The sequence below is a fragment of the Yoonia sp. F2084L genome (genome assembly GCF_023015625.1).
GTDB lineage: Bacteria > Pseudomonadota > Alphaproteobacteria > Rhodobacterales > Rhodobacteraceae > Yoonia.
On sequence record NZ_JALKAH010000004.1, the window covers coordinates 1 to 57,671 of the forward strand.

Genomic DNA, 57,671 nt, shown 5'->3' on the forward strand with positions numbered 1-57,671 from the left:
GCCATCCAATACCATCCGTACAGCGCGTTCGCGGACTTCTGGTGAATACTTGTTCGTTGTCTTTGTCATGATGCTCCATCCTACTCATGAGTTGGAGCCTCCGGCAAACCCGGCGCGGTTCAATACGTCAGTGGACGTACACAGCCAGGATAGCCGTGATGAAATCGGTGAGATGGCCCGTGCAGTATCTGTCTTCAAAGAAGGGCTGTTACAAAAAGCCAAAATGGAACAAGAAAATAGCGTGCGCGATAAAAAGCAAACCGAGGTGGTTCAATCTCTCAGATCAGGCCTTTCCAGTCTAGCAAAAGGCGACCTTTCCTCTAAAATCACGACGAGTTTTCCGCAAGAGTATGAGCAACTCCGCCAAGACTTCAATGAGACTGTCGAAACGTTAAGATCAACCATCGAGAAATTGATCTCGGCGGCGCAAAGTGTAAACGGTGGCTCCAGTGAGATCAGTTCTGCATCTACCGAACTTGCGCAGCGTACCGAACATGCCGCGGCGACGCTGCAAGAGTCATCCGCCGCCATTCAGCAACTCAACGGCTCGGTGAAAGAAGTTGCAGAAAATGCGCAAACTGCAAAGAAGCTGGTATCTTCAACCCAAGATGAAGCTGAAGCAAGTAAAGGCGTTGTTGATAGCGCCGTTGCTGCAATGGCCCAGATCAAGGGATCATCCGACAAGATCAGCAGCATCGTCAGTGTTATCGAAGACATTTCGTTTCAGACGAATTTGCTTGCATTGAATGCAGGTGTCGAAGCCGCTAGAGCAGGCGAAGTAGGCAGAGGTTTCGCTGTTGTTGCTTCAGAAGTGCGAGCTTTGGCGCAACGGTGCACCGAAGCAGCTGCCGAAATCAGCGCGCTTGTCGTCGAGAGCCGTGAAAGCGTTGATCAAGGCGTTGAACTTGTTGGCAACACAGGCGATGCGTTGGGCAGTATCCTGGGGCACGTTGTTCAGGTATCGGACCTCATCGGTGTGATTGCATCAGGCGCACATGAGCAAGCCACGGGATTAGACGAAATCAGTCTGGGGGTGGGACAACTTGATACCGTCGCACAGCAAAACGCAGCAATGGTTGAAGAGGTGACAGCAGCGGCTCATATCTTAGCACAAGATGCAACGTCGGTGGATGAAATCGTCAGGCACTTCTCTTTGGAAGAGGCACCAGAGTTTTTTCGCAAGGCAAGCTGACTGTTTACGACGCTAACTGCACGCGATATGGCAAATGTATCTCGTAAATGCGGCATCAGGAGCGCCTCATCGTGTCACAGTATTTGCAATACGACGGATGACCTACGAAATCATCATCGCCCTGATTGGCTTTGCCGTCGCCAGCTCTATCACCCCCGGACCCAATAACCTGATGCTGATGGCCTCGGGCGCGAACTATGGTCTGAGGCGGACCGTGCCCCATATGCTGGGTATATCGCTGGGCCACGCATTTATGGTCACGATGGTGGGTGTGGTTTTGTTGCGTGTGTTTGAGACCTATCCAGTTCTAAACATCGTGCTCAAGGTGCTGAGTACGACCTATATGCTCTGGCTGGCATGGAAGATTGCAAACGCAGTCCCACCGGAGGCCAGCGAAGTTACAGGCAAACCTTTCACCTTCCTGCAGGCCGCCGCCTTTCAATGGGTGAACCCAAAGGCTTGGTTTATGTCGATCACGGCGATCAGCGCTTATGCACCGCAAGATCAAGGGATATTGATCGGGTCACTGATGGTGGCCGGGGTCTTTGCGATCACGAACCTGCCGTCGATCACGCTTTGGGCATGGATGGGCGTGCAGGTTCGCCGCTGGCTGGGCACCGCCAAACGCCTGCGGATCTTCAACGTATCGATGGCCGTGTTGCTGGTCGTGTCGCTTTATCCGATGTTAATGCACGCGTAGCGATCAATTTTCATCCGAAAATTGATCTGACGTCACCAGATTTTTCGTCGAAAAATCTTGCTCTTAAAACGGCACATCATCCGCTTTGTCAGCGCTCACAATAAACCGTGCTACAACATGCTTTGACCCGGCCTTGTCAAATTCAATCACCAGCTTATCGCCTTCGATCCCCATCACCTCGCCATAACCGAATTTCTGGTGAAACACCCGCTCGCCTTCAGTGAAGCCGCTGACTGCGTCCATATCAATCGTCATATTACGCGCCTCGGACGGCATCGACATGCCCCGCTGCTGGCTGCGCGATTGCAGGCGCTTCCAACCGGGCGAGTTATAGACGTCCGCCTTATGCGCCTTTTCATGCAGGTCTGAGCCGACCATACCCGCCATCGCAGGTGACGCGCTGGCCGACATGCCCGCGGCCCCATAGCCGCCACCATAAAGCCCGGGGGGTGTCAGTACCTCCACATGATCTTGCGGCAACTCGTCAATGAACCGCGACGGCATTGCCGATTGCCACTGCCCATAAACCCGACGGTTGGCGGCAAAGGACACCGTACAAATCTCTTCGGCCCGGGTAATGCCGACATAAGCCAAGCGCCGCTCTTCTTCGAGGCCATTCATCCCGCTTTCGTCCATTGAACGCTGCGAAGGAAACAATCCATCCTCCCACCCCGGCAAGAACACCGCAGGGAACTCCAGCCCTTTGGCGGCATGCAGGGTCATGATGCTGACCTTCTCGCCCTGCTCTTCAGTTTCATTGTCCATGATCAGACTGACGTGTTCGAGGAACCCTTGCAGGTTCTCGAAATTCTCAAGCGCCTTGACCAATTCCTTGAGGTTCTCCAACCGTCCCGGCGCTTCGGGTGTCTTATCGTTCTGCCAGAACCCGGTATAGCCGCTCTCGTCCAAAATCATCTCGGCCAGTTCGACATGGGTATCGGCCTCGGCGCGGACCTGCCCGTGCCAGCGATCCAAACCAGCGACCAAAATCGTCAGTTCTTTCAACCCCTTGCCGCCCAGCAGTTTGCCCTGACAAACCAACCGCGCGCCCTCAACCAAAGACACGCCATTGCTGCGGGCCGTCCGTTGGATCGTTTGCACCGCCTTATCCCCCAATCCCCGCTTGGGCGTATTCACGATCCGCTCAAACGCCAGATCATCCTCTGGGCTGACGGCGAGGCGGAAGTAAGCCATCGCATCGCGAATTTCCATCCGCTCATAAAACCGGGGGCCGCCGATGACGCGGTAGGGTAAGCCGATGGTCAGAAAACGATCTTCGAAGGCGCGCATCTGGTGGGAGGCCCGGACGAGGATCGCCAGGTCATCCAAGCCCATTGGCGCCATGCCCCGCGTCCCGCGCTGCATCGCCTCGACCTCTTCACCAATCCAGCGCGCCTCTTCTTCGCCGTCCCAATGGCCTATCAGGCGGACCTTTTCGCCGTCCTCCCCGTTGGTAAACAGCGTCTTGCCCAAGCGCCCCTTGTTGGCCGAAATCACGCCAGAGGCGGCGGCCAGAATATGCCCGGTTGAGCGGTAATTCTCTTCCAGCCGCACCACATGCGCGCCCGGAAAATCCTTTTCAAACCGCAGGATATTTCCCACCTCGGCCCCGCGCCAGCCATAGATCGACTGGTCGTCGTCGCCGACACAACAGATATTCTTGTGCGAAGCCGCCAGCAGACGCAGCCACATATATTGGGCGACGTTGGTATCTTGGTACTCGTCTACGAGGATGTAACGGAACCAGCGTTGGTATTGCTGAAGCACATCTTCATGCTTTTGAAAAATCGTTACCATATGCAAAAGGATATCGCCAAAATCGACAGCGTTCAGATCAAGCAAACGGCGTTGGTAGGCGGCGTAAAGCTCCACGCCTTTGTGATCAAAGGCTCCACTCTCAGCGACCGGTATCTTATCGGGGGTCAGTGCCTTGTTCTTCCATCCATCAATGATGCCCGAAAGCATCCGCGCGGGCCAACGCTTATGATCAATGCCAGCCGCCTCAATCAGCTGCTTCATCAGCCTGATCTGATCGTCGGTATCCAGAATAGTGAAATTCGACTTCAGCCCCACCAACTCTGCATGGCGACGCAACTGCTTGGCACAGACCGAATGAAAGGTCCCCAACCAAGGCATCCCCTCAACGGCTTCGCCCATCAATCCGCCAATGCGGTTCTTCATCTCGCGGGCAGCCTTGTTGGTAAAGGTTACCGCCAAAATCTCGTGTGGGCGCGCCGTGCCCGTGGCAAGCAAATGCGTAATCCGGGTCGTCAGCGCTTTGGTCTTTCCAGTCCCGGCGCCTGCCAACATCAACACAGGACCGTTCAACGTCTCAACAGCCTCGCGCTGCGCGGGGTTCAGCCCATCAAGATAGGCCGCACCGGGCCGCACCATCGCCCTCTGGCTCAGTGGCACAGCGGCTGCCTCAAAGGCATCATCTTCGGTAAATCCACTCATCACCTACACATAGCGCCAACCGCCGCGCGTGAAAAGCCTTGTTCTACTTCCGTTCTATTCTTCTCATGTTCCCAAATACCTCCGCCGGAGGCTCCAAAGGATTGCCAAAGGCGCGACAGTCGCAATAGCGTGCACAGCATGACACTGCACAGCCGCTATCCCGCCATCGCTGATCTGAAAGCCCGCGCACGCCGCCGTATTCCGCATTTCGTGTGGGAATACCTCGACAGCGCCACCGGGGTAGAGGCCACGCAAAAGCGCAATCGCGATCAGTTGGACAGGGTGCTGCTGAACCCCTCGATCCTGCACGGTGAATTCGACCCTGACCTCTCAACAAACCTGCTTGGCCAAACACACCCGCTGCCTATCGGCATCGCGCCAGTTGGTATGTCAGGGCTGATCTGGCCGGGTGCGGAACAGATGCTCGCGCGCACTGCCGCGCGCGAGGACATCCCCTTCACCCTCTCAACGGTCGCCAGCCAACTGCCCGAAGATGTCGGCACTCACGCGGGCCAGCACGCGTGGTTCCAACTCTACCCACCTCGTGATCCCGGTATCCGAGACGATATTCTCAAACGTGCCAAGGATGCTGGGTTTCACACTATCGTCCTGACCGTCGACGTCCCTGTAGCGTCGCGCCGCGAACGCCAAACGCGCGGCGGGCTGACCCAACCGCCCAGGCTAACACCGCGCTTGGCAATGCAAGCGGCCCAATGTCCCGCCTGGTTGAACGGTATTCGCAAAACAGGCATGCCCCGCCTGCGCCTGATGGAAAGCTATTCCGACGTTAAAGGCACCCTGCCCTCGAACGAACATATCGGATACCTGCTGCGCACCTCACCTGATTGGGACTATTTCAAATCGCTTCGCGATGTCTGGGACGGGCCGCTGATCGTCAAAGGTGTCAGCAACCCCGATGACGCCGCCCGCCTGACCGATGAGGGCGCCGACGCGATCTGGGTCAGCAACCACGCCGGTCGCCAGTTCGACGGCGGTCCTGCAACAATCGAAACGCTACCCATGGTGCGCGCAGCCACCCACCTACCTGTCATCTTTGACAGCGGTATCGAAGGCGGCCTCGACGTGCTGCGCGCCCTCGCATTGGGCGCTGATTTCGTCATGCTGGGCCGCGCGTTCCACTATGGGCTGGCCGCTCTGGGTGAACCGGGGGCGGCCCATGTGCTGGATATTCTGCGGCAGGATATGATCAGCAATATGGGCCAATTGGGCACCAGAACGCTGGAAGATATACCGAATCGCCTGCGATCTACCCAGTAATCGTTATAGACGATCCCGGATTTGCCCCTTACCAATGCTGCAACTGCAAAGGGGCCTACTATGACCGACTTCAAAAAAATCCTCATCGCCAACCGAGGCGAGATCGCCATCCGTATTATGCGCGCCGCCAATGAGATGGGGAAAAAGACGGTCGCGGTCTTTGCTGAAGAAGACAAATTGGGCCTGCACCGCTTCAAAGCGGATGAGGCATATCGCATTGGCGAAGACCTGGGCCCGGTTGCCGCCTATCTTTCGATTGATGAAATCATCCGCGTTGCGAAAATGTCCGGTGCGGATGCGATCCACCCTGGCTATGGCTTGCTGTCCGAGAACCCCGATTTTGTCGATGCCTGCACAGCCAACGGCATCACCTTCATTGGCCCCAAGGCCGAAACCATGCGCCAACTGGGCGACAAGGCCAGCGCCCGCCGTGTGGCGATTGAAGCGGGCGTACCTGTCATCCCCGCGACCGAGGTTCTTGGCGATGATATGAAAGCCATCAAGAAAGAGGCCGCCGAGGTCGGCTATCCCCTGATGCTCAAAGCGTCCTGGGGTGGCGGCGGTCGTGGCATGCGCCCGATCATGTCCGAGGATGAACTGGAAGAGAAAGTCCTTGAAGGCCGCCGCGAGGCTGAGGCCGCTTTCGGTAACGGCGAAGGCTATCTGGAAAAGATGATCATGCGTGCCCGCCACGTCGAGGTGCAAATCCTCGGCGATAGCCACGGCCAGATTTACCATCTGTGGGAACGCGATTGTTCCGTTCAGCGCCGCAACCAGAAGGTCGTGGAACGCGCCCCTGCCCCGTATCTGAGCGGCACCCAGCGCGAGCAGTTGTGCAATTTGGGCAAGAAAATCTGCCAGCACGTAAACTACGAGTGTGCCGGCACTGTCGAATTCCTGATGGATATGGACAGCGGCGAATTCTACTTCATCGAAGTGAACCCGCGCGTCCAGGTCGAACACACCGTCACCGAAGAGGTCACCGGGATCGACATCGTGCGCGCGCAAATCCTGATCGCCGAAGGCAAATCACTGGTCGAGGCGACAGGCTGCGCCAGCCAGTATGATGTGAAACTGGATGGCCACGCCCTGCAGTGCCGTGTGACGACGGAAGACCCGCAGAACAACTTTATCCCCGACTATGGCCGCATCCAGATGTACCGCTCGGCCACCGGTCCGGGCATACGGCTTGATGGCGGCACCGCCTATTCCGGCGCGGTCATCACCCGCTATTACGACAGCCTGCTGACCAAAGTGACCGCCCGTGCACCCACGCCCGAAATGGCGATTGCCCGCATGGACCGTGCCTTGCGTGAATTCCGTATTCGCGGCGTTTCAACCAACATCGCCTTTGTAGAGAACCTGCTGAAACACCCGACGTTTCTGAACAATGAATACCACACCAAGTTCATTGACGAGACACCGGATCTCTTCAATTTCACCAAACGCCGCGACCGGGCGACGAAGATCCTGACCTACATCGCGGATATCACCGTGAACGGGCACCCCGAAACAGCCGGCCGTCCACGCCCGGCTGCTGACGTCAAACCACCGCGCCCGCCGGTCAAACCAACGACCGATGTGACCCCCGGCACCCGCAACATCCTTGACCAATTCGGGCCAGAGGCCGTGGCCGACTGGATGCGCGAACAAAAGCAACTGCTGATCACCGACACGACGATGCGCGACGGGCACCAATCGCTATTGGCTACGCGCATGCGATCAATCGACATGATCAACGCAGCCCCCGCCTATGCCGCCAAGATGCATCAGCTGTTCAGTGTTGAATGCTGGGGTGGTGCGACATTTGATGTGGCCTACCGTTTCTTGCAGGAATGCCCATGGCAGCGCCTGCGCGATATCCGCGCTGTGATGCCGAATATCATGACCCAGATGTTGCTGCGCGCATCGAATGGGGTGGGATACACCAACTACCCCGACAATGTGGTGCAAAGCTTTGTGGCACAGGCCGCCAGTTCTGGTGTTGATGTGTTCCGCGTGTTCGACAGCCTGAACTGGGTCGAAAACATGCGCGTCGCGATGGATGCGGTGATCAAGGCCGAAAAGGTTTGCGAAGGCACGATCTGCTACACCGGCGACCTGATGAACCCGGATCGGGCTAAATATGATCTAAAATACTACGTCGGGATGGCCAAAGAACTGGAAGCCGCCGGCGCGCATGTGCTGGGGCTAAAGGATATGGCTGGGCTGATGAAACCTGCTGCGGCAACAGCGCTGGTGAAAGCCTTGAAAGAAGAGACCAATCTGCCAATCCATTTCCACACGCACGACACATCTGGGGCCGCGATTGCGACGGTCCTTGCAGCAACTGCCGCTGGGGTCGATTGCGTGGATGGCGCGATGGATGCGCTATCCGGCAACACGTCGCAGCCCACATTGGGGTCCATCGTCGAAGCCCTGCGCGGCAACGAGCGTGACACCGGACTTGATATCAAGGCGATCCGTGAAATCAGCAATTACTTTGAACAGGTCCGCGCCCATTACGCGGCCTTCGAATCCGGGCTTCAGGCACCAGCATCCGAAGTCTACCTGCATGAAATGCCGGGTGGGCAGTTTACAAACCTCAAGGCGCAGGCCCGCTCCTTGGGGCTGGAAGAACGCTGGCATGAGGTCGCACAAACCTATGCTGACGTGAACGCAATGTTCGGTGATATCGTGAAGGTCACGCCATCGTCCAAGGTTGTGGGTGACATGGCCTTGATGATGGTCAGCCAAAACCTGACCCGCGCGCAGGTCGAGGACCCAAAGGTCGACGTGGTCTTCCCCGATAGTGTCATCGACATGATGCGCGGCGATCTGGGGCAACCACCCGGCGGCTGGCCAAAGGCGATCCAGAAGAAAATCCTCAAAGGCGACAAGCCAATCACCGACCGCCCCGGCAAGCACCTGCCTGCTGTCGATCTGGAAGCGACGCGCGCCGACCTTTCGAGCCAGCTTGAAGGCAAGACCGTCGATGATGAAGACCTCAACGGCTATCTGATGTATCCGAAAGTCTTCCTTGATTACATGGGCCGCCATCGGACTTATGGTCCTGTGCGCACGCTGCCCACCAAGACGTTCTTTTACGGCATGGAGCCGGGCGAAGAAATCACAGCCGAGATCGACCCCGGCAAGACGCTCGAAATTCGCATGCAGGCTGTCGCTGATGTGAACGAAGACGGCGAGGTCAAAGTTTTCTTTGAACTTAATGGACAACCGCGCACAATTCGCGTCCTGAACAGGCTGGCTGCCGCTGACAAAATATCGCGGCCCAAGGCCGAGCTTGGCAACGACAACCACATCGGCGCACCGATGCCGGGCGTTGTGGCAACCGTTGCGGCAGTCGCAGGCAACAAGGTGAAAGCAGGCGACCTGCTGCTGACCATTGAGGCGATGAAAATGGAAACGGGCATTCATGCCGAACGCGACGCGGTGGTGAAAGCCGTGCATGTGCAGGCGGGCGGGCAAATTGACGCCAAGGACCTGCTGGTCGAATTCGAATGACCCTTGCCGTCACGCCCGTCTATGCGATTTTGCTGACGCTGCTGTTTTTGCTATTGGCGGCGCGCGTGATCGCAGAGCGGCGCGGCAACAAGTTTGCCTATGGCAACAACGACAGCCACCAAATTGAAGCCAAGATCAGAGCGCATGCGAATTGGGCTGAATACGTACCCATTGCGCTTTTGCTGATGTTGATGGCCGAAATTCAAGGCACGGCTTCGGTCTGGCTGCATTTGACGGGGATTATCCTGCTGGTCGGTCGCATGCTGCATGGGTTTGGCATGTCGTTCAAACCACGCGATTTTCGGTTTCGGCTATACGGGATGCTGTTGACAATCACAGCCATTCCGCTGGCGTTGATCCTCAATGTGATTGCTCTGCTATGACCCAAAGGCTGGCCCTGCTGTCGATCCTTGTGCCGGACTACGACGCAGGGATCGCCTTCTTTGTGGGTCAAATGGGATTTGTGCTGTTCGAAGATACCCCGCTTGGCGGTGGGAAACGATGGGTGCGGGTCGGACCGGAAGGCGCTGACACCATTTTCCTGCTGGCCAAAGCCGTCGGGGACGAACAGGTCGCAGCGATCGGTAATCAAGGCGGCGGGCGCGTTTGGCTGTTTTTGCAAACTGATGACTTCGCGCGGGATTACGTGGCGATGCAGGCAAAGGATGTCGCCTTTGAGGAAACACCGCGTGATGAACCCTATGGCCAGGTCGCCGTGTTTCGTGATCCCTTCGGGAACAGATGGGATCTGATTCAGTTCAAAGGCTGGCTATGATGCAGAAAATACTGTTCATCAGCGATCCGCACATCTGCGCGCCGGGCCAAAAGATCATCGGATTGAATCCGTCAGAGCGGCTGCAAGAGGTTCTGACCACTGCGACCGCCGCCCACCCGGATGCCGCAGCGCTGGTTTTGTTGGGTGATCTGACACACCACGGGCATCCCGATGAGTATCAAGAACTGCAGCGCATTCTGGCTGATGTGCAGGTCCCGATCATCCCAATGATCGGTAACCATGACCGACGTGACGTGTTTCTGGCGCAGTTCCCGGATGCACCACGGACCACCACCGGGCATATCCAGCACTGGCGCGATATCGGCCACCATCGGCTGATCACCATGGATTCGCTGGATGGACCACCCTACCCTAAGGGGCATCATGCAGGGCTGCTCTGCTTGGATCGGCTGGCATTTCTAGAGGATGCCTTGACGACCCGCAAAGGCCGCCACGCTATCGTCTGCATCCATCATCCGCCGTTTGAGACGGGTGTGATCGGGATGGACCGCATCATGGTGGCGAACGGGGCGGCAGTTCTTGATCTGCTGGCACATCACGGCAACCTGCACCTTGTCTGTGGGCATCTGCATCAGACGATTTCCGGCAATACGCGCGGCGTGCCATGGACCGTGTTGAAAAGCCCCTGTCATCAGGGGGTGGTTGAACTGGTCAAACCAACGTCCAACCTATCAACGGATGAGCCGGGCGCCTATGGTCTGGCCTTGCTTGCGCGTGACGGTGTCATTGTCCACAGCGTCGATGTGGACACAGGCGCGCACGTGTTTGATGGCTACAGCGCACGGGGTTGATGACGGATCACCAAGGGTGAGAAAATCCCGAAATCTTGTGATTTAAGTCTTGCAGAACGCCGCAAGTCTTTATAGATCAGCCGAACGAAAAGGTTGCGGGCGTAGCTCAGGGGTAGAGCATAACCTTGCCAAGGTTAGGGTCGTGAGTTCGAATCTCATCGCCCGCTCCATTTCGAAACACCAAAGGGCCGCAGCATATGCTGCGGCCCTTTGGTGTTTCGTGGCCTGTTGTCGCGCCAAAGGCGTTATCCGGCCTTTGCCGCGACAACACGATCGGGCTGCAGGAAGCTTGGCAAAGGATGCTTGCGAAAAAGGGCCGCAACTTCTGCGCCAACGGCATCATGATACTCTTCCGGAACAGTTTCGCGTTCAATTTCGGCCAGTTCGGGGGATGCAATTGCGACATCTGCATAGCTTGGCCCGCTTTCTTCGATCTCATCAACTTCCAGCGCAATGTCAGTGCGGGACAGGATCAGTGGTGCCACATCGGGCCCTGCGGCGACCTCCGCTGCATCAACAGCCGCGTTGCGCGCGACGCGTGCTGCGACCTCTTCCACATTACTGACAGCCGATAAGGCAAGTTGGCCCAACAAGGCTGGCGCAGTTGCTTCACCCATCAATGCATACAGTGTCGGGATCAGGGCGTAGAGATCATCAGTCTCTTCCCTTGACCGGTCCGTCAACAAAATGGCGCTAAGGTAGGGGTTACGCCGCTCACCCGACAGGGCGATCGCATGGGTCAGCTGTCCTTCAACCCGTTCATCCATCACAAGCAGGTCGATGGTATCAACCCGGATCAGCGCATGCGCGACGGCCAGCGTATCAACCGACAGGATCTGAAACCCCTTGTCGATCAATGCCCGCGCGGTGGCAACAGACGCTTTTGCGTCATTTCGTAGAATAAGAGCTTTCATCGGATTCTCCTGATCATTGGCAGCTTTGGACAATCATAGGAATCGAACCATTAAATTTTGCTGAAAAGTCACAGCAGTTTTTCCCCGGGGCTTGGCCCCTGCCCCGGTTCCCCCTATAGAACGTGGGCACCACCAAAGGACTGACGCGATGCGGACAGCAACGATCACACGGGCCACAGCCGAGACGGATATCACCGTCACCATCAACCTTGATGGCACCGGTACATACGACAATCAAACCGGCGTTGGGTTCTTCGACCACATGCTGGATCAGTTGTCGCGTCACGCGTTGATTGACATGACTATCCGCGCGAAAGGTGACCTGCACATCGACGATCACCACACGGTCGAAGATGTGGGCATCGCCTTGGGACAGGCGCTAAAACAGGCGCTGGGTGACAAGCGCGGTATCCGGCGTTATGGCAGTTGCCACCTTGCGATGGATGATGCGCAGGTGCGTTGCGCGCTTGATCTGTCGGCGCGCCCCTATCTGATCTGCAATCTTGATCTGCCATTCGGCAAGATCGGTACGTTTGACACCGAATTGGTGCGCGAGTTCTTTCAGGCGCTTAGCACCCATGGCGGTATCACCTTGCACATCGACAAACTGCACGGGTTCAACGCACACCACATCACAGAGGCTGCGTTCAAAGCGGTCGCGCGTGCATTGCGCGAGGCCGTTGAAACCGATCCGCGCAAGGCCGATGCCATTCCATCGACAAAAGGCAGCTTATGACCACCGTCCTTGTCGACTACGACAGCGGCAACCTGCATTCAGCGCAAAAGGCGTTTGAGCGGATGGCAGCCGAGGTTGGATCAGGGTCGATCATCGTGACCTCTGACCCCGATGCCGTGATCAAGGCCGACCGGATCGTGCTGCCCGGCGACGGGGCGTTCCCGCATTGCCGGGCGGAACTTTTCGCGCGCACCGGCTTGGCCGAAGCCATTGTCGAGGCCGTAACCGGCCGGGCGCGCCCCTTCTTTGGCATTTGCGTGGGTATGCAGATGATGGCGACCACAGGCCATGAATACGAAGAAACACCCGGCTTCGGCTGGGTCGCGGGCGATATCCGCAAAATCACCCCATCGGACCCCGCGCTGAAAGTGCCGCATATGGGCTGGAACGATCTGGTGATCGACAACCCGCACCCAGTGCTGGATGGGATCGCGACAGGCGATCACGCCTATTTTGTGCACTCCTATGCGATGGACGTGACGGACCCGGCGCAACGGCTGTCGCATGTCGACTACGGTGGCGATGTGACCGCGATTATCGGACGCGACACGATGATCGGCACACAGTTCCACCCTGAAAAAAGCCAAGACGCTGGATTGCGCATGATCGGCAACTTCTTGCGTTGGGCGCCCTGATCAAAACTGGTGCTATTGTATAGCAAAGTCCGCCAGCCGAAGGTTGACCTATCTTAAGACCAACTGCGCCAAGCAAGAGCGCCCAAACGAGAGCAGAGCATATTATGATCAACCGCCGTCATTTTTTCATGATCAGCGCAGGGGCACTGGCCGCTTGTGGCCGCAGTCGTGATACGCCCAGTGTCAGCCGTGCCGCAGACATTCCGCTTTACCCCAATGAAACGCCGGAGCTGCGCAGGCTGATCAACAAATACGCTGATGTCCACGGGATACCCGTCACGCTGCTGCACCGCGTGATCATCCGCGAAAGCACGCACAACCCGGCCGCACGCAACGGACCCTACTACGGGTTGATGCAAATCCTGCCAGAGACGGCGCGAACGATGGGTTATCGGGGATCACCCGAAGGGCTGTTGGATGCGGAAACGAACCTGATGTACGCCGGACGGTATCTACGGGGCGCATGGTTGCTATCTGACGGGGATGAGCAGACAGCAGTGAACTGGTACGCACGCGGGTATTATTACGAGGCGAAACGGCGGGGGATGCTGGTGGAGACCGGGCTACGAAGCGGGTGAAGTTTAAGGACAGATGTGCGGGATGAAGCCGACCTTTGGCTACGTAAGGTCAATGGCCGCTTTGGAACGGCTCTGCATACGCAGGGAAAGGCATCAGCGGCGGGCAAGACTGTTGCCACGGATGGGCGTTGCAAGTAACTCGTCGTCAAAGTGGACATTGATACTGCCGCATGGCGCAGGTGTTTTCAACGCTGGCGAACGCGGGACTCGCAACAAGGGGTGCCTGTCGTGCAATGCTGGCCCAGGCTCCACTCAGACCACCGACCAGACTTAAATGAACTTCCGGAAGAGCTTGGTTTGATCAAACATGTCTTCCAGACTCTCGATCCGCGCCTTTGTCTGTTTCCAATTCAGCGACTGTATCGAAGACACCATGGTTTCAAGCAAAAGCATTGTCGTTGTCGCACTATCCCAAGCGGACGGCACGACGATGTGATTGTTGAGGCAAACTGTCGCCAGATGATGCACAGGCGACCGCCACTGATCAGTTATCAGTATGATTTCGGCGCCCTGCTCATGGGCGAGTTCAGCAAGTTTCAGCGTATTATTCTCGTACCGCCGCACGTCAAAAATGACGAAGACATCCCCTTCCTTGGCGTTCAAAAGGTAGTGCGGCCATGTGTTTGACGTCGACTGAACATTGGTCAGGTTTGGCCGTATGACTTGCATGTGAAGGAACAGATATTCCGCAAGCGTATGGGTGATCCGACCGCCAACGATATATAGGTGTCGGTCTTGGTCGGCCATCAAATCGCACGCGTGATCAAAGGCTTGCGGATCAATACTGCTTAGCGTCAGCCGAATATTGTCAATCACGGCTTCGGTGAAACGGTTTAGAATATGCTCTGACGGGGCGGCCTCGGCCCAGGTTTCATGTTTCGCGATTGGCGTCTTGAATTTGGCTTTCAGTTCTTCGCGAAGCCCCGCCTGAAAGTCGGGATACCCTTTGTACCCGAGTTTGTGCACCATCCGTGCCACTGTCGGCACGGACACATCTGCGTCCTTGGCCAATGCGGCCAACGGGCCAAACCCTGAGGCAGGGTAATTCTCCAACACAGACAATGCCAATTGCCGCTCGGCACGGGTCAGGTCATCCAGCATTTCGTGAATACGGTCCGCTATGGTTTGTGCAGCTTCTGCCATCATCGCTCTCGTTTTGTGCAGTAAATTATCAGCTTGAATGGATGTGTGATTGATTTTTCACAATTCTGTTGACAACGAAGTGCGTTGGCAAGCAATTTATCACGAGGGGTGGCTATGGTTTTTCATCACGATGATTCAAGCGCAGGTCTGGTCTCACGCGCCGAGGCGAGATCGCCTGTCGTTCTGATCTGTGAACATGCTAGCCACCATATTCCGTCAGACCTGAATAATTTGGGCCTGAGCAACGCTGCACGTCACAGCCATGTTGCATGGGACCCCGGCGCATTGGCGGTCGCCGAGGCGATGTCGCAAAGGTTTGACGCCGTATTGATAGCGGCAACAGTTTCGCGTCTTGTCTACGACTGCAACCGCCCGCCTGACGCGCCCGATGCGATGCCTGCAAAAAGCGAGGCATATGATATTCCCGGTAATGTGGGACTGACTGAGCCGCAAATGAGAGAGCGTGTTGCCTGGTATTACGCGCCGTTTCGCGACGCGATTGCTGCCGCGATTTCACGTTTGAAAAAACCGGTCATTGTCACGATCCACAGCTTTACGCCGGTTTATCATGGGCAAAAAAGAGATGTGGAAATCGGCATCTTGCACGATGAAGACAGCCGTTTGGCTGATGCGCTGCTTGTCATTGATCAGCCGTTCAAGGTTCGCCGCAATGCCCCTTATGGCCCACAGGATGGTGTGACCCATACGCTGAAAGAACATGCAATTACGCCGGGCCATCTGAACGTCATGATTGAGGTTCGTAGCGACCTGATTGCGGACGGCCCGTCGCAAGTCGCGATGGCAAAGGTGCTGGTGGATTGGCTGTCTCAGGCGCTCCACAACATGGGGGTTACTGCATGCAAGGGGTGATGCGCGGATACATTCGCGCAGTTGATGCGGTCAACTACCGGCTGGGCCGTGTCATGATGTACGGCATCTTTGCCCTCATGGGGGTTCTGTTGTGGTCGTCGATCAGCAAAACCTTCTTTTTGCCGTCTCTCTGGACGCTGGAAATGGCGCAGTTTGTGATGGTGGGCTACTACATCCTTGGCGGTCCATATTCGCTACAGCTTGGCTCGAACGTGCGGATGGACCTGCTTTATGGCGACTGGACCGTGCGGCGCAAAGCATGGTTCGACGCGATCACTGTGTTTTTTCTGATCTTCTATCTTTGCGTTTTGCTCTATGGTGCCATTGGTTCGACCGCTTATTCGCTTGGCTATTGGAAAACCGAGCCTTTGTCCTTTTTTGCAGGCCTGATCACAGGGGCCGAGCAGATCGGGCGGCTTGAGCAATCCCCGACGGCGTGGCGACCGTATATGTGGCCCGTCAAAACGGTGATGATTGTCGGGTTTTTCCTGATGATCCTGCAATGCATTTCCGAACTTTTCAAAGATATCCTGCGTCTCAAGGGGGCTGACATCTGATGCCCTATGAGATGATCGCGACACTGATGTTCTCGACCATGATGCTGATGCTGTTGACCGGACAGCGGGTGTTTGGCGCGATTGGGTTTGTTGCGGTTGTCGCCGCATTGCTGCTTTGGGGCGACAAGGGCGGTTACGACATCGGCTTTTCCGCCGCGATGAAGTTGATGAAGTGGTATCCGCTTCTGACCCTGCCGATGTTTATTTTCATGGGCTATGTGCTGAGCGAGTCCAAAATCGCAGACGACCTTTACCGGATGTTCCACGTCTGGATGGGAGGTCTGCGGGGCGGGTTGGCGATTGGCACGATTGGCCTGATGGTCCTGATATCGGCCATGAACGGGTTAAGCGTTGCGGGCATGGCGATTGGTGCAACAATTGCGCTGCCGGAACTGCTGAAACGGGGCTATGACAAACGTATGGTGACCGGGGTCATTCAGGCAGGGTCATCGTTGGGCATCTTGGTGCCGCCTTCGGTTGTTTTAGTCCTATACGCGATGATTGCACGCCAACCGGTGGGGCAATTGTGGCTGGCCGGGATTATTCCGGGCCTGATGATGGCTGCGATGTTTATCGCCTACATCGCCATTCGTTGTCGATTGAACCCGTCCCTTGGTCCCGCCTTAAGTGACGAAGACCGGGATATGCCCCGTGCCGAGAAAATGCGCCTTTTGCGAGCGGGCCTGCTGCCCTTGGTGATCTTTGCGGTGATGATGGTGCCCTTTGTAAATGGCTGGACATCGCTGGTGGAAAGCTCTGCCATTGGGGCGTTGGCTGCATTTGTGGCGGCGATCCTGAAGGGACGAATGACACGCGAGGTCTTTGAAAACTCGGTGCGGAATACGCTGGGGATCACCTGCATGTTCATGTGGATCATTCTGGCCGCACTGGCGTTTGGGGCGGTGTTTGACGGGTTGGGCGCCGTGAAAGCGATTGAGAGCCTGTTCACTGAGCGGCTTGATCTTAGCCCTTGGATGATCCTGATCCTGATGCAGCTTAGTTTCATTCTGATGGGCACTTTTCTGGATGACACTGCGATGCTGGTCATCGTCGCGCCACTTTATGTGCCGCTGGTGGGTGCGCTTGGGTTTGACCTGATCTGGTACGGCATACTTTATACAATCACGACGCAGATTGCGTATATGACGCCGCCCTTTGGGTATAATCTGTTCCTGATGAGGGCGATGGCGCCACCGGAAATTTCGCTGCGCGACATTTACGCGTCCATCACGCCATTTGTGTTGGTGATGGTACTTGCCCTGACGCTGGTGATGGCCTTTCCCGGCCTCGCGACATGGCTGCCCAACCTCGTTTACGGACAATGAATTTATAAGCCGGGCCAACCGGCATTTTGCAACAAGGAGAAAGATAATGACGACAAGACGTAAGTTTATCAAAGGTGCCGCAATGACCGCACCCGCCGCTCTCGCGGCACCAGCATTGGCGCAAAGTACAATCACATGGCGGATGCAGACCTATGCCGGTGCGGCACTGGCCGCAGAGGTGGTTGATCCCGCAATCAAGATGTTCAACGACATCGCAGGTGACCGGATGCAGATTGAGCTGTTCTACGCAGATCAGATTGTCCCCACCGGAGAGCTGTTTCAGGCCATGCAGCGAGGCACGATTGATGCGGTGCAGTCTGACGACGACTCCATGGCATCACCGACGGAAGTCACCGTTTTTGGCGGCTATTTTCCCTTCGGATCGCGTTATTCTCTCGATGTGCCTGTCCTGTTCAACCGCTACGGTCTGAACGAGATTTGGGATGAAGAATATGCAGCCGTTGGCGTCAAGCATGTCAGCGCAGGCGCGTGGGATCCCTGCCACTTTGCGACAAAGGATCCGATCAATAGTCTTGCCGATCTGCAAGGCAAACGTGTCTTTACCTTCCCAACCGCAGGCCGCTTCCTGTCACAGTTTGGCGTGGTTCCGGTCAACCTGCCGTGGGAAGACATCGAAGTCGCCGTCCAAACCGGAGAATTGGACGGCATCGCGTGGTCCGGCATCACTGAGGACTACACCGTTGGTTGGGCTGATGTGACCAACTACTTTCTGACCAACAATATCTCGGGCGCATGGATCGGTCATTTCTTTGCCAATATGGATCGCTGGAATGAACTGCCCGACGATCTGCAAAAGCTGTTTCAGGTATGCTGCGAGCAATCGCACTACTATCGTCAGCACTGGTATTGGGGTGGTGAGGCTGATCTGCGTGTGAATGGCACGAAGATGGAACTCACCACCATCCCCGACGAGGAATGGGCAACGGTCGAGGCCGCCGCACTGGAATTCTGGGAAGAGATAGCCGCGGAATCCGACACCAAGCGACGCGTCGTTGACATCTTCAAGAAGTACAACGCTGATATGGTGAAAGCTGGCCGGCCTTACCGTTACGGCTAAGACAATATGGGGGGACGGTTTCGTGCCGTCCCCGACATTCAGAAAAGAGAATAGACATGTCCGGAAATCTGAGTTTCGACGACCTGAAAGCCCACGTCAGCGATGGGTCTATCGACACCGTGCTGACCTGTTTCCCGGACATGCAGGGCCGGTTGATGGGCAAACGCTTTCATGCGGTCAATTTCGTGGAAACGTCTTTTAAAGAAACGCACTGCTGTAACTATCTGCTGGCCACGGATCTGGAGATGGCGACGCCTGATGGCTACGCCGCGAGCAGTTGGGAAAAGGGGTATGGCGATTACATTATGGCACCCGACCTGACGACCATTCGCATTTTGCCTTGGCTCGAAGGAACCGCGATGGTGCTGTGCGATATCCTTGATCACCACACGCATGACCCCGTGCCTCATGCCCCTCGGCAGGTGTTGAAAAAGCAGATCGCACGGCTAAGCGCATTGGGCTTCGACGCCATGATGGCCACCGAGCTTGAGTTCTTTTTGTTTGAGAGATCCTTTGACGACATCCGCAAGACTGGCTTTCGCGACCTGACCCCGATCAGCGGATATAACGAAGACTATCACATCCTTCAGACCACCAAGGAAGAAGGCGTGATGCGTCCGATCCGCAATCATTTGTTTGGTGCTGGTCTGCCGATTGAGAATTCCAAGGGTGAAGCCGAGGCCGGGCAGGAGGAACTGAACATCCGTTATGCTGCCGCCCTTGATTGCGCCGATCACCACACGATCGCGAAGAACGGGATCAAAGAAATCGCTTGGCAACAAGGCCACGCCGCGACCTTCCTGCCAAAGTGGGACCATAACCGGGTGGGTAGTTCCTCCCATGTGCATCAGTCATTATGGAAAGACGGCGCGCCCGCATTTCACGACACTGATGCTGACCTTGGCATGTCCAAGCTGATGCAGCACTATATGGCCGGGTTGATCAACTATGCCCCCGATTACACGTTTTTTCTGGCACCCTACATCAACAGCTACAAACGTTTTGCGAAGGGCACGTTTGCCCCCACAAAAACCGTTTGGTCCATCGACAACCGCACGGCAGGGTTTCGCCTGTGCGGCGAAGGTACCAAAGGTATCCGGGTGGAGTGCCGCATCGGCGGGTCTGACCTGAACCCCTATCTCGCGCAGGCTGCGATGCTGGCCGCCGGTATCAAAGGGATCGAGGATAAGATGACGCTTGCCCCGCCCACCAAAGGCGACGTCTACGAAGACGCTAAGGCGCAAGACATTCCGCAAACGTTGCGCGCTGCGACCGAGACGTTGCGCAAGTCGTCGTTTCTGCGTGACGCTATGGGGGATGATGTGATCAACCACTACACCCGCTGCGCAGAATGGGAACAAGAAGAATTCGACCGCGTTGTGACCGATTGGGAAATCGCGCGCGGTTTTGAAAGGGCCTGATCATGATCCGTTGTATTTCGCCGATTGACGGGTCCGTTTATGCAGAACGTTCTGTGCTTTCCGCTGACGATGCAAAGGCCGCCGTTGCCCGGTCGCAAGCCGCCCGATCAGGCTGGGCCGCTCGGCCTTTGGATGAGCGGATTGCGCTGGTACAAGCGGGTGTTGCAAAAGTGGGCGAGATGAACGACGAGATCGTTCCAGAACTGGCCCACCAGATGGGGCGCCCGATCCGTTATGGCGGTGAGTTTGGCGGTTTCAACGAACGTGCCAGCTACATGGCAAAGATCGCACAGGACGCCCTGGCCGATATTGTCATTGAAGATAGCGGTAGTTTCCGGCGGGTCATCAAACGCGTGCCGCATGGTGTCGTGCTGGTCGTGGCCCCTTGGAACTATCCCTATATGACCGCGATCAATACCGTGGCCCCTGCGCTGATTGCAGGCAACACGGTCATGCTAAAGCACGCAAGTCAGACACCGCTGGTGGGCGAGAGGATGGCGCGGGCGTTTCATGCCGCTGGCGTGCCCGATGATGTGTTTCAAAACGTCTTTCTTGACCATCAAACAACATCGGATTTGATAGCGGCTAAATCGTTTGGTTTTGTAAACTTCACTGGCTCCGTCGGGGGCGGTCAGGCGATTGAGCGCGCGGCGGCCGGGACATTTACAGGGGTCGGGCTGGAGCTTGGCGGCAAGGACCCCGGATATGTGTGTGATGATGCTGATCTGGATGCAGCTGCGGATACTTTGATCGACGGCGCGATGTTCAACGCGGGCCAATGCTGTTGTGGGATAGAAAGGATCTATGTGGCTGAGCAGCACTTCGAGGTCTTTGTTGCAAAGGCGGTGGCAATTGTTGAGGGCTACAAACTGGGCAATCCGCTAGAGCCTGAGACAACCCTTGGGCCGATGGCGCATAAACGCTTTGCTGATGAGGTGCGCGCCCAGACTACAGAAGCTGTTGCACAAGGTGCCAAGGCGCATATCGCGCCATTCCCCGACGATGATGGCGGTGCCTATCTGACGCCGCAGATCCTGACCAATGTCACCCACGACATGCGCGTGATGCGCGACGAAAGCTTTGGCCCTGTCGTTGGGATCATGCCGGTCAAAAATGATGCCGAGGCGGTGCGCCTGATGAACGACAGCAACTTTGGTCTCACTGCATCAATCTGGACCCAAGATGCTGCGCGCGCCGAGGCGATTGCCGATCAGATCGAAACGGGCACGGTGTTTTTGAACCGTGCCGACTACCTTGATCCTGGGCTGTGTTGGACGGGATGCAAAGATACGGGGCGCGGGGGTGGCCTGTCCGTGATCGGTTATCACAACCTGACCCGCCCCAAGTCCTATCACCTGAAGAAAGCGTAGAAGATGTCCTTGACTGCAAACTGGTCCTACCCAACCGCCATTCGATTTGGTGCCGGGCGTATTTCTGAAATCGCCGATGCTTGTGCGGCGGCCGGTATCAAAAAGCCGCTTCTGATTACCGACCGGGGTCTTGCCAATATGGAGATCACGACAAAGACGCTCGATCTGCTGCAAGCCGCTGGGCTTGGCCGCGCCATTTTTGCAGACGTTGACCCGAACCCCAATGAAAAGAATGCAGCAGCCGGGGTCAAAGCCTTCAAGGACGGTGGCCACGATGGGGTTGTCGCCTTTGGTGGTGGCTCTGGTTTGGATCTTGGGAAACTGGTGGCCTTTCTTGCTGGCCAAACGCGCTCTTTGTGGGATTTTGAGGATATCGACGATTGGTGGACGCGCGCTGATGCCGACGCCATCGCCCCGATTGTGGCTGTCCCGACAACGGCGGGCACCGGATCAGAGGTTGGCCGGGCGTCCGTCATTACCAATTCGGAAACTGAAGAGAAAAAGATCATCTTCCATCCCAAATTTCTGCCCTCCGTCGTCATTTGCGATCCTGAGCTGACAGTCGGGATGCCCAGCTTTATCACGGCGGGCACGGGTCTTGATGCTTTTGCGCATTGTGTTGAGGCTTTCTGCTCGCCGCATTATCACCCAATGTCGCAGGGCATGGCGCTTGAGGGGATGCGTCTGGTGAAAGAGTTCCTGCCGCGTGCCTACGCGGATGGTTCCGATCTGGAAGCGCGCGCGCATATGATGTCAGCGGCAGCAATGGGGGCGACAGCTTTTCAAAAAGGGCTGGGTGCGATCCACGCACTGTCCCATCCGATCGGTGCCATGTATCACACGCACCACGGGACCACGAACGCCGTTTGTATGCCCGCCGTTCTACAGTTCAACAAACCCGCGATCAGAGGCGTGTTGACCCAAGCGTCCAGTTACCTAGGGATAGCAGATGGGTTTAACGGTTTTTGTGCCTATGTCGACGATCTGAACGCATCGCTTGGCATTCCCAAAACGCTGACGGCGCTTGGCGTGACTGACCCCGACATAGACCGTATCGTTGCAGGCGCTTTGCGTGACCCAAGCACCGGTGGCAACCCTGTCAAAATGACCACTGAAAATACGCGGCAATTGTTACTTGCCTGCTTATAGGAGTTTCCGATAGAAAATATTCAAACTTAACGTTGGGAGAACCAGACCACTGGTGCCGAAGGAGCAACCGCCTCGGAAACTCTCAGGCCAAAGGACCGACGTTGAGCGCGACAACTCTGGAGAGTGGTGCCACATGCACCCGCCGAAGGGATAATGATCTCAGGCAACCCGGACAGAGGAGGCACTGGCGTGCAGGGATCGCCCTGTATCAATGTGGTGCCGCTTGGTTTTCAACGATCACGCTGGCTGGAAGAAGGCAAAGCGCGATGACTGCACTGAAACGGACCCCGTTACACGCACTCCATTTAGAGCTTGGCGCGCGTATGGTCCCCTTTGCGGGATACGAGATGCCGGTGCAATTCCCACTTGGCGTGATGAAAGAACACCAGCATACGCGTGAAAAGGCCGGGCTATTTGATGTGAGCCACATGGGGCAGGTCATTGTCAAAGGTGCCAGCTACGCCGCCGCTGCTGCCGGTCTGGAGCCGTTGATCCCTGTTGATGTTCTCGGCCTGCCCGAAAACCGCCAGCGTTATGGCTTCTTTACGAATGAAGATGGTGGGATCGCAGATGATCTGATGCTGGCGAACCGTGGGGATCATGTATTTGTCGTTGTGAACGCCGCCTGTAAGAGGGCTGATATCGCCCATATGAAAGCGGCGCTTGAACCCGGCGTCGCAGTCACCGAACTGGCAGATCGCGCGCTATTGGCACTGCAAGGGCCCTGCGCAGAGGCTGTTTTGTCTGCAATGGATGCCCGTACTGTGAATATGAGCTTTATGGATGTCGCGACCTTGGACTTGAACGGGGTCGCAGCTTGGGTGTCGCGATCCGGCTACACCGGAGAAGACGGGTATGAGATTTCGGTACCCGCAGACGCCGCCGAAGACCTCGCGAGAGCCTTGCTCGCGCATCCGGATGTTGAGGCCATTGGTTTGGGTGCCCGTGATTCATTGCGGTTAGAAGCGGGTCTTTGCCTCTACGGCCACGACATTGACGCAAGTACGTCGCCGGTTGAGGGCGGTCTGACATGGGCCATTCAAAAAGTGCGGCGAGCCGGCGGCGCGCGTGCGGGTGGTTTCCCCGGCGCGGATGCGATTATCGGGCAAATGGCGGAGGGTGCTGCGCGCAAGCGCGTGGGTCTGCTGCCGGAAGGCCGCGCGCCAATGCGTGAAGGCGTCGTTCTTTTTGCCACCGCAGAGGCCGTGGACCCGATTGGCAGCATCACCTCTGGCGGCTTTGGCCCCACGGTGGGTGGTCCGGTGGCCATGGGCTATGTCGCAGCGGAATATGCCGCACTTGGCACCACACTTTACGGGGACCTGCGCGGGAAACGTCAGCCAGTGACAGTGGTGAAAATGCCCTTCACCCCCGCCAACTTCAAAAGATAACAGGGAGAGACAACCAATGAAATTTACCGAAGAACATGAATGGCTACGTGCTGAGGATGACGTTTATGTGGTTGGCATTACCGAACATGCGACAACACAGTTAGGCGATCTGGTATTTGTAGAATTGCCTGAGGTTGGCGTCACCGTGACCAAAGACGAAGAGATTGTTGTGATCGAAAGCGTCAAAGCCGCGTCCGACATCCTGGCACCCATCGACGGTGAGATTACGGAAGTGAACACAGCCCTTGCCGAAGATCCCAGCCTTGCCAACAGCGATGCCATTGGTGACGGGTGGTTCTTCAAGATCAAACCATCAGACCCATCGCAGTTGAACGACTTGATGGACGAAGCTGCTTATAAATCCATGATTGGCTAAGGAACCGCACCGATGACCTTCACGCCCACCGACTACTTGCCGTACGATTTCGCTAACCGCCGTCATATCGGTCCGTCGCCTGCTGAGATGGAAAAGATGCTGGAGGTCGTTGGCGCGGCAAGCCTTGATGCGCTGATTGATGACACATTGCCGGCCAAAATCCGGCAGAAAAAGCCGCTTGATTTTGGCAAGGCAAAGTCTGAGCGCGAGTTGCTGCATCACATGCGCGTCACGGCCTCCAAGAACAAGGTGCTGACGTCGTTGATCGGTCAGGGTTATCACGGCACGGTCACGCCACCTGCCATTCAACGCAATATTCTGGAAAACCCCGCATGGTATACGGCTTACACGCCCTATCAGCCCGAGATTAGTCAGGGCCGTCTTGAGGCTCTGTTGAATTATCAAACCATGGTGTCGGACCTGACCGGTTTAGAAATTGCCAATGCCTCGCTGCTGGATGAGGCGACAGCCTGCGCCGAGGCGATGACAATGGCGCAGAGGATCAGCAAAGCAAAAGTGACCGGCTTTTTCGTCGATGAAAACTGCCATCCGCAGAATATTGCTGTGATGAGAACAAGGGCGCAACCGTTGGGCATTGAAATCATCGTTGGCAATCCCGATGATCTAGACGCAAGTACGGTCTTTGGTGCCATTTTTCAGTATCCCGGAACCTTTGGTCATATCCGCGACTTCACGTCAGAGATTGCGAAGCTGCATGAAAACAATGCGATTGGTATCATATCCGCCGACCCACTTTCGTTGACATTGCTGAAAGAACCCGGCGCGATGGGCGCCGATATTGCAGTCGGAACAACCCAACGCTTTGGGGTGCCGATTGGCTATGGTGGTCCGCATGCGGCCTATATGGCGACCAAGGCAAGCTATGCCCGCAACATGCCAGGCCGTATCGTTGGTGTGTCCATCGACAGCCATGGAAACCGCGCCTATCGCCTGTCGTTGCAAACCCGCGAACAGCATATCCGCCGCGAAAAGGCCACATCAAACGTCTGCACGGCGCAGGCGCTATTGGCGGTCATGGCGGGCTTCTATGCCGTCTTCCATGGCCCCGAGGGCCTGAAAGCCATCGCGCAACGAATACATCGCAAGACGGCCCGCCTTGCTGAAGGGTTGAAGCAAAGCGGTTTTGACGTTCGCCCCGCCACCTTCTTTGACACGATCACGGTAGACGTGGGCCCGCTGCAATCAGCGGTGATCAAATCGGCGGTCGACGAAGGGATCAACCTGCGTGCGGTTGGCACCACAAAGGTGGGTATTACACTAGACGAACGCACCCGTCCGGCCACAATCGAAAGTGTCTGGCGCGCCTTTGGGATCGAACGACAGGACAAAGACTACACGCCGCACTACCAGATGCCGGAAAAGCTGATCCGCGCAACGGAATATCTGACCCACCCGGTGTTTCACATGAACCGCGCCGAAACCGAGATGATGCGCTATATGCGTCGATTGGCGGACCGTGATCTGGCGTTGGATAGGGCGATGATCCCGCTGGGGTCCTGCACGATGAAACTGAACTCTGCCGCTGAAATGATGCCCGTAAGCTGGCGCGAATTCTCGCAACTGCACCCATTTTGCCCCAAGGATCAGGCCGCCGGTTACACTGAGATGATCAATGATCTGTCGGCAAAATTATGTGACGTGACCGGTTACGATGCGATCTCGATGCAGCCCAATTCCGGAGCGCAGGGGGAATACGCGGGTTTGCTAACGATTGCGCGCTATCACCGCGCCAACGGTGAAGGGCATCGCAACATATGCCTGATCCCGATGAGCGCGCATGGCACAAATCCGGCTTCGGCTCAGATGGCTGGCTGGAAGGTTGTGCCGATAAAATCTGCCGAAAACGGCGACATAGATGTTAAAGAGTTCAAAGAAACGGTGGCTGAGCACAAGGAGAACCTTGCGGCGTGCATGATCACCTATCCGTCGACCCATGGCGTGTTCGAAGAGACGGTGATCGATGTGTGCCAGATCACCCATGATGCGGGCGGTCAGGTCTATATCGACGGTGCGAATATGAATGCGATGGTGGGTCTCAGCCGCCCCGGCGATCTTGGCGGTGACGTCAGCCATCTCAACCTGCACAAGACGTTTTGCATCCCCCACGGTGGCGGCGGTCCCGGCATGGGACCGATTGGGGTGAAAGAGCATCTGATCACCCATTTACCCGGCGATCCAAACATTGGCGAAGGCGCGGTCAGCGCCGCAGCCTATGGTTCGCCTTCGCTGTTGCCGATTTCATGGGCCTATTGCCTGATGATGGGTGGTGAGGGGTTAAAGCAAGCAACACGTGTTGCGATTTTGAATGCCAACTACATTGCCAAGCGCTTGGAGGGGGCATTTGACGTTCTTTACAAGGGACCGACTGGACGCGTGGCGCATGAATGTATCATCGACACCCGGCCCTTTGCCGAAAGCGCGCAGGTGACAGTCGACGATATCGCCAAGCGTCTGTCTGATTGCGGGTTCCACGCCCCAACAATGTCGTGGCCCGTCGCCGGAACATTGATGATCGAACCAACAGAATCCGAAACGATGGCAGAGCTTGATCGTTTCTGCGATGCCATGTTGGGTATCCGCGATGAGATACGCGCGATTGAAGATGGTGTGATGGACCCTCTCAATAACCCGCTTAAGAATGCGCCACATACGATGGAAGATCTCGTGAAAGACTGGGATCGACCCTACAGCCGCGAAACTGGTTGTTTTCCGGCAGGTGCCTTTCGTGTCGATAAGTATTGGCCCCCGGTGAACCGGGTCGACAATGTATGGGGCGACCGAAACCTGACCTGCACCTGCCCACCAATGGAGGCATATTCCGAAGCCGCAGAGTAACACAAACTCCGGTTGAGCAAGCGCGCTTTGCCATAGACTCAAACATAGAAGGGTGACTTAATACTGTAACAAAAACCGTATCTTCATCGTCATGTTTTATCCAAAAGGGAGAGGGATTGTATGAAACATTCACTGGTATCATTATTTGCCGTTGTTGCGGTGCTGGGCGCGCAAGGTGTGCAGGCTGAAACGTTAAGACTGCTGACGTGGGGTGGGTATGCACCTGAAGAGGTCATCGCCATGTTCGAGGCCGAGACAGGACATACCGTCGAAGTCACCACATCCAACAACGAAGAAATGATCGCGAAACTGCGCGCAACCAATGGCGGCGGCTTTGATCTGGCCCAACCTAGCCAAGACCGGATCACCAGCGCACAGGAAGAATTTGGGATATACAAGCCGATAGATATGTCGCGCGTGACCGCCGACCTGTTTATCCCTTCGATGTTAAGCGCGACCGCCGCAAACACGACCTATGAGGGTGAGGTGTACGGCCTGCCGCATGTTTGGGGCACCAGCGGTCTTGTGGTCAACACCGCGATGGCGGGTGAAGTGACCGACTATACCGACTTATGCGATCCGTCGCTGACGGGCAAAGTGTCATACCGTTTGAAGCGCCCGACGCTCATCGGATTTGCCTATTCCATGGGACTCGACCCGTTCGCAGCCTATGGCGACACAGATGCCTATCAGGGCATCCTGGATGAGGTCGAAGCAATGCTGACCGAATGCAAGGCTATCGTCAGAACCTATTGGGATGGCGGGGATGAGATCAAGAACCTGCTGCGTTCGGGCGAGGTGGTGGCCTCAATGGCGTGGGATACAGGTGGTTGGCAGTTGAACGCTGACAATCCTGATATCACCTTCGTCGCCCCGGAGGCGGGTGCACTGGGATGGATCGATACCTTTGTCTTGCCCGCACGTGGCCGCGCCGACGATGCCGCATATGACTGGATCAACTTCGTCATGCAGCCAGAAATCGCCGCGATGATTACCAACACGGCTGGAAACTTCACAGCTGCGGTCGATGGCGATGCTGGTGTCAGCGCAGACCTCAAAGCGCGCTATCAGGGCAGCTTTGATCAGGCGGCCATTGATAACATCAAGTGGTATCCGCCAGTCCCCGCCGGGCTGGAAGCGCTGGAAGGTGCAACACTCGACCGGATCAACGCCGCGAACTAAGGCGTCACCTTACCAAAGCAAAGGGCACCAATCGGTGCCCTTTCTCCCTATACGAGGTTGCAATTTGACTGCCCCCCAACCTGACCTGGTGTGCCGGGATCTGACAAAGACCTACGACGCTTTTCGCGCCGTCGATCATGTCAGCTTTGATGTTCCGCAAGGCTCATTCTTTTCTATCCTTGGCCCCTCGGGCTGCGGCAAGACGACGTTGCTGCGGATGATCGCAGGCTTTCAATCGCCCACAAGTGGTGATCTGCTGATCAAGGGCAAGTCGATGATTGGTGTTCCGCCAAACAAGCGGCCTGTTTCGATGGTTTTTCAGCACCTTGCCCTGTTTCCGACAATGAACATCGGCGAGAACGTAGGCTTTGGTCTACGACAGCGCCGCGTTCCCAAAGCCGAGATCACATCCCGGGTCGGACAGGTTCTGGACCGTGTGGGGCTGCCGGATGTGTCGGCACGCCGCGTGGACCAGCTTTCAGGTGGGCAAAAACAGCGCGTCGCCATTGCACGGTGTATGGTGCTTGAACCCGATGTGCTGTTGCTGGATGAACCTTTGGGGGCGCTTGATCTGAAGCTCCGTGAGCACATGAAGGTCGAGCTGAAATCACTGCAGGCCGCGTTCAACACGACTTTTGTCTACATCACCCACGACCAGTCCGAGGCTCTTGTGATGAGCGACAACATCGCCGTCATGAACAACGGACGGTTCGAGCAGATTGGCACACCGCATGATGTCTATCACGCCCCCGACACCGCATTTGTCGCAGGTTTTGTGGGGGACGCCAACAAGTTCCATGCGAAGATCTCAGCCGTGAATGGGTCGCAGCTGACTTTGGAGACCCCTGCCGGGGAACCGATCAAGGTTGAAGCCCCCAATCCTAATCTGAGTGTCGGGCAGGATGCGGTAGTCTTTTTGCGACCTGAGGCAATCGCGCTCGCAACGTCAGACATCGGCGACACAGTGAATGGTTCGCGTGGTGAGGTGGAGTCTGTCTTGTTTAACGGGGCCAACAGCACAGTCACTGTAAGAGGTGGACAGGGCGACATCATCAAAGTTGCCTTGCCACAGACCGGAGACTTCGGAACCCTGCGCAAAGGCGACACCGTCTTTACCCGTTGGGACCCCAAAAAGGCGCGCTGCTATCCAGCGCCCAAGGGCTGAGCGATGGCTTCCGATACGTCGCGCCTTGGGTTCTATCTGCTGCTTGCGCCGATCTTGCTGTGGTTGGTTGTTCTTATCATTCTGCCGCATATCGGATTGTTTGTTGTCTCGATCAGCGAAAAGATCGGCCCCCGCGAATATGAGACCGGCTTTGGCAACTACGCGACCTTCTTTGGCGAACCACTTTACTGGCGGACATTTGCGCGTACAGCAATCATGTCGATCGCCGCGACAGCGCTGACCCTGATCCTTGGCTTTCCCATCGCATATTATATTGCAAAGCTGACACGCGGGCGGACCAAAACAACGCTCTTCCTGATGTGCATGATCCCGTTCTGGGTCTCTGAGCTGGTGCGCACCTTTGGCTGGATGATCCTGCTGCGAGAGACGGGCGTGCTGTCCAACTTCCTGCAATATCTGGGGCTTGTGAACGGACCGGTTGAGATGTTGTACAATGACGCCGCCATTATGGTTGGCCTCGTCTATACATCAATCTTGTTCATGGTCGTGCCGTTGGTGACGACGCTGGACAGCCTCGACGACAGCCTTATCGAAGCGGGATATGATCTGGGCGGTAGCAGTGCTGCAGTGATGCGTGAAATCGTGATCCCACACGCGATGCCGGGTATCGTGTCGGGGTGCATCGTGGTCTTCATGTTGTCGCTTGGGAATTATCTGACACCCATCTTATTGGGTGGAAAGGACAGCCTGTGGTTCACCGGCATGATCTACACGCAATTCATCACGCGGTTTAACTGGGAACTCGGATCGGCCTTTGGCTTTTTGTTGCTGGCACTGTCGTCGCTTGTTGTTTTCCTCGGCTTGAAGCTCTCTGGACGGTCATTGTCCGAGACGATGGGGCGCTCATGATCCCAACCGTCCCGCAACCTGCTTTTGCGAAATGGTGCTACCGCGCCTATGTCGTTATGTTCTTCATCTTCCTTGCGTTGCCGCTGACGGTTGTCTGCGTCTTTGCTTTCAACAACAGCGTCTTTCCAGCGCTGCCATGGAAAGGCTTCACGCTTGCCTGGTTCTTTGGCACAGAGGCGCCTTTCATCGGTGTGTTCAACGAACGCGCAATCCTGCGCTCAATTGGAACCTCTGCTTTTGTGGCGCTGTGGGTGTCGGGGCTCGCAGTCATTGTCGGGACCTGCAACGCATTTCTGTTCGTGCGGCATGATTTTCGCGGTAAGGCGCTGCTTTACATGTTGATGCTTTTGCCGTTGATCATACCCGGCGTGATCCTTGGTATCTCAATCTTGGTTTTCTTCAGCTCGGTCGCCAACGCGCTGGAGGACACAACAGGCCTCTGGTTCGATGGGCTGCGACCTGGCTTGATCCTTGTCATTCTGGGCCAGTTTTCTTTCATCACAACATTCGCGACATTAGTGATTTCAGCGCGTTTGCAGAAGTTTGACCCCAGTCTGGAAGAGGCGGCCCTGAACCTCGGGGCCAGCAAATGGGGCGCGATTTGGCAGATAACACTACCGTTTTTGTTGCCCGCGATCGTTGCCTCTGCCGTCGTTTCGCTTTTGATGAGTTTTGAGAATTTCAACACGACGCTGATGCTGGTCGGATCAGATGCGCCGCTGACCATCACGATGTTTGACAAACTCAAGCAAGGCTCGACACCCGTTTTGAATGCCGTGTCGGTGCTATTGATCATGATTTCTGCAGCGTTAGGCTTCTTTTCGTTGCTATTCCAAAAAATGAAACGGTAACGGGGCTGCCGGAGCCCCTTAGGTTGCAGCAGACGTTGGTCTGAAGACTTTGGTGGCGCTGGAATCTTTGTATATGGATATGCCCATCTGCTAACAGCGAACCATTTTGAGAGGCCCGATATGCGGGGTTTGGATTTGCTGCGTATTTTTCCTGAGCTTTCCGACCAGTAGTTGATATCGTCCGAAAGCAGACTTTGATGCTTGCTACAGCATCGGTCGAGTTGCGCTCTCTGCCGCCGTTAGATCGATTGCAGCATGTTCACTTGGTGGATCGTACTGCCCCAGCAGGAACGGCCCAAAGCGGATGAGGTGGGTGGCTCCTGCTCCACCGGCATGGAATGTGCCAAAATGCAGTTGTCATGGACTGCAAGGAAAGGAGCCACCCAATGACAGTTAAAACAATCGGCCTAGATTTGGCCAAGGAAGTTTTCCAAGTTCACGGTATTTCTGAGAATGGCCGCGTCATCTTCAATAAAGCCATCAAACGAGCAAAGCTACTCGCCTTCTTTGAAGCGCTGCCACCTTGCACAGTTGGCATGGAGGCCTGTGGTTCGTCGCACCATTGGGGTCGCACGTTGCGCAAGCTCGGTCACGATGTCAGGTTAATGCCAGCGAACTATGTGAAGCCTTATGTCAAACGCGGTAAAACGGATGCTGTTGATGCCGAGGCGATCTGTGAGGCCGTCCGGCGCCCAACCATGCGTTTCGTTGAGATCAAAACGGAAGAGCAGCAAGCCATTCTGTCCATCCATCGCACCCGAGATCTTGCCGTTCGGCAGCGCACCCAGTTGGCCAATATGATCCGCAGCCTGCTGCGCGAGTTTGGGCACATTCTGCCGATTGGGGTTGAGGCAGTGACTGCATTCGCAAAGCGCCACCTTGATGGTGATCATCCAGATATGCCCGACATCGCCAACGGCATGCTCGGCATGCAGTGTTATCAGTTCATTGGCTTGAGCGAGCGTATTGCAGGCTATTCAAAGATGATCGAACAGCATGCTTTGCTGAGTACCGACGCACGCAGGCTCATGCGCATGCCGGGAATTGGGCCAATCACGGCGTCAGCTATCGTCGCCACGATTGGTGATGCAAAACAGTTCCGCACAGGACGCGATCTGGCAGCCTGGCTCGGACTGACCCCTCTCAATAAATCCAGCGGTGGCAAGGAGCGCTTGGGTAAGATCACAAAGAAGGGCGATCGTTACATTCGCAAGCTGTTGGTCGTTGGTATGACGTCTCGTGCAGTGATGGCAAAACGCTCACCAGAAAAGGTAGATTTATGGACCGCGAAAATCATCGCTGACAAACCCTTCCGATTGGCGACAACTGCCATGGCCAACAAAGCTGCAAGGATCATCTGGGCGATGCTGACAAAGAAACAAGAATATCGGCAGCCAGCGTTCTAACCGCGCCGACTGCCCAAGAGATGCAAGACGTTGAAGTGATGATACGGAATTAAGTCAACCAAGAGCAAGGACACTCCGGGAACGGCAGCGGCCCATTGAGGTCGATAAGCCGATTGGAACCTCGCTCGTGGAATTCATCTGGGCCAGCGGAACACCACCGCACAAACAGGCCGGACAGACGAAAGTACTGACAAAAATGACCGCAAATATCGACAGAAAACGCTTGCAATGCAGGAGCCACCCGCAGACGCGCCACGCGCCGTGAAGGAGTATCTCGACACGCTGGATGAGGCCGCTTTCGGCGCGGCGAGCGAGGTGCAGCCCAAGTTCACCTCGTTCTCGGATCCCGCGAGCCAATGGACAGCGGCCCGCAAAGGCCCTGCTTTCTTTAGCTATTCTGATACCTATCTGATCGACACGGATCACGGTGTTATCGTCGATGTTGAAGCGACCAGATCAATCCGACAGGCCGAGGTTGGATCGACGAAGACCATGCTGAAGCGGGTTAAAGACAAGTTCGATCTACATCCCGAACGGCTGATCGCGGACACCGCCTACGGTTCTGGCCCAATGTTGGATTGGCTGGTGAAGCGCAAGATCGCACCGCACATCCCGGTCTTCGACAAGTCCGGTCGCAACGACGGAACCTGGTCCCGCGCGGACTTCGAATGGGATGCCGCGAACAACCAGTACATTTGCCCTGAGGGCGAAGCGCTTAAGCAGTTCCGCCGGAACGACTCCGATCCCAATCGTGGGCCAACCGGCAAAGGCGTGGCCAAGTATCAGGCCCTCAAACACACCTGTCAGGCGTGCCCATCAAAGATGAAGTGCTGCCCAAAGGCCGATGCGCGCAAGATCACCCGTCAAGAACATGAAGACGCCAGAGATGTCGCCCGTGCCATCAGAAAAACGCGCCAGTACAAAGTCTCATCAAAGCTCAGAAAGAAGGTCGAGATGCTCTTTGCCCACCTCAAACGCATCCTCGGACTGGGACGTCTCCGATTACGTGGTCCATGCGGCGCAAACGACGAATTCCTGCTCGCCGCCACCGCCCAAAACCTCCGGAAACCGGCCAAGATCTTTCCCGCACCGCAGCAAACGCGCAAAGCTTAATCAGAAAGGCATTTGCGCCCAGTTCATGCCGCTACTTTCTGCGCCCGCAACACGTTGTTTTTCCACAGAATCGGCTCATTGCAGCCATCCACCCTTACCACTCCAGCCCTCACCCCGCCGCAAACACCCCCGCCATATCCGCGTACCCTTTCACCTCAATCGGATTGCCCGAGGGGTCGCGGAAGAACATTGTCCATTGCTCGCCCGGCTCGCCTTTGAAGCGGACGGAGGGTGCGATGATGAAGTCAGTCTGACGCTCTTCCAGACACCCTGCCAACGCAGTCCAATCCTCTAACGGCAAAACGATCCCGAAATGGGGCATGGGGACCATGTGATCGCCGACCTTTCCCGTTGGCGCATTGGCGAAAGGTTCGCCCAAATGCAGGCTGAGTTGATGGCCAAAGAAGTCAAAATCGACCCATGTTTCAGTCGACCGCCCCTCAGCTGCGCCCAGCGCATTGGAATAAAATTCTCGGGCGTCGTCCAAATCCAAAACATGAAACGCCAAATGAAAGGGATGGGGCATCGTTTGTCCTTTGATCAAGAGAGCCGTTGAGGTGATCCAGCTTTCCCCCTAAACCACTCTGCAACGCATTTCAAAGGGAGACACACGATGACCGACGGCCCAAGTTACGGCTTTGACACGCTGCAAGTTCACGCAGGCGCACGCCCTGATCCGGCGACAGGTGCGCGGCAGGTGCCAATTTATCAAACCACCGCTTATGTGTTCCGCGATGCCGATCACGCGGCGGCTTTGTTCAACCTGCAAGAGGTCGGCTACATCTATTCGCGCCTGACCAACCCGACGGTCGCCGCACTGCAAGAACGGATCGCGACCCTTGAGGGTGGTGTTGGCGGTGTCTGCTGTTCGTCCGGGCACGCCGCCCAGATCATGGCGCTGTTTCCGCTGATGCAGCCGGGACGCAATATCGTGGCCTCCAGTCGGTTATACGGCGGCACCGTCACGCAGTTCAGCCAAACGATCAAACGCTTCGGCTGGTCCGCCAAATTCGTCGATTTCGACGATCACGCTGCCGTCAAAGCCGCCATCGACGACGACACACGCGCCGTCTTTTGCGAAGCAATCGCCAACCCCGGCGGGCACATCACCGACCTTGACGCGATCTCTGCTATCTCAGACGACGCAGGCATTCCGCTGATCGTGGATAACACGTCGGCCACGCCATACCTGTGCCGCCCGATCGAGCATGGGGCGACGCTGGTCGTGCACTCGACCACCAAATACCTGACTGGCAACGGCACAGTCACCGGCGGTTGCGTTGTGGACAGCGGCAAATTTGACTGGGCCGCCAACGACAAATTCCCCAGCCTGAGCGAACCAGAACCCGCCTATCACGGCATGAAGTTTGCCGAAACCTTTGGCCCGCTGGCATTTACCTTCCACGGCATCGCCATTGGTTTGCGTGATCTGGGCATGACAATGAATCCCCAAGCCGCGCACTATACGCTGATGGGGATTGAAACCCTGTCCTTGCGCATGGACCGGCACGTCGAAAATGCCATTAAGATCGCCAAATGGTTGGAGGATGATCCGCGCACGGATTACGTAACCTATGCGGGGCTTGAAAGCTCGCCCTACTCAAAACTGATACCAAAGATCTGTCCAAAAGGCGCAGGTGCCTTGTTCACGGTCGCAGTCAAAGGCGGTTACGACGCATGCGTGAAGCTGGTCGACAGTCTGGAAATCTTTAGCCATGTGGCCAACCTTGGCGACACGCGCAGCCTGATCATCCACTCCGCTTCGACCACGCACCGTCAGCTGACGGCGGAACAGCAGGAAGCCGCAGGCGCTGGTCCCGGCATTGTGCGGCTGTCCATCGGGATCGAAGATGCTGACGACCTGATCGCCGATCTGGATCAGGCGTTGGCCAAGGCCACAGCTTAACTCACCCAGACCCGCCGGTGCCCTTGGCGTGGGCGGGTTTCTGCTATAGGGTTCGCGCACGGGGGCAAAACGCGTTTTGCCTGTGGGACCAACATGCTAGAGCGTGCCGATGATCACGAATTTTGCGCTATCGCTTTCGTTCGATGGAATTGAGTTACTACATCGGGTGCCACGTGGGTGGCGCCGGATTGGGCGTGTCGATGTCGAAAGCGAAACGCTCGATGCCGATCTGGCCGCGTTGCGCAAAAAAGCCGAAGCGATTGAACCTGACGGGCTGCGCAGCAAGCTGATCATCCCGCTGGATCAGATCAAATACACGGCCATTGACGGCACCCGAACTACGCAAGAGGATATTGATGCGGTTCTGGAAGGGGCCACGCCTTATGCCCTTGATGAATTGGTGATTGACTGCGAACGCTTTGGCGGGCGCACGCATATTGCCGCTGTCGCGCGTGAAACGCTCAAAGAAGCCGAAGCTTTCGCCGCAGCACATGGGTTTCAGCCGGTTGCATTTGTGGCCGTCCCTGAACCTTTCACCTTCCAGAAAGAGGTGTTCTTTGGCCCCACTGACATGGCGCGTCAAATTGTAGGGCCCGACGCCCTGATTGAACGCGACAGCCTGCCTGTAATGGTGGTTGGCACGCGCATCAAGTCGCGCCTGTTGGTCTTTGATCTGCCGCAAGAGATGGAGGAAGAGGTCTATAAAGACGATCTGGCCGAATTGCTTGCCCCAAAGAAGGAAACGCCCAAACCCATCGAAGAACCTGTAGCGCAGATCGAAGAGGTTGAGGCCTCCCAAGCGCAAGCAGATCTCGACGCTCAGCCAGAACTTGACCTTGATATTGAGCCCGTGGACGACGCCGCACCCGGGCCGGAAGAGCTGGAAATCGCTCCAGTCGAAGAAATAACTGTCCCGACACCGATTTGGATTGATGCCATCCCGGCAGAATTCCACCCGCCCGCCGTTGAACCGCAAGCCGCTGAACCCTTAGCTGTTGAAGTCAAAGATCCACTGATCCCGGAAAATCCGGTTTTTGCGACCCTTCCCTTGCTGGACGCCGTAATCGCTGAATACCACCCAAGCCAGGCCAAGCCCGCGAAACCTGCATTGGTCGCCGTGGCCAGTGGCGGATCAAAGAAGGCACCCAAGCTGGGCGCAATGGCCTCTGCTACAAAACGCGCCTCTGCCCAAACTCTGCCCCGTAGCAAACCAGCGCTGATTGCGGTCGGCATCGCTGCGGGTGCGCTTTTGCTGGGCGGCTTGATCTGGTCGCAGCAAGGCCGCGAAGATATTGCAAACGCACCCGTTGCCACCCCGGCGGAAACGGTCGCGACCGCCGGTGAACTACCTGCCGAAACGCCCAACACCGCCGTGCCTGACGGACCGGCCCCCATCATCCCCGACGTCGAGATCGCCAATTTCGGCACAGCAGAGACAGCCGACAGCCCCCTACCAATGCCAAATGCCGAGGGTGAATTGTCGATTGCATCGGCACCCGATGCGCTGACCCTGCCCCCGGCAGATGCGGGTCTGTCGCCGGTGCAGGCACCACCCGCACCACCAGAACCCGAAACGGCGCAGGCCGCTGTTGGTGCACCCGTGCTGCGCGGTCAGGTCCTGAGCCCTGCCGAGGCCGAGAGTATCTATGCGGCGACCGGGGTATGGCAGCGCTCCGCGCGTTTCTTTGATGTCCCCAGCGGCATCATCATACTGGATTTCGTTCGCCCGATGGGCACCACACCGCCTGACCGGATCGCCCAACCCGACGTGCCCCAGCTTGAAGGCTTGGACACCGACCTCAGCTTTATCGCGCCCGCCAATCCGCCCGCCCCAGAGGTCATTTTCCCGCTTGATGAAAACGGCCTTATCCTCGCCACACCCGAAGGAACATTGACCCCGGAAGGAGCGATCGTCTTTGCAGGGCTGCCAGACCTCAACATCAACTTGCGTCCCGAGCTTTCGCAAGCCGATCTGGATCGCATGAAGCTGCTTGCACCGGCACCCGAGGGCGTCATCATCATTGCAGGCAGGCCGGATCCTGTGCCGCCCCTGCGCCCCGCAAACGCGCGTTTGCCTGAGACCGCGGAGGCATCACAGACCGATGACGCGGTTGCCCAAGCACTGACCGAGGCAGCAACCGATGAAGCCACGCCAACACCCGGCAGCGTGGGGCTGGCCGCGTTGGAGCTGCAAAACAGTGGTGCCGTCGCACTTGATCCTGCCGTTGTTGAGGACAACGCGATTATTGATCTGCGCCCGCAATTGCGCCCACAAGGTCTTGCAGCCGAAGACCCCGGCACGCCCGATATCACTGATATTCTGGCAGGGATCGAAACGGATGATGCAACCTTGCGGTTTGACAACAGCACCGCCTTGGCCGTCGTCCTTTCGCCGCGTCCGGATGTGCGGCCGTCGAACTTTGGTAGAATAGTCGCCGCAGCGCAGGCGCGCCAACAACCCCGGCAGGTCGCGCCCGCGGCCCCTGCCCCGGTGACAGCAGCGGCTCCCGTACCGCCTCAGAACTTTGCGCCGGTTCCGGGCGGTGTGGCGCGTGCTGCGACACAAGAGGACGTGATCCGACTACGCGAGATTAACCTGATTGGTGTGTACGGCAGACCAAATGCCCGCCGCGCCTTGGTCCGGCTCAGCAATGGGCGGTATGTGCGGGTTGAGGTCGGCAGCGCGCTGGATGGCGGCCAGGTGACCGCCATCGGTGACGACGCGCTAAACTACGTCAAGCGCGGTCGCACCTTTGCGATTGAACTGCCCTCGGGCTAGCTGGCTTTCAGCACGCCACGATCAATCTGATCGGCTTCGATGCTTTCAAACAGCGCCTTGAAATTACCTTCGCCAAAGCCGTCATCGCCTTTGCGCTGAATGAATTCAAAAAAGATCGGCCCGATGACCGTCTTGCTGAAAATTTGCAGCAGGATACGCGTCTCACCGCCGTCCACCACGCCTTCGCCGTCGATCAGGATGCCATGCTTCATCATCCGGTCCTTGGGTTCCTCATGGCCGACGACGCGGGTGGTGCTGAGGTCATAATAGGCTTCGGGTGGCTTGGGCATGAACTTGATCCCCCGCGCGGCAATCTCGTCGGTGGCGTCATATAGGTCATGCGCGCCAACGGCGATATGCTGAATGCCTTCACCATTGTAGCGCTTGAGGTATTCGACAATCTGCCCGGTCTCGCCCCGGTCCTCGTTGATCGGAATACGGATGCGGCCGCAAGGCGAGGTCAGCGCGCGTGACAACAGCCCGGTGAACTTGCCCTCAATGTCAAAGAACCGGATTTCCCTAAAGTTGAACAGATCGCCGTAGAACTTGAACCACAGGTCCATATTTCCCTTATGCACGTTATGCGTCAGGTGATCGAGATAGTGAAAGCCGACGCCTGCAGGATGAGCATCAGAGACCCAGTTGAATTCATCATTATAGGGGTTCGCCTCGTAATACTGATCAATGAAATAGATCAGGCTGCCACCGATGCCGACAATCGCCGGGACATCCATGGTTTTGCCAGCACCCTCATATGGGGTCGCACCCTTGCTGACCGCATGATCAAACGCGTGCTGCGCATCCACAACGCGCCACCCCATCGAGGGCGCACAAGGCCCGTGCTCTTCGACAAAGTCCCGCGCATGGCTGCCTGGCTCATTGTTGATTATGTAGGTGATGTCACCTTGCTGCCAAAGCTGGATATCCTTGGTCTTGTGGGTCGCGGTGTGGGTATAACCCATCTTGGTGAACAATTCGCGTAGCGTTTCAGGCTCAGGATGGGCGAACTCGACAAACTCAAACCCGTCCGTGCCTGCGGGGTTTTCAGCAGTGATTGTGGCTTTCGGGGCGTCGTGTGGAAAAGGTCCCATGGATAATCTCCTTCATGTCATTGTCAGAATACGCCGAATCAGATGCTTATTTTGCGCGATATGACTCGCAATCATTGAAATATGCGCGGCTTTCGCGCACATTATCCCCAAAAACCGCAGGAATTCCGCATGTCACTCGACCCGATGGACCTTGAACTGCTTGCCGCTTTGCAACGCGATTCCACCCAAACCGCACAAGAGTTGGGCGATGCACTCAACATGTCCGCGTCGCAGGCCGGACGCCGCAAGCAACGGCTTGAGGCCGAGGGTTACATCGCGGGTTACCGCGCTTACCTGAACCCCGAAAAAGTAGGGCTGACCGTGCAGGGGTTCATCCAGATTGTGATGGCCACACATACCGAACAAAACGCCCGCGACTTTGTGCGATTGACCAAAACAAGACCCGAGATTGTCGGCGCATGGACCCTGACAGGCGAAGCAGATTACCTGCTGCGGGTTTACTGTGCGGACCTGACCGCACTGAACATGCTGGTCCAGCAAGTGCTGCTGCCACATCCGGCCGTCAGCCGCGTGCAAAGCCAGATTGTGATGGAACGGGTGAAACCGGACGCGCCGCTGCCGCTGTAATTAGTAAAGACGCCGCAACTGATAGGCGCGCCGCGCCACAAACAGCATGACGATCCCGCCCGCCACAAATGCGGCACCAAAAGACAGGACCGATGCGATCGCGGCCCCGATGAACGGCGCGGTCAACAGGGCGACCGTATTGATCGCTTCGCTTAGCGCAGTGACACGCCCGATCTGCCCCGGAGCCACGTGATTTTGTATCACCGTGCGATAGGGGACAACAGTCATGGCAGAACACAGCCCAAGTGCGCCAAATATCCCGGTGTAGATCCAAACGGTCACACCGAGCCTTGCAAGTTCAAAGACGCCCAGCGCGATCACAAGCACCGCGCCCACACCCGACCCGATGGCGACCAGTAAAAACGGCCTCTTGGTCGGTTTTGCAGCGCCCAGCGCCAGCGCACCCAACACGCCGCCCGCGCCGACTGCGGCGAGCGACAGACCAAGGATGGTCTGCGAAAACCCCAATGCGCGCGTCAGCGGCGCAATCAGCGTGTCATAAAAGAACATCGCAAAGTATCCGGCACCCATCATCGCCAGCGCGGGGCGCAGTACCATGGAGCCGCGAACTGTGACCAAGCCAAGTTTGACCTCATCCATCATCGACATTTTGGCATCTGCGTTAGTCTGCGCGCGCGCAATGACAGGTAGTCGGAAGAACAAGCCGGCGGCGATCACAGAGACAATCGCATTCACCAGAAAAATCGCCTGCGGTGTCAACCAGATCAGCAAAGCGCCACCTAGCGCGGGTGCTGCGATCTTGGATGCTTGATTGATGGCATGGCTCAGCCCGTTCGCGCGCATCCGGCTGTCTTTGTCAGACAAGGCCTGAATGGCCGCCTGTTTGGCAGGTGTAAAAAAGCTATCAACCGCACTGCGCAGCAGGATGAACAGCAGCAGCACCTGCCAGCTTGGCGCAAAAAACAGAGCCGCCGTCATTACCGCACGCCCGATGTTGCTGATCACCAAAACCCGGTTGATCTGCGCCCGGTCGACAGCCACGCCCGCAAATGGCCCCACAATCAGATAGGGCAAGCCAAGACTGACGGCGAGCAAGGCAAAGACGAATGGATCAACCTGCCAGACATAGGCCAGCAACGCACCAATCGCCACGAAATCCAGCCAGTCCGCGAAATCAGCGGGCACCTGCGCAATCAGCAGATTGCGCAAATCAAGAGACATTTTCGACGGTGCCATTATTGACCTAGATTTAACCTAATACGCGTAGTTGAAATAGCCGGGCGGCAGCCTGGCTTACTTTGTGGTACCGTCTTGATGTGCCACTGCGGCAAAGACAAATCACAAACTGTTCTCTTTCAAAAGAAATTTTGACCGTTACACTGATGGTTAATACTCTAGAAAAAAGAGCATTTGAGCAAGAGACCGTGGCGGGCAGAACCGCGCCGGGGCAGCGTCAGGCAGATCGACAAAGATGGAAACCTTCCTTTTTCAAGCGACCATCTACCTGGGGGCCGCCGTTATCGCGGTGCCACTCGCGGCACGTTTGGGTCTGGGATCGGTTCTGGGGTATCTGCTTGCTGGCATCGTGATCGGCCCCGTCACCGGTTTGGTCGGGTCCGAAACCCAAGACCTGCAGCATTTTGCCGAATTTGGTGTTGTGATGATGCTGTTCCTGATCGGGCTAGAGCTGGAGCCGCGCGCGCTTTGGAACATGCGCCAGCGGCTGTTGGGTTTGGGCGGCATGCAAACCCTTTTGACAATGGCTGCGATCACGGCAGGCAGTCTTGCAATGGGGTATTCCCTGTCCACGGCCATCGCCATTGGCATGATCTTTGCGCTGTCCTCGACCGCGATCGTCTTGCAGACGCTGACCGAGAAGGGTTTGATGCAAACCGGCGGCGGGCGTGCGACTTTTTCCGTTTTGCTGGCCCAAGACATTGCCGTCATCCCGATGCTTGCGCTGCTCCCTTTGCTTGCAGTTCCCGCTGTCCTGAGCCTTGCGCCAGACGGATCGCTGGCCCTTGCGGATCATGGCGACGACCATCATGTCACGCTCAGCCTTGTCGAAGGCTTGCCCGGTTGGGGCGTGACACTGGTGACGCTGGGGGCGGTCGCCATGGTTGTTCTGGCAGGTACGTTTCTGACCCGCCCCGTCTTTCGCTATATCCACCACGCGCGCCTGCGCGAAATGTATACCGCCCTTGCCTTGTTGATGGTCGTCTCCACCGCCGTCCTGATGACAATGGTTGGGCTGTCACCTGCCTTGGGGACTTTTTTGGCCGGGGTTGTGCTCGCCAACTCTGAGTTCCGGCACGAATTGGAAAGCGACCTTGCCCCTTTCAAGGGCCTTCTTTTGGGGCTGTTCTTTATCACAGTTGGTGCCGGGATCGACTTTGAACTGCTCTTTTTTGACCCCGCCAGCATCATCGGCATTGCCATCGCTGTGATGGTGATCAAGGGTTTGATCCTTTTTGGTCTGGCCCTGCTGTTCAAGCTGCACAAGAAAGACCGCTGGCTGTTTACCCTTGGCCTTGCCCAAGCGGGTGAGTTTGGCTTTGTGCTGATTTCATTCTCGGTACAGCAGAATGTCCTACCAGATGCGCTTGCCGGGCAACTGTTGCTGGTGATCGCGCTGTCGATGCTGATCACCCCTCTTTTGTTCATCATCTACGAGCTGATCATCAAACGGATGGGCGACACGGAAGAAACCGAGCATGATGAGGTCGACGAACAAGGCACCGTGATCATCGCGGGCATTGGCCGTTTCGGGCAGATCGTGAACCGGCTGGTACAAAGTGCCGGGTTTGAAACTGTGGTCGTCGATAATGATCTCAAGACCGTGCAGATGATGCGCAAATTCGGGTTTCGCGGGTTCTTTGGTGACCCGACCCGCCCTGATCTGTTGAACGCCGCCGGGCTGGAGGATGCCCGCGTGCTGGTGGTGGCTGTTGATGACCGCGAGGCCGGCAACAAGCTGGTCCGCTACGCCCGCAAGACACGTCCCGATCTGCATATCATCGCGCGCGCCCGCAACCGGGTCCATGTACACGAACTGTATGACGCCGGGGCGAATGATATTGTGCGCGAAATGTTCGACAGTTCTTTGCGGGCGGGCCGTTATGCACTGGAAAACCTGGGCTTGTCAGAGTTTGAAGCGGCGGAACTGGAACAAGCCTTTTACCAGCACGACCGCACGGCGCTGCGCGAGTTGGCAGCACTTTGGCGGCCCGGCGTCCCGATTTCTCAGGTGCCGGAATATGTGGCGCGGGCGCGTGAACTCAACAGCACGCTTGAGATGGAACTGACAGCCCGCCAGCAAGCGAGCGAAAAGAACAAAGACGCGTCTTAGGCGTCACTTACCCCGGCTTCGGCAAAGGTAGCCATGCCGGAGTGACAAGCGATTGCCCCTTTCAGCACGCCAATCGCCAAAGCCGCACCTGATCCCTCACCCAGACGCAGCCCAAGCTGTAACAGAGGCTCTTTCCCCAAAGCATCCAGCAAACGCTGGTGCGCGCCTTCTGCGCTCAGGTGACCCGCAACGGTGTGATCCAGCGCGCCATCCACGGCCTTATGCAGGGCTGCCGCAGCAGCACAACAGATGAAGCCGTCAAGGATCACAGGGATGCGGTGGTGTCGTGCCGCGGCAATCGCCCCTGCCATCGCCGCCAATTCGCGTCCGCCGAGACAGCGCAGCGCCTCAAGCGGATCGGACGTGGCGTGCAAGGCCAGACCGCGCCCGACCACATCGGTTTTGCGCGCAAGTCCGGCATCATCCACGCCTGTCCCGCGCCCGGTCCAGTCAGCGGCATCACCACCCAAGACGGCAGCAGCGACGGCAGCGGCAGATGTTGTGTTGCCGATCCCCATCTCGCCGGTGACCAATAGGTCGGCATCAGGATCAACGGCCGTCCAGCCTGTTTGCAAGGCCGCGACGAAGTCTTCTTCGGTCATGGCGGGCGCTGTTGTGAAATCTGCGGTGGGTGTGTCCAGCGCCAGTGGGTAGACATCCATCTTCGCACCGAAAGCTTTCGACAGTTGGTTGATCGCGGCCCCGCCATGTTCAAAGTTGGCGACCATTTGGACCGTCACCTCAGGCGGAAAGGCCGAGACCCCTTGCGCACAAACGCCGTGGTTGCCAGCAAAGATAATCACCTGCGGTGCGTTGATCAGCGGGCGCGCATCACCGCGCCAGCTTGCGTACCAGATCGCCAGATCTTCCAACCGGCCCAGCGCGCCGGGGGGTTTGGTCAGCTGTGCGTTGCGGTCTTGCGCGCCAGTGGTGGCCGCAGCATCTGGGCCGGGGGCGGCCGCCATTGCATCGCGGAAGGTGGACGTACTGGTAAATGGCGCTTGCATCGCGTCCTCTCTGCGGTCAATTCTTGGTCTTGTTTAACGCAAGTCACAGCGATGAAAAGACCCCGAGGGACGCATTTTGTACAAACACGACAATGCCTTGATTGATCGGATTGATCTGCCTGCCGCACTTGGTTTGCTGACAAGGTTGCCAGTGGTTGTGGACAGCGCACGCGCCATGGATCGGGGGGCTGCTTCAGCGTGGGCCTATCCGCTGGTAGGCGTTATTCTGGGCGTGATCCTTGCCGCTGCAACAGCACTCATGCTGGCAATTGGCATCCCTGCGGGCATCGCGGCGGGGTTAGTGTTGGCCGGGTCGGTCGTGATGACGGGCGCAATGCACGAAGATGGGCTGGCTGACAGTGCTGATGGCCTCTGGGGTGGCTGGGACAAAGCGCGCCGGTTGGAGATCATGAAAGACAGCCATATCGGTGTCTACGGCACCTGCGCGATTGCGCTGTCGCTGTTGATCCGTTGGCTGGCGCTGGTCGTGATCGTGTCGATGGGGGCCTATTGGGTCGCCTTTGTCACGGCGGGCGCAGTGAGCCGGGCCAGTATGGTTGTTGTGATGGCAGCACTTCCCAATGCCCGCGATGGGGGGTTAAGCCGGAATGTGGGCCGTCCGGCATCGGCAACGATGTGGTTGGCGGTGGCGATTGCCGTTGGGTTTGCACTGCTTGGAGGTCACCCATGGGTTACCTTAGTTACAATTTTAACAACTTTGGCTTGTATCCTGATCGCCCGCGCCAAGATCGGCGGGCAGACCGGTGATATTCTGGGGGCAACCCAGCAAGTGACTGAAATCGCGGTGCTTATCGCGATTGTTGTGATGATAACTTAGCGTAAGACTCTACAGGCGAGCGCCGTTGCAAAGGACCGTCGGTCAACATGCGCCCCAATCGCGCGGGTTTGTAATTTACCATCTGTTAAGGTTGTGGCCATGATTTGCGACCAATCCGCATTGGCCGTGATCATCTCGGGCCCTTGCCCACAATCGCGGATACCGCCACCGATATCACGTTCACCGATCCGGTGATTGGTCAGGCCGGGCAGGTCTGCGACAGGTTCCAACGCACCATCCACAAAGCGCCAGACACGCAAGGTTTTTGCCAAATGCGGACGGTCGATGTAAGCGACCTCAACCAGCCCGTCACCATCAAGGTCAGCAACTCCGATGGGTGCGAGCCATCTGTTCGTGCGGCCAATATGCGGGGTTGCGGCGATCTTGCCTGTTTCATCATAGATGGCCAGCTGCGCGCCTTGTGGGAAATGCGTTTCAACCACGATGACTTCGGGTGCGCCATCGTTGTCGACATCGGCAAGGCGGGGGGCCACATCTTCGAACACACGGTCGAGTGGTAGGCTGAATTCGTAGACGTTTTTGCGCAGAAGAAGGGATTGGTTGATACCCCCCCGCCCACTGTCATCTGTGGTGATTTCAAGCGTGCCCCACTCTATCGCGTCACCCAAAATACCATGAGCGTAGCGATCTGTGGGTGCTGCATAGTCTGCCGACACAATCGTTTCGGCGCAGGCAGAGGTGGCCATGACAGCCACCAAAGCAAGGGTGCGTATCAAATCTGTTTTTCCGGCATCTGCACGCGCAGGCCGTCCAAATCATCTGTTACCTTCAACTGGCAGGTCAGGCGCGATTTGGCTGGGTCCGGCTCATACGCGAAATCCAGCATATCTTCTTCCATCGCGTCCTTGGCGGGCAGCTTTTCCACCCATGCGTCATCCACATAGACGTGGCACGTTGAACAGGCGCAAGCACCGCCGCAGTCGGCCTCGATCCCCGGTATGCCATTGTCGCGCGCGCCTTCCATGACGGTCAGCCCGTTGGCGACATCAACAACATGTTCTTTGCCGCCATGTTCGACGTAGGTAATCTTGGCCATTCTTGTCTGTCCCTTCGAAAAACGATTTGTCCGGAACTAACTAGTGCACGTTTTTCATGCTCGCCACCCCCAAATGTGATCATGTCAGGCGCTAACAGGTTTGTGCACTGTGGACTCTGGCGACGTAATCCTTACCTTTTCGCTACGTTGGGTCGGGAAGGCCCAAAACTAGGGAGATATTCATGAACTACATTACCAAAGCCGTTCTTGCGGCCAGCGTTGCTGTCGCCGCACCCATGGCGCAGGCACAGGACGCAGAGCCAGCCAGCTATATCCTTGCAACCGCATCCACCGGCGGCACCTATTATCCGGTTGGGGTTGCCCTTTCAACACTGGTGAAGGTCAAGCTTGAGCCAAGCCAGAAAATCGGCATGTCCGCCATCAGCTCTGCCGGGTCCGGTGAAAATGTCCGCCTGATCCGTGAAGGCGAAGCGCAATTCGGCATTTTGCAGGGCCTCTTTGGATATTATGCGGCCACCGGCACTGGCCCGGTTGATGAACCACAAGAACACCTGCGTTCGGTCTCTATGCTGTGGCAGAACGTCGAGCAGTTTGTCGTGGCTTCTGATGTCGCAACAACCGGCACGATCGAAGATATGGTTGCGCTGAAAGGCGAAGGCATGGCTTTGGGTCGTCAAAACTCTGGCACTATCGGGTCTAACCGCACTATCATGGCAGGCTTTGGCGTCGATATCGAAACCGACTATGAGCTGGTCTTTGCAGGCTACGGTCCATCGGCCGAGGCGTTGCAAAACGGTCAGGTCAAAGGGATCAGCACGCCAGCGGGTGTTCCAACGGGTGCAATCAGTCAGTTGATGGCGTCAGCAGGTGACGGTGTGACGATGTTGGACTTCACGGATGAGCAACTGGCAATGGCCGACGGTGATCGTGGTCTTTGGACGCGCTATGTGATTCCTGCTGGCACTTATCCGGGCCAGACTGCGGATATCAACACAATCGCGCAGCCGAACTTCCTTGCCACACATGCTGATCTGCCAGAAGAGAACGTCTATCAGATCACCAAGACGATCTATGAAAACCTTGCCTTTCTGCAGGCAATCCACCCCGCGACCAAGGCAATGGCGCTAGAGGCGGCGATTGCTGGCCTGCCCGTGCCCCTGCACCCAGGTGCCGCGCGGTTCTATCAAGAGCAAGGGATTGAAATTCCCGAGCGTCTGATCGCAAACTAAAGATATCGCGGCCCGCGCCATAAAGGTGCGGGCCGTTTTGCATCTAAGGGGACGCATATGTCTGATGAAACCCCCGTCGAAGCCGCCGCACAGCGTGACTTTACCGGCCTGATCAATACCGCTCTTTCCATACTTTGTTTTTTCATTGCGGTTGGGCACATATATGTGGCCTTTGACCCGCTTATTTCCGAATTCCAGCGCAACGCTTATCACTTTGCCGGTTTTGCATTTCTGGCAGCGGTCCTGAACCCGATGATCCGGGGCAAGACGCGCAGCAAACCGATGCTGGCGTTTGATCTGACGTTAGGTGTGCTGGTGGCCATGGCCGCCATCTACATGCCCTTTGCTGAACAAGGGATTTACGACCGGGGCGTCAAATTCTCGGCCCTTGATTGGATTGCTGCGGTGATCTGTATCATTGGCGCGATTGAGCTGACGCGCCGCCTGACCGGATGGGTCATCCCCTGTCTGATTATCATCGCCATTTCTTATGTTGGCTGGTGGGGCCAGTTGATTGGGGGCGTGTTTTCGTTTCCGGGGCTCAGTTGGGAATCTATCGCGTTTCGCTCGATCTTTGGCGATGACGCGATGTTTGGCACGATTGCGCGGATTTCTTCGACTTTCGTGTTTCTGTTTATCATCTTTGGCGCGTTCCTATTGCGGTCAGGCGCCGGTGATTTTGTCATCAACATCGCCCGCGCGATTGCCGGACGTTTGGTTGGTGGTCCGGGGATCGTGGCCGTGATTGCATCCGGTTTGACCGGGACTATTTCGGGATCTGCTGTGGCCAACACCGCATCCACCGGTGTCATTACAATCCCGCTTATGAAAAAGGCGGGCTTTCCACCAAAATTCGCAGGCGGGGTTGAGGCCGCGTCTTCCACAGGTGGCCAGTTGATGCCGCCCATCATGGGTGCCGGTGCCTTTGTGATGGCCAGCTTCACACAGATTCCCTACGAGACCATTGTTGCGGTCGCGGCACTCCCTGCCTTGCTTTATTTCCTCTCGGTTGTCTTCTTCGTTCGCATCGAAGCCCGCCGTCTGGGCCTGAAACCGATGGAGAGTGATGGCGAAACAATCGGCTCTGCTTTCAAGAAAGGCGGCGCAAGCTTTGTAATACCCATTGGGGGTTTGATCGCGATGCTGGTGTCGGGCTTTACACCCGCCTATGCCGCAGTCTTTGGCATTCTGGCAGTGATTGCATCCAGCTGGTTGACCCAGAACCCCATGGGACCGCGCGCGGTGTTTGAAGCGCTGGTAATGGGCACCAAGGGTATGATCATGACGGCTGTGTTGCTGTGCGCCGTCGGCCTTGTGGTCAATGTGATCGCGACCGCAGGCATCGGTAACACCTTCAGCCTGATGATCGCGGACTGGGCAGGTGGCAATCTGTTGATCGCTATCGTCATGGTCGCGATTGCCAGCCTTGTGCTGGGCATGGGCCTGCCTGTGACGGCCGCCTATATCGTGCTTGCCACGCTGTCGGCTCCTGCGCTTGCGGGCATGATCTCGGACCGGTTTGTGATCGAAGCTTTGGCCGCTGGTACATTGGGTGACGCAGGCAATGCGGTGTTGATGTTTGGCGTGCCGGACCCATCCGTGCTGGCAGGCGCACTGGCCACTGAAGAGGCCACAGCGATCATTCGCGCCCTCCCCTTAGAGGTCGCGGCCCCTTTGCGCGATCTGGTTGTGCCACAAGAAGTGGCCGTGGCGGGTATTCTATCGGCGCATATGATCATCTTTTGGCTCAGCCAAGACAGTAACGTCACACCTCCGGTCGCGCTCGCCGCATTCACTGCGGCTGCCATTGCAAAGGCACCGGCCATGGCCACTGGCTTTGCCAGCTGGAAGCTCGCCAAGGGACTATACATCGTGCCGCTGATGATGGCCTACACGCCCTTCCTGTCAGGAGATTGGGGTGTGATGCTGGTGATCTTCGCCTTTGGCGTTATCGGCATTTACGGGCTGGCTGGGGCGTTGCAAGGGTGTATGGAAACACCGTTAAACCCGGTGTTGCGCATCGTGGCAGGGGTTGCAGGCGCAGCCTGTATCTGGCCTGCGCCGCTTTGGGTGCATCTGGCGGCCGCGGCTGTAGTGATCTTGCTGGTGCTCTACAATGCGCGGCAAGCGCCCGTTGCCATGGCCGAGCGTGACCTTGCGTGACACATAAAGGCAGTTGTCTGTGCGGGATGATCACCTTCACCGTTACAGGTGACTTACCCGGCCTGAGCGCCTGCCACTGCACAGCCTGCCGCAAGCACTCGGGGCATTATGAGGCATCTGTCGATGTCGCGCGTTCGGCCCTCAAAGTGTCCGGTGAGACGCATGTGAAATGGTATCAATCGTCCGAAAAGGTACGCCGGGGGTTTTGCGGTCATTGCGGGTCGACGCTGTTTTGGGACCCGATCTTTCAGGATTGGACGGCCATTGCGATGGGCGCATTTGATACCCCGACCGGAACGCAGATCGAGCGGCACATCTTTGTGTCTGAGAAAGGTGATTACTATACGATCACAGACGGCTTGCCGCAAAACGAACGCTGAACGCCGTCTTTCTTCGTCCAATCAAACTTCCGCCGGAGGCATCGAAGTCTTGCAACACGCGGCGGTCTTTGTTTGACACGCCGCACAAAAAAGGCGGCCCCGCCGGACCGCCTTTTTCTACATTTCCAGACGGGTCTTACTCTTCCAAAACAAGCGCCACAAACCGTGGATCACCGCCGCGCCGCACCAGCAGCAAGAGCGATTTGCGCCCTGCTTCGGTCGCCGCTTCGATCCGCTCTTCCAGATCGGAAACCGATGCGACAGGTTCCTGCCCGGCCTCGGTGATCACGTCACCTTCCAACAGGCCTTTGGATGCCGCCTCAGAGTCCGGGTTGATCGCGGTGATCACCAGTCCTGTATCGACCGAAAGCGAAAACTGGTCAGTCAGGTCTGGTGTGATTTCTGACAACGTCAGACCAAGAATTTCAGACTGCTCTGGTGCGGCTTCTTCCTCGGTTGAGGCAGGGAAAGCCACTGCTTCGGATGTCTCGCGACGTCCCAGAACAACGATCAGGTCTTCCATGTCGCCGTCACGCAGGACGGCGACGGGCACTTCTTTACCGACAGGGGAATTCCCAACGATACGGACCAATTCGCGGGTGTCTTCGATCTCGATGCCGTCAAAGTTCAGGATCACGTCGCCGGCGAGCATGCCTGCGTTTTCAGCCGGGCCAGCAGGCACATCCGTGACCAGCGCACCACGGGCCAGATCAAGCCCTTCGATCGCTTCGACCATATCGGGGGTTACGTCCTGAATACGGACACCCAACCAACCGCGGCGGGTTTCGCCAAACTCGATCAGTTGATCGACCACATTCGTAACAACGGCAGAGGACATCGCAAAGCCAATACCGATCGAGCCGCCATTGGGCGAAAGGATCGCTGTGTTTACACCGATGACTTCGCCAACCATGTTGAACAATGGCCCGCCCGAGTTACCACGGTTGATCGCCGCATCCGTCTGGATGTAGTCATCGTAGGTGCCGGAAAGCGCACGGTCACGCGCGGACACGATACCGGCTGAGACCGAGAAGCCTTGACCAAGCGGGTTACCCATGGCCATGACCCAGTCGCCCACGCGCGAACCTTCGGCGGTGCTGTCACCGAATTCGACAAATGGCAGACCATCAAGATCAACCTTGAGTACGGCAATATCTGTGTTTGGGTCTGTGCCGATCAACTCGGCTGGCACACCAGGTTCACCGCCGGGGTAGAATTCGATCAGGATCTCATCTGCGCCCTCAATCACGTGATTGTTGGTGACGATAAAGCCGTCCTCCGAGATCACGAAACCGGAGCCAAGCGCGGATGATCTGCGCTGGCCTTGACCGGGACCACGATCAAGGTCGTTGAAGAAATCCTCAAATGGTGACCCTTCCGGCACAAGACCTTGCGGGCCTGTGCGGCCAGCGATTGTGGTGCTGGTTGTGATGTTCACCACCGATGGGCTGACTTGTTCGGCCAAGTCGGCGAAAGTTGCGGGACGGTTTTGCGCATTGGCAAAAGTCACCTGCGCCAGAACCAACGCGAACGCTGTGGCCAATGTCGTCACGAACGCCATAAGCAAACGGCGCGCGTGTTGCTGGTCTTGTTGAATTGCGATTGCCTTGGACTTCACGGGGCAAATCTCCTTTGTCTTGGACATGGGGCCGCTCTACTGCTGCCCTTTTCACTTACTGATGTTCTATGTAGGGCGCGATTTGTGCAACGCAAACTTCGCTACTCACCGCTCAATTGGACGTGATTTCTCGTGTTTGCTTTGAAACGTTCGCAGATTGTATCGTGCAAAAGGCAAATGCGGGGCATTGGACAAAAAAGGGCCAGCACAATGGCTGGCCCTTTCTATCGTTCAATGCAAAGCGCTTACTGGCCCGCCGCGCGCCCCTCGTCGGACTTCAGATAGTTGAAGAACTCATTATCCGGCGATAGCACCATAGTAGAATTGCCCGGTGTCAGTGACCGCTGATAGGCTGTCATGGACCGGTAGAACTCAAAGAATTCTGGATCACGCCCAAAGGCGGACGCAAAAATCTCGTTCCGCTGCGCGTCTGCTTCACCTTGGATGATCTGCCCTTCGCGTTCGGCCTCGGACACCAGTTCGATCACAGTACGATCTGCACCGGCACGAATTCGCTGTGCGGCTTCGTTACCGCGCGCACGCTCGTCTGCGGCTTCCCGGTCCCGTTCGGCCTTCATACGCTCATAAGTGGCGTTCAGGTTTTCTGGTGGCAGGTCTGTGCGCTTCAAGCGCACGTCGATGACTTGCAAGCCCAGCGCCTGCGCTTCGGCGATGGCCGAGTTCCGGATACGCAGCATGAGCGCTGCACGATCAACCGACAGGATGTCGTTGGATGACACCGAACCCAGAACCTCACGTGTTTCAGCACGCAGGATACTGTCAAGACGACGGGCCGCGGCCTCTTCGCCGCCGGCACCAACGGCGCGGCGGAACTGCTCGACATCGGCAATCCGGTAGCGGGCAAAGGCATCGACAACCAAACGGCGATCGTCAGAAGGCGTCACTTCGAGCGGTTCCAGATCACGGCTGAGGATACGGTCGTCATAGCGCACGACCTCTTGGATCAGCGGGATTTTGAAACCAAGCCCTGGTTCTTCCTGCACACGGACGATCTGACCAAACTGGAGCACCAGCGCCTTTTCACGTTCGTCCACGATAAAGACCGAAGACAACGCACCGATCACGACAACCGCAACTGCGGGTAAAAGAAATGCTGACTTACGCATTAGTTCGTTCCTCCAGCGGGCGCAGGTGTACGGCGCAATTCATTGAGCGGCAGATATGGGACAACGCCTTGTCCGCCCGCGCTTCCCTCATCAAGTAGGATGATGTCGACGCCACCAAGGACGCTTTCCATGGTTTCCAGATAAAGACGCTTGCGCGTTACCTCAGGCGCCTGCTCATATTCGCCCAAAACGGCAAGGAAACGGCTGGCTTCACCTGTTGCTTCATTGACGACGCGGGCGCGGTAACCTTCGGCTTCTTCAAGAATTTGTGCCGCCTGACCACGCGCTTCTGCAACCACCTGGTTGGCATAGGCGTCGGCCACGTTCTGTACCCGATCACGCTCTTGTTCGGCATCCTGAACGGCGCGGAAAGAGGCGATAACAGGTTCTGGCGGATCGGCTTTGTCGAAGTTGACACGAATGATCGTCACGCCGCTTGTGTAGATATCAAGCGTGTCCTGGATCGACTCGCGCAAGCGGTCGGCAATCGCGCCACGGTCCCGGTTCAGGATCGGTGCCAGCTCTGACTGTGAAATAATCTCGCGCATCGCGGACTCAGCTGTTGCCTCAATCGTCTGCGGAGGGTTTGCGAGGTTAAAGAGATAGAGTTGCGGATCAGCAATGTTCCAGACAACCTGAAAGTCGATGTCCACGATGTTTTCATCACCAGTCAGCATCAAACCAGCGTCGCCGCCTGTCCGGCTCACGCCGATGTCGATGTTACGCTCGGTTGTGACTGCGATGACTTCACGGGTCACGATCGGCCAAGGCGCAAAGTTTAGCCCTGGCTCACCAACGGCGAAGAATTCACCCAAGAAAAGTTCAACTGACTTTTCTTCCGGCCGGACTGTGTAGAACGACGCATAAAGCCACAATGCAATGACGCCAAGAATACCCAAACCGACTGTACCGCGTGTGATCTGGGGGCCACCGCCACCACCGCCTCCGGAGCGTTTGCTGCCATCACCGCCACCGCCCATCAGGACGCGGAGTTGCTCTTTGCCCTTGTTGACCAGTTCATCAATCTCGGGGATGCCCGGGCCGTCATTATTTGGCTTACGACCACCACTGTCGCGGTCATCATCGTTCCTGCCGCCCGAACCGTTGTTTCCACCGCCGCCCCAAGGGCCACCGTTATTTCCTGCCATTGTTTCCTATGCTTCCTTTTAGCGATACCCCACCACCGCGGGCTGTCATTGTGCCATGTGTGGCTTGATTTGTCGAAATCAAGCGGTCCGCATGGGTTCCTTCATGGTCACCAGTTCTTCGGCCATTGTGGGGTGCACCGCAACAGTCCGATCAAAGTCTTCTTTTGTGGCACCCATCTTGACCGCAATTCCAGCCAGTTGGATCATTTCGCCCGCATGATCTGCGACGATATGACAGCCTAACACCTTGCGCGTCTCAACGCTGACCACAAGCTTCATCAACACTCTGTCATCACGCCCGGCAAAGGCATGGTTCATCGGTTTGAACGAGGTGCAATAAATCTCAACCGGTTCAATCTCGCGCGCTTCTTCCTCGGTCAGGCCAACAGTACCCAGTTCAGGCTGCGTGAAGACCGCAGATGGGATCAATTCGTGATCCACCGGCGTCGGGTTGCCTTTGAATACGGTTTCCACAAAGGCCATGCCTTCGCGGATCGCCACGGGCGTCAGCTGCACCCGGTTGGTGACATCGCCGATGGCATATATCGAGGGCACTGCGGTTTGGCTGAATTCATCAACAACAATCTCGCCTCGGCGCCCGACCTCAACGCCGGCGGCCTGAAGTCCCATGTCTTCGGTGTTCGGCGACCGCCCGGTTGCGAACATGACCTGATCATAGACGTTTTCAGTACCGTTGGTCGCCTTCACCCAAATACCCTTACCGTTCCCTGCACCCGACATGGCAACGGGTCGTCCGCCCTCCATCGGGACACCCTGTGTTGCACCCGCGAGATCATCATCTGTCGCTTCGCGCATTTCAACGATGTTGGTGCCCAGATGCAGGTCAACACCTTTGGCGCGCATGCCTTCCGCGACCAGACCGCGTGCCTCGTCGTCAAAACCGCGCAGGATCTGCGCGCCGCGATAGAATTGGGTCACTTGGACGCCAAGCCCGTTCAGGATGCCTGCAAATTCAGACGCGATGTAACCACCGCCGATGATCAGGATGGATTTGGGCATCTCCTTGAGCTGAAATATCTCATTCGAGGTGATACCCAGTTCGGCCCCCGGCATGTCGGGGATCACAGGGCGCCCGCCTGTTGCCACAAGGATATGTTTGGCAGTGACCTCTTTGCCGGTCGACAAGGTGACAGTATGCGGGTCCTTGAGCTTGGCCCGCGCATCGACGATTTCGACGTTGGAGCCTTCCAGCAGCTTGCGGTAAATCCCTTCAAGCCGGTCGAGTTCGGAATTCAGTTTCGTACTGAACCGGGGCCAGTCAAAGGGTCCGTCCTGCACGTCCCAGCCGTAGGCGCGGGCGTCATCGAACATTTCCGAATAACCGGACGCAAAGACCATCAGCTTTTTGGGCACGCAGCCCCGGATCACGCAAGTCCCGCCCATGCGGTATTCCTCGGCCAGCGCCACTTTGGCCCCGGTTGCGGATGCCACACGCGCGGCACGCACACCGCCAGAGCCGCCCCCAATGACGAAAAGGTCATAGTCAAAAGTCATGAAGCAGGCTCCGATATTCTAAAGGTCAGGACACAGCAGGTCAGTCGGCCATATCCGAAAAGATGTTCTCATCGTCCAGCACCTCGAAACGGACAACATCAGAGGTGTCATTCGTGATATCACGGGTCGTCACTGTGCCGTCAGCGTGGCCGACGATGACAACATCACAGATGTCGATGAACAATCCATTTTCAACCACGCCGGGGATCTGATTGATCACAAGGCTGAGTTGGCGCGGATTGCCGATGCGCTTGAGGTGCAGATCAAGGATAAAATTGCCCTCGTCGGTGACGAACGGTTCATCACCCTGCATCCGCTGCACGACCTCATTGCCCAGCACATCCATGCCGGTCAACGTTTCGGCAATCAGGTTTTGGGTGATGGGCAGACCAAAGGGAACCACCTCAAGCGGCAAGGGAAACGCACCAAGTGTGTCGACCTTCTTGCTGGCATCCGCGATGACGATCATGCGGTCACTGGCTGTCGCCACGATTTTTTCGCGCAAGTGCGCCCCGCCGCCGCCTTTGATCAGCGTCAGTTCATCGTCATATTCATCTGTGCCGTCGATGGTGATATCGAGCCATTTCGCCTCATCCAGGGCGATCACATCAATGCCAACATCGCGCGCCAGCTTTGCGGTGCGGTTGGATGTCGGCACACCTTTGATCTTGAGCCCTTCTTCACGGACCATTTCGCCAAGGCATTGCACAAGCCAGGCGGCGGTTGATCCGGTGCCAAGGCCAACCTTCATGCCAGACGTGACGTATTCGCTGGCTTGTTTGGCTGCCACAAACTTTGCCTTGTCGATCGGGGACAACTGACCGCCCATGATACCCACTCCCAAATGCGTTTGGCGTGCTTATAGGCAAGATTGCAGCGGGGTGCGAGGCCCCAAATGACCATAAGACACACCAAAAGAGATCAGGCGCATTTTCTTTGGTGAAACGTCGCATTTGGCTAGCCCGACAAGCGGGGGATCAGATAGCCAGTCTGCATGACCGCCGATTTGCGCCTTCACTATGCCCCTGACAATGCCTCGCTTTGCGTGCGGTTGGCGTTGGAGGAGCTGGAAGTGCCTTATCAGACCGTTCTGGTTGACCGTGCCAAGCAAGGCCAAAAATCGGCGCAGTTCCTCGCACTGAACCCCAATGGGCTGATACCGGTGCTGGAGACACCCCAAGGACCGCTGTTTGAAACGGCGGCCATTCTGATGTGGCTGGCGGAACGGCACGGCAGGCTGATGCCAGCGGTCGATCATCCAGATCGTATGCATGCGGTTCAGTGGATGGTCTGGCTGGCCAACACCCTGCATCCGACCTTGCGGATGATGTTTTATCCGCAGCAATATGCGGACGGGGATACCGCCCCGACCCACCGGATGGCAGGGATGCGATTGCGGGCGCATCTGGATGTACTGGCAGCGGCTCAGACGGCGGATTGGTTGGATCGGGACGACCCCACGATCCACGCCTGCTATCTCGCACCGATGCTGCGATGGCCAGCGCTCTATGGCGGCGGGGCTGACTGGTTTGACCTTGCCAAGTGGCCGCGCCTGCATGCATTTGCCAAACGCACAGAAGCACGCGAGAGTGCAAGGCGGGCAGCTTTGGCCGAGGGGCTGGGGCCCACGCCATTTTCGCACCCCTCGCCTTGTAACCCACCAGAAGGATCGGCGCTTTAGCATGTTTCTCTCCGTTTTCGATATGTTCAAAGTGGGCGTTGGCCCGTCGTCGTCTCATACGATCGGGCCGATGGTGGCTGCTGCTCGGTTTCTTGATCACTTACGCGCGCAGCCCTTTGGGGTTGCCGGGGTGCAGGCATCGCTGCACGGCAGTCTGGCGTTTACCGGTGTTGGTCATGCGACGGATCGCGCCGTGATCCTTGGGTTGGCCGGGTTTCGGGCCGACGATTATGACGCCGAAAAAGCCGAAGCCGAACTGACGCGCATCGCAAGTGACCACACAGTGTCACCTGACGGGCTTGGTACGCTGCGGTTTCACCCCAAGGATGATCTGATCTTTGACTACGGCCCTGCCCTGCCCGGTCATGCCAACGGGATGATCCTGAAGGGCACCGATGCCCAAGGCGACGTGATCACGCAAGTGACTTATTATTCCATTGGCGGCGGCTTTGTTCTAACCGAAGCCGAGTTGGCGGCAGGCAAGGACAGTGACACTGGCCCGCCCGTTCCGTTCCCGTTTCATACAGCGCAGGAAATGCTGGATATGGCCGATATGGCGGGCAAAAGCA

General features: G+C 57.0%; 49 protein-coding genes, 1 tRNA gene, 1 pseudogene and 1 riboswitch (1 of these 52 running past the window's edge). Of the genes and pseudogenes, 37 read left to right on the plus strand and 14 right to left on the minus strand.

Translation table 11 applies throughout. The annotated features are described in order from the left end of the window. On the plus strand, positions 1–1,192 hold a 1,192-nt coding region (locus MWU60_RS11645), incomplete at its 5' end, for a methyl-accepting chemotaxis protein (RefSeq protein ID WP_247227499.1). Between the two features lie 97 nt (positions 1,193–1,289). After that, positions 1,290–1,892: a LysE family translocator gene (locus MWU60_RS11650; protein ID WP_247227500.1), complete on the plus strand. Its 603-nt coding sequence runs from the start codon at positions 1,290–1,292 to the stop codon at positions 1,890–1,892. Between the two features lie 63 nt (positions 1,893–1,955). Here the strand turns inward: MWU60_RS11650 and MWU60_RS11655 are convergent, their stop codons facing one another. Then, the gene (locus tag MWU60_RS11655; RefSeq protein WP_247227501.1) at positions 1,956–4,349 is read right to left on the minus strand and encodes a UvrD-helicase domain-containing protein; all 2,394 of its coding nucleotides are present in this window, start codon (positions 4,347–4,349) and stop codon (positions 1,956–1,958) included. Between the two features lie 138 nt (positions 4,350–4,487). Between MWU60_RS11655 and MWU60_RS11660 the strand changes: the two genes are divergently transcribed. The 6 genes from MWU60_RS11660 to MWU60_RS11685 all read left to right on the plus strand — a co-directional run bounded on the left by MWU60_RS11660 (position 4,488) and on the right by MWU60_RS11685 (position 10,888). Continuing rightward, entirely contained in the window at positions 4,488–5,627 is a 1,140-nt protein-coding gene (locus MWU60_RS11660) for an alpha-hydroxy acid oxidase (RefSeq protein ID WP_247227502.1), read from the plus strand. 60 nt (positions 5,628–5,687) lie between these two features. After that, positions 5,688–9,131 carry a pyruvate carboxylase gene (locus MWU60_RS11665; protein ID WP_247227504.1) on the plus strand — a complete coding sequence of 1,148 codons (3,444 nt, stop codon included), beginning with the start codon at positions 5,688–5,690 and terminating at the stop codon, positions 9,129–9,131. Continuing rightward, complete coding sequence (locus tag MWU60_RS11670) at positions 9,128–9,514, plus strand: MAPEG family protein (RefSeq protein WP_247227505.1); 387 nt, start codon at positions 9,128–9,130, stop codon at positions 9,512–9,514. The genes MWU60_RS11665 and MWU60_RS11670 overlap by 4 nt, the downstream gene beginning before the upstream one ends. Next, positions 9,511–9,906: a VOC family protein gene (locus tag MWU60_RS11675; protein ID WP_247227507.1), complete on the plus strand. Its 396-nt coding sequence runs from the start codon at positions 9,511–9,513 to the stop codon at positions 9,904–9,906. The genes MWU60_RS11670 and MWU60_RS11675 overlap by 4 nt, the downstream gene beginning before the upstream one ends. Beyond that, positions 9,906–10,718, plus strand: a complete 813-nt coding sequence (locus tag MWU60_RS11680) for a metallophosphoesterase (protein ID WP_247227508.1) — start codon at positions 9,906–9,908, stop codon at positions 10,716–10,718. The genes MWU60_RS11675 and MWU60_RS11680 overlap by 1 nt, the downstream gene beginning before the upstream one ends. A 95-nt stretch (positions 10,719–10,813) precedes the next feature. Next, a tRNA-Gly gene (locus tag MWU60_RS11685) sits at positions 10,814–10,888 on the plus strand. A 75-nt stretch (positions 10,889–10,963) separates the two neighbouring features. Here the strand turns inward: MWU60_RS11685 and MWU60_RS11690 are convergent. Then, positions 10,964–11,632 (minus strand): imidazoleglycerol-phosphate dehydratase, encoded by a 669-nt coding sequence (locus MWU60_RS11690; protein WP_247227512.1) that lies wholly within the window; start codon positions 11,630–11,632, stop codon positions 10,964–10,966. A gap of 148 nt (positions 11,633–11,780) precedes the next feature. On the opposite strand from MWU60_RS11690, the gene hisB reads away from it, so the two are divergent. The 3 genes from hisB (at position 11,781) to MWU60_RS11705 (ending at position 13,581) form a co-directional block, all read left to right on the plus strand. After that, positions 11,781–12,368, plus strand: a complete 588-nt coding sequence (hisB, locus tag MWU60_RS11695; RefSeq protein ID WP_247227513.1) for an imidazoleglycerol-phosphate dehydratase HisB — start codon at positions 11,781–11,783, stop codon at positions 12,366–12,368. Beyond that, a complete protein-coding gene (gene hisH, locus MWU60_RS11700; protein WP_247227514.1) occupies positions 12,365–13,003 on the plus strand; it encodes an imidazole glycerol phosphate synthase subunit HisH in 639 nt (212 codons plus the stop codon). Before hisB ends, hisH begins: the two co-directional genes overlap by 4 nt. A gap of 104 nt (positions 13,004–13,107) precedes the next feature. After that, positions 13,108–13,581 carry a lytic transglycosylase domain-containing protein gene (locus MWU60_RS11705; RefSeq protein ID WP_247227515.1) on the plus strand — a complete coding sequence of 158 codons (474 nt, stop codon included), beginning with the start codon at positions 13,108–13,110 and terminating at the stop codon, positions 13,579–13,581. A 270-nt stretch (positions 13,582–13,851) separates the two neighbouring features. On the opposite strand, the gene MWU60_RS11710 is transcribed toward MWU60_RS11705, so the two are convergent. After that, the gene (locus MWU60_RS11710) at positions 13,852–14,724 is read right to left on the minus strand and encodes a MurR/RpiR family transcriptional regulator (protein ID WP_247227516.1); all 873 of its coding nucleotides are present in this window, start codon (positions 14,722–14,724) and stop codon (positions 13,852–13,854) included. Positions 14,725–14,838: 114 nt separating this feature from the next. Here MWU60_RS11710 and MWU60_RS11715 point away from each other — a divergent pair, with 114 nt between their 5' ends. The 16 genes and pseudogenes from MWU60_RS11715 to MWU60_RS11790 all read left to right on the plus strand — a co-directional run. Then, complete coding sequence (locus tag MWU60_RS11715; RefSeq protein WP_247227517.1) at positions 14,839–15,594, plus strand: N-formylglutamate amidohydrolase; 756 nt, start codon at positions 14,839–14,841, stop codon at positions 15,592–15,594. Beyond that, the gene (locus tag MWU60_RS11720; RefSeq protein ID WP_247227518.1) at positions 15,582–16,151 is read left to right on the plus strand and encodes a TRAP transporter small permease subunit; all 570 of its coding nucleotides are present in this window, start codon (positions 15,582–15,584) and stop codon (positions 16,149–16,151) included. Before MWU60_RS11715 ends, MWU60_RS11720 begins: the two co-directional genes overlap by 13 nt. Then, positions 16,151–17,476, plus strand: coding sequence for a TRAP transporter large permease subunit (locus MWU60_RS11725; RefSeq protein WP_247227519.1), 1,326 nt, complete (start codon positions 16,151–16,153; stop codon positions 17,474–17,476). The genes MWU60_RS11720 and MWU60_RS11725 overlap by 1 nt, the downstream gene beginning before the upstream one ends. A gap of 46 nt (positions 17,477–17,522) precedes the next feature. Beyond that, entirely contained in the window at positions 17,523–18,554 is a 1,032-nt protein-coding gene (locus MWU60_RS11730; RefSeq protein WP_247227520.1) for a TRAP transporter substrate-binding protein, read from the plus strand. A gap of 56 nt (positions 18,555–18,610) precedes the next feature. Continuing rightward, on the plus strand, positions 18,611–19,975 hold the full coding sequence (locus tag MWU60_RS11735; RefSeq protein WP_247227521.1) for a glutamine synthetase family protein: 1,365 nt from the start codon (positions 18,611–18,613) through the stop codon (positions 19,973–19,975). Between the two features lie 2 nt (positions 19,976–19,977). Next, positions 19,978–21,345 carry an aldehyde dehydrogenase family protein gene (locus tag MWU60_RS11740; protein WP_247227522.1) on the plus strand — a complete coding sequence of 456 codons (1,368 nt, stop codon included), beginning with the start codon at positions 19,978–19,980 and terminating at the stop codon, positions 21,343–21,345. A 3-nt stretch (positions 21,346–21,348) separates the two neighbouring features. Then, a complete protein-coding gene (locus MWU60_RS11745) occupies positions 21,349–22,494 on the plus strand; it encodes an iron-containing alcohol dehydrogenase (RefSeq protein ID WP_247227523.1) in 1,146 nt (381 codons plus the stop codon). A gap of 23 nt (positions 22,495–22,517) precedes the next feature. Beyond that, a riboswitch (glycine riboswitch) is annotated at positions 22,518–22,602 on the plus strand. 158 nt (positions 22,603–22,760) lie between these two features. Then, positions 22,761–23,885 (plus strand): glycine cleavage system aminomethyltransferase GcvT, encoded by a 1,125-nt coding sequence (gene gcvT / locus MWU60_RS11750; RefSeq protein ID WP_247227524.1) that lies wholly within the window; start codon positions 22,761–22,763, stop codon positions 23,883–23,885. A gap of 16 nt (positions 23,886–23,901) precedes the next feature. Further along, entirely contained in the window at positions 23,902–24,261 is a 360-nt protein-coding gene (gene gcvH / locus MWU60_RS11755; RefSeq protein WP_247227525.1) for a glycine cleavage system protein GcvH, read from the plus strand. A 12-nt stretch (positions 24,262–24,273) separates the two neighbouring features. Beyond that, positions 24,274–27,117, plus strand: coding sequence for an aminomethyl-transferring glycine dehydrogenase (gene gcvP / locus MWU60_RS11760; protein ID WP_247227526.1), 2,844 nt, complete (start codon positions 24,274–24,276; stop codon positions 27,115–27,117). A 120-nt stretch (positions 27,118–27,237) separates the two neighbouring features. Continuing rightward, positions 27,238–28,299 (plus strand): extracellular solute-binding protein, encoded by a 1,062-nt coding sequence (locus MWU60_RS11765; RefSeq protein ID WP_247227527.1) that lies wholly within the window; start codon positions 27,238–27,240, stop codon positions 28,297–28,299. Positions 28,300–28,363: 64 nt separating this feature from the next. Beyond that, positions 28,364–29,464: an ABC transporter ATP-binding protein gene (locus MWU60_RS11770; RefSeq protein ID WP_247227528.1), complete on the plus strand. Its 1,101-nt coding sequence runs from the start codon at positions 28,364–28,366 to the stop codon at positions 29,462–29,464. Between the two features lie 3 nt (positions 29,465–29,467). Beyond that, the gene (locus tag MWU60_RS11775; protein WP_247227529.1) at positions 29,468–30,334 is read left to right on the plus strand and encodes an ABC transporter permease; all 867 of its coding nucleotides are present in this window, start codon (positions 29,468–29,470) and stop codon (positions 30,332–30,334) included. Further along, on the plus strand, positions 30,331–31,185 hold the full coding sequence (locus tag MWU60_RS11780) for an ABC transporter permease (protein ID WP_247227530.1): 855 nt from the start codon (positions 30,331–30,333) through the stop codon (positions 31,183–31,185). Before MWU60_RS11775 ends, MWU60_RS11780 begins: the two co-directional genes overlap by 4 nt. 386 nt (positions 31,186–31,571) lie before the next feature. Next, positions 31,572–32,591 (plus strand): IS110 family transposase, encoded by a 1,020-nt coding sequence (locus MWU60_RS11785; protein WP_247227531.1) that lies wholly within the window; start codon positions 31,572–31,574, stop codon positions 32,589–32,591. Between the two features lie 249 nt (positions 32,592–32,840). Continuing rightward, a pseudogene (locus MWU60_RS11790) lies at positions 32,841–33,704 on the plus strand (transposase); the annotation flags it as partial. Positions 33,705–33,813: 109 nt separating this feature from the next. Here the strand turns inward: MWU60_RS11790 and MWU60_RS11795 are convergent. Continuing rightward, positions 33,814–34,230 carry a VOC family protein gene (locus tag MWU60_RS11795; protein ID WP_247227532.1) on the minus strand — a complete coding sequence of 139 codons (417 nt, stop codon included), beginning with the start codon at positions 34,228–34,230 and terminating at the stop codon, positions 33,814–33,816. Between the two features lie 87 nt (positions 34,231–34,317). On the opposite strand from MWU60_RS11795, the gene MWU60_RS11800 reads away from it, so the two are divergent. Beyond that, positions 34,318–35,610 carry an O-acetylhomoserine aminocarboxypropyltransferase/cysteine synthase family protein gene (locus tag MWU60_RS11800; protein WP_247227533.1) on the plus strand — a complete coding sequence of 431 codons (1,293 nt, stop codon included), beginning with the start codon at positions 34,318–34,320 and terminating at the stop codon, positions 35,608–35,610. 109 nt (positions 35,611–35,719) lie between these two features. Further along, a complete protein-coding gene (locus MWU60_RS11805) occupies positions 35,720–38,389 on the plus strand; it encodes a hypothetical protein (protein WP_247227534.1) in 2,670 nt (889 codons plus the stop codon). Here MWU60_RS11805 and hppD read toward each other — a convergent pair. After that, positions 38,386–39,480: a 4-hydroxyphenylpyruvate dioxygenase gene (hppD, locus tag MWU60_RS11810; protein WP_247227535.1), complete on the minus strand. Its 1,095-nt coding sequence runs from the start codon at positions 39,478–39,480 to the stop codon at positions 38,386–38,388. The genes MWU60_RS11805 and hppD overlap by 4 nt on opposite strands. A 129-nt stretch (positions 39,481–39,609) precedes the next feature. Between hppD and MWU60_RS11815 the strand changes: the two genes are divergently transcribed. Next, entirely contained in the window at positions 39,610–40,068 is a 459-nt protein-coding gene (locus MWU60_RS11815) for an Lrp/AsnC family transcriptional regulator (protein WP_247227536.1), read from the plus strand. Here MWU60_RS11815 and MWU60_RS11820 read toward each other — a convergent pair whose 3' ends face one another. Beyond that, on the minus strand, positions 40,069–41,250 hold the full coding sequence (locus tag MWU60_RS11820; protein ID WP_247227537.1) for an MFS transporter: 1,182 nt from the start codon (positions 41,248–41,250) through the stop codon (positions 40,069–40,071). Positions 41,251–41,500: 250 nt separating this feature from the next. Here MWU60_RS11820 and MWU60_RS11825 point away from each other — a divergent pair, with 250 nt between their 5' ends. After that, a complete protein-coding gene (locus MWU60_RS11825; protein ID WP_247227538.1) occupies positions 41,501–43,378 on the plus strand; it encodes a cation:proton antiporter in 1,878 nt (625 codons plus the stop codon). Here MWU60_RS11825 and cobT read toward each other — a convergent pair. Further along, a complete protein-coding gene (gene cobT, locus MWU60_RS11830) occupies positions 43,375–44,385 on the minus strand; it encodes a nicotinate-nucleotide--dimethylbenzimidazole phosphoribosyltransferase (protein ID WP_247227539.1) in 1,011 nt (336 codons plus the stop codon). The two genes, MWU60_RS11825 and cobT, sit on opposite strands and share 4 nt — an antisense overlap. 76 nt (positions 44,386–44,461) lie before the next feature. Here cobT and cobS point away from each other — a divergent pair, with 76 nt between their 5' ends. Beyond that, positions 44,462–45,223, plus strand: coding sequence for an adenosylcobinamide-GDP ribazoletransferase (gene cobS, locus MWU60_RS11835; RefSeq protein WP_247227540.1), 762 nt, complete (start codon positions 44,462–44,464; stop codon positions 45,221–45,223). Here cobS and MWU60_RS11840 read toward each other — a convergent pair. Next, on the minus strand, positions 45,220–45,960 hold the full coding sequence (locus MWU60_RS11840) for a VCBS repeat-containing protein (RefSeq protein ID WP_348644683.1): 741 nt from the start codon (positions 45,958–45,960) through the stop codon (positions 45,220–45,222). The two genes, cobS and MWU60_RS11840, sit on opposite strands and share 4 nt — an antisense overlap. After that, the gene (locus tag MWU60_RS11845) at positions 45,957–46,280 is read right to left on the minus strand and encodes a 2Fe-2S iron-sulfur cluster-binding protein (protein ID WP_247227541.1); all 324 of its coding nucleotides are present in this window, start codon (positions 46,278–46,280) and stop codon (positions 45,957–45,959) included. Before MWU60_RS11845 ends, MWU60_RS11840 begins: the two co-directional genes overlap by 4 nt. Positions 46,281–46,462: 182 nt before the next feature. Between MWU60_RS11845 and MWU60_RS11850 the strand changes: the two genes are divergently transcribed. Genes MWU60_RS11850 through MWU60_RS11860 form a run of 3 tightly spaced genes read left to right on the plus strand, consistent with a single transcriptional unit; the run spans position 46,463 to position 50,013 of the window. Continuing rightward, a complete protein-coding gene (locus MWU60_RS11850; protein ID WP_247227542.1) occupies positions 46,463–47,470 on the plus strand; it encodes a TAXI family TRAP transporter solute-binding subunit in 1,008 nt (335 codons plus the stop codon). Positions 47,471–47,527: 57 nt separating this feature from the next. Then, positions 47,528–49,633, plus strand: a complete 2,106-nt coding sequence (locus MWU60_RS11855) for a TRAP transporter fused permease subunit (protein WP_247227543.1) — start codon at positions 47,528–47,530, stop codon at positions 49,631–49,633. A 26-nt stretch (positions 49,634–49,659) separates the two neighbouring features. Further along, positions 49,660–50,013, plus strand: a complete 354-nt coding sequence (locus MWU60_RS11860; RefSeq protein ID WP_247227544.1) for a GFA family protein — start codon at positions 49,660–49,662, stop codon at positions 50,011–50,013. A gap of 136 nt (positions 50,014–50,149) precedes the next feature. Here the strand turns inward: MWU60_RS11860 and MWU60_RS11865 are convergent, their stop codons facing one another. The 5 genes from MWU60_RS11865 to rpiA form a co-directional block, all read right to left on the minus strand. Beyond that, complete coding sequence (locus tag MWU60_RS11865; protein ID WP_247228006.1) at positions 50,150–51,574, minus strand: Do family serine endopeptidase; 1,425 nt, start codon at positions 51,572–51,574, stop codon at positions 50,150–50,152. Positions 51,575–51,876: 302 nt separating this feature from the next. Beyond that, positions 51,877–52,758, minus strand: coding sequence for a protease modulator HflC (locus tag MWU60_RS11870; protein WP_247227545.1), 882 nt, complete (start codon positions 52,756–52,758; stop codon positions 51,877–51,879). Further along, a complete protein-coding gene (hflK, locus tag MWU60_RS11875; protein ID WP_247227546.1) occupies positions 52,758–53,906 on the minus strand; it encodes an FtsH protease activity modulator HflK in 1,149 nt (382 codons plus the stop codon). The genes MWU60_RS11870 and hflK overlap by 1 nt, the downstream gene beginning before the upstream one ends. 78 nt (positions 53,907–53,984) lie before the next feature. After that, entirely contained in the window at positions 53,985–55,421 is a 1,437-nt protein-coding gene (locus MWU60_RS11880) for an FAD-dependent oxidoreductase (RefSeq protein ID WP_247227547.1), read from the minus strand. A gap of 40 nt (positions 55,422–55,461) precedes the next feature. Next, the gene (gene rpiA / locus MWU60_RS11885) at positions 55,462–56,250 is read right to left on the minus strand and encodes a ribose-5-phosphate isomerase RpiA (RefSeq protein ID WP_247227548.1); all 789 of its coding nucleotides are present in this window, start codon (positions 56,248–56,250) and stop codon (positions 55,462–55,464) included. Positions 56,251–56,415: 165 nt separating this feature from the next. On the opposite strand from rpiA, the gene MWU60_RS11890 reads away from it, so the two are divergent. Next, positions 56,416–57,102 carry a glutathione S-transferase family protein gene (locus MWU60_RS11890; RefSeq protein ID WP_247227549.1) on the plus strand — a complete coding sequence of 229 codons (687 nt, stop codon included), beginning with the start codon at positions 56,416–56,418 and terminating at the stop codon, positions 57,100–57,102. Between the two features lies 1 nt (position 57,103). Further along, positions 57,104–57,671: the 5' end (the start) of an L-serine ammonia-lyase gene (locus MWU60_RS11895; protein ID WP_247227550.1), read on the plus strand. It continues 806 nt past the right edge of the window; the window shows 568 of its 1,374 coding nt (coding positions 1–568); the start codon lies at positions 57,104–57,106; its stop codon lies off the right edge, out of view.

Bases quoted from the DNA above. Each gene is read 5' to 3' on its own strand.
- MWU60_RS11650 (WP_247227500.1), top strand. From the start codon at position 1,290: ATGACCTACGAAATCATCATCGCCCTGATTGGCTTTGCCGTCGCCAGC.
- MWU60_RS11655 (WP_247227501.1), bottom strand. From the start codon at position 4,349: ATGAGTGGATTTACCGAAGATGATGCCTTTGAGGCAGCCGCTGTGCCA.
- MWU60_RS11660 (WP_247227502.1), top strand. From the start codon at position 4,488: ATGACACTGCACAGCCGCTATCCCGCCATCGCTGATCTGAAAGCCCGC.
- MWU60_RS11665 (WP_247227504.1), top strand. From the start codon at position 5,688: ATGACCGACTTCAAAAAAATCCTCATCGCCAACCGAGGCGAGATCGCC.
- MWU60_RS11670 (WP_247227505.1), top strand. From the start codon at position 9,128: ATGACCCTTGCCGTCACGCCCGTCTATGCGATTTTGCTGACGCTGCTG.
- MWU60_RS11675 (WP_247227507.1), top strand. From the start codon at position 9,511: ATGACCCAAAGGCTGGCCCTGCTGTCGATCCTTGTGCCGGACTACGAC.
- MWU60_RS11680 (WP_247227508.1), top strand. From the start codon at position 9,906: ATGCAGAAAATACTGTTCATCAGCGATCCGCACATCTGCGCGCCGGGC.
- MWU60_RS11690 (WP_247227512.1), bottom strand. From the start codon at position 11,632: ATGAAAGCTCTTATTCTACGAAATGACGCAAAAGCGTCTGTTGCCACC.
- hisB (WP_247227513.1), top strand. From the start codon at position 11,781: ATGCGGACAGCAACGATCACACGGGCCACAGCCGAGACGGATATCACC.
- hisH (WP_247227514.1), top strand. From the start codon at position 12,365: ATGACCACCGTCCTTGTCGACTACGACAGCGGCAACCTGCATTCAGCG.
- MWU60_RS11705 (WP_247227515.1), top strand. From the start codon at position 13,108: ATGATCAACCGCCGTCATTTTTTCATGATCAGCGCAGGGGCACTGGCC.
- MWU60_RS11710 (WP_247227516.1), bottom strand. From the start codon at position 14,724: ATGGCAGAAGCTGCACAAACCATAGCGGACCGTATTCACGAAATGCTG.
- MWU60_RS11715 (WP_247227517.1), top strand. From the start codon at position 14,839: ATGGTTTTTCATCACGATGATTCAAGCGCAGGTCTGGTCTCACGCGCC.
- MWU60_RS11720 (WP_247227518.1), top strand. From the start codon at position 15,582: ATGCAAGGGGTGATGCGCGGATACATTCGCGCAGTTGATGCGGTCAAC.
- MWU60_RS11725 (WP_247227519.1), top strand. From the start codon at position 16,151: ATGCCCTATGAGATGATCGCGACACTGATGTTCTCGACCATGATGCTG.
- MWU60_RS11730 (WP_247227520.1), top strand. From the start codon at position 17,523: ATGACGACAAGACGTAAGTTTATCAAAGGTGCCGCAATGACCGCACCC.
- MWU60_RS11735 (WP_247227521.1), top strand. From the start codon at position 18,611: ATGTCCGGAAATCTGAGTTTCGACGACCTGAAAGCCCACGTCAGCGAT.
- MWU60_RS11740 (WP_247227522.1), top strand. From the start codon at position 19,978: ATGATCCGTTGTATTTCGCCGATTGACGGGTCCGTTTATGCAGAACGT.
- MWU60_RS11745 (WP_247227523.1), top strand. From the start codon at position 21,349: ATGTCCTTGACTGCAAACTGGTCCTACCCAACCGCCATTCGATTTGGT.
- gcvT (WP_247227524.1), top strand. From the start codon at position 22,761: ATGACTGCACTGAAACGGACCCCGTTACACGCACTCCATTTAGAGCTT.
- gcvH (WP_247227525.1), top strand. From the start codon at position 23,902: ATGAAATTTACCGAAGAACATGAATGGCTACGTGCTGAGGATGACGTT.
- gcvP (WP_247227526.1), top strand. From the start codon at position 24,274: ATGACCTTCACGCCCACCGACTACTTGCCGTACGATTTCGCTAACCGC.
- MWU60_RS11765 (WP_247227527.1), top strand. From the start codon at position 27,238: ATGAAACATTCACTGGTATCATTATTTGCCGTTGTTGCGGTGCTGGGC.
- MWU60_RS11775 (WP_247227529.1), top strand. From the start codon at position 29,468: ATGGCTTCCGATACGTCGCGCCTTGGGTTCTATCTGCTGCTTGCGCCG.
- MWU60_RS11780 (WP_247227530.1), top strand. From the start codon at position 30,331: ATGATCCCAACCGTCCCGCAACCTGCTTTTGCGAAATGGTGCTACCGC.
- MWU60_RS11785 (WP_247227531.1), top strand. From the start codon at position 31,572: ATGACAGTTAAAACAATCGGCCTAGATTTGGCCAAGGAAGTTTTCCAA.
- MWU60_RS11795 (WP_247227532.1), bottom strand. From the start codon at position 34,230: ATGCCCCATCCCTTTCATTTGGCGTTTCATGTTTTGGATTTGGACGAC.
- MWU60_RS11800 (WP_247227533.1), top strand. From the start codon at position 34,318: ATGACCGACGGCCCAAGTTACGGCTTTGACACGCTGCAAGTTCACGCA.
- MWU60_RS11805 (WP_247227534.1), top strand. From the start codon at position 35,720: ATGATCACGAATTTTGCGCTATCGCTTTCGTTCGATGGAATTGAGTTA.
- hppD (WP_247227535.1), bottom strand. From the start codon at position 39,480: ATGGGACCTTTTCCACACGACGCCCCGAAAGCCACAATCACTGCTGAA.
- MWU60_RS11815 (WP_247227536.1), top strand. From the start codon at position 39,610: ATGTCACTCGACCCGATGGACCTTGAACTGCTTGCCGCTTTGCAACGC.
- MWU60_RS11820 (WP_247227537.1), bottom strand. From the start codon at position 41,250: ATGTCTCTTGATTTGCGCAATCTGCTGATTGCGCAGGTGCCCGCTGAT.
- MWU60_RS11825 (WP_247227538.1), top strand. From the start codon at position 41,501: ATGGAAACCTTCCTTTTTCAAGCGACCATCTACCTGGGGGCCGCCGTT.
- cobT (WP_247227539.1), bottom strand. From the start codon at position 44,385: ATGCAAGCGCCATTTACCAGTACGTCCACCTTCCGCGATGCAATGGCG.
- MWU60_RS11845 (WP_247227541.1), bottom strand. From the start codon at position 46,280: ATGGCCAAGATTACCTACGTCGAACATGGCGGCAAAGAACATGTTGTT.
- MWU60_RS11850 (WP_247227542.1), top strand. From the start codon at position 46,463: ATGAACTACATTACCAAAGCCGTTCTTGCGGCCAGCGTTGCTGTCGCC.
- MWU60_RS11855 (WP_247227543.1), top strand. From the start codon at position 47,528: ATGTCTGATGAAACCCCCGTCGAAGCCGCCGCACAGCGTGACTTTACC.
- MWU60_RS11860 (WP_247227544.1), top strand. From the start codon at position 49,660: ATGATCACCTTCACCGTTACAGGTGACTTACCCGGCCTGAGCGCCTGC.
- MWU60_RS11865 (WP_247228006.1), bottom strand. From the start codon at position 51,574: ATGGCGTTCGTGACGACATTGGCCACAGCGTTCGCGTTGGTTCTGGCG.
- MWU60_RS11870 (WP_247227545.1), bottom strand. From the start codon at position 52,758: ATGCGTAAGTCAGCATTTCTTTTACCCGCAGTTGCGGTTGTCGTGATC.
- hflK (WP_247227546.1), bottom strand. From the start codon at position 53,906: ATGGCAGGAAATAACGGTGGCCCTTGGGGCGGCGGTGGAAACAACGGT.
- MWU60_RS11880 (WP_247227547.1), bottom strand. From the start codon at position 55,421: ATGACTTTTGACTATGACCTTTTCGTCATTGGGGGCGGCTCTGGCGGT.
- rpiA (WP_247227548.1), bottom strand. From the start codon at position 56,250: ATGGGCGGTCAGTTGTCCCCGATCGACAAGGCAAAGTTTGTGGCAGCC.
- MWU60_RS11890 (WP_247227549.1), top strand. From the start codon at position 56,416: ATGACCGCCGATTTGCGCCTTCACTATGCCCCTGACAATGCCTCGCTT.